At 53.7% G+C, this 57,671-nt stretch carries 48 protein-coding genes and 1 pseudogene (1 of these 49 running past the window's edge); 28 read left to right on the top strand and 21 right to left on the bottom strand.

Annotation, left to right across the window (positions count from 1 at the left end):
• From menF to pmrD, 7 genes are all read left to right on the top strand, one after another.
• Window positions 1-721: the 3' portion of an isochorismate synthase MenF gene (menF, locus tag ACLD11_RS08500; RefSeq protein WP_000555675.1), read on the top strand. Its footprint begins 575 nt before the window's first position; only the last 721 of its 1,296 coding nucleotides appear in the window; its start codon lies beyond the left edge, outside the window; the stop codon is at window positions 719-721.
• A gap of 85 nt (window positions 722-806) precedes the next feature.
• Window positions 807-2,477, top strand: a complete 1,671-nt coding sequence (gene menD / locus ACLD11_RS08495) for a 2-succinyl-5-enolpyruvyl-6-hydroxy-3-cyclohexene-1-carboxylic-acid synthase (protein ID WP_000116392.1) — start codon at window positions 807-809, stop codon at window positions 2,475-2,477.
• The gene (gene menH, locus ACLD11_RS08490; protein ID WP_219557941.1) at window positions 2,474-3,232 is read left to right on the top strand and encodes a 2-succinyl-6-hydroxy-2,4-cyclohexadiene-1-carboxylate synthase; all 759 of its coding nucleotides are present in this window, start codon (window positions 2,474-2,476) and stop codon (window positions 3,230-3,232) included. The genes menD and menH overlap by 4 nt, the downstream gene beginning before the upstream one ends.
• A gap of 14 nt (window positions 3,233-3,246) precedes the next feature.
• Window positions 3,247-4,104 carry a 1,4-dihydroxy-2-naphthoyl-CoA synthase gene (gene menB, locus ACLD11_RS08485; RefSeq protein ID WP_000640013.1) on the top strand — a complete coding sequence of 286 codons (858 nt, stop codon included), beginning with the start codon at window positions 3,247-3,249 and terminating at the stop codon, window positions 4,102-4,104.
• Window positions 4,104-5,066 carry an o-succinylbenzoate synthase gene (menC, locus tag ACLD11_RS08480; protein WP_411014787.1) on the top strand — a complete coding sequence of 321 codons (963 nt, stop codon included), beginning with the start codon at window positions 4,104-4,106 and terminating at the stop codon, window positions 5,064-5,066. The genes menB and menC overlap by 1 nt, the downstream gene beginning before the upstream one ends.
• A complete protein-coding gene (gene menE, locus ACLD11_RS08475; protein WP_411014786.1) occupies window positions 5,063-6,430 on the top strand; it encodes an o-succinylbenzoate--CoA ligase in 1,368 nt (455 codons plus the stop codon). Before menC ends, menE begins: the two co-directional genes overlap by 4 nt.
• A gap of 97 nt (window positions 6,431-6,527) precedes the next feature.
• Window positions 6,528-6,785, top strand: a complete 258-nt coding sequence (pmrD, locus tag ACLD11_RS08470; protein ID WP_000455132.1) for a signal transduction protein PmrD — start codon at window positions 6,528-6,530, stop codon at window positions 6,783-6,785.
• On the opposite strand, the gene arnF is transcribed toward pmrD, so the two are convergent.
• From arnF to arnB, 7 genes are read right to left on the bottom strand one after another with little or no spacing between them, the layout of a single operon-like run.
• Window positions 6,780-7,157, bottom strand: coding sequence for a 4-amino-4-deoxy-L-arabinose-phosphoundecaprenol flippase subunit ArnF (gene arnF, locus ACLD11_RS08465; protein ID WP_000538692.1), 378 nt, complete (start codon window positions 7,155-7,157; stop codon window positions 6,780-6,782). The genes pmrD and arnF overlap by 6 nt on opposite strands.
• Complete coding sequence (arnE, locus tag ACLD11_RS08460; protein WP_411014785.1) at window positions 7,157-7,492, bottom strand: 4-amino-4-deoxy-L-arabinose-phosphoundecaprenol flippase subunit ArnE; 336 nt, start codon at window positions 7,490-7,492, stop codon at window positions 7,157-7,159. Before arnE ends, arnF begins: the two co-directional genes overlap by 1 nt.
• On the bottom strand, window positions 7,489-9,135 hold the full coding sequence (gene arnT, locus ACLD11_RS08455) for a lipid IV(A) 4-amino-4-deoxy-L-arabinosyltransferase (protein WP_411014784.1): 1,647 nt from the start codon (window positions 9,133-9,135) through the stop codon (window positions 7,489-7,491). The genes arnE and arnT overlap by 4 nt, the downstream gene beginning before the upstream one ends.
• Window positions 9,132-10,031: a 4-deoxy-4-formamido-L-arabinose-phosphoundecaprenol deformylase gene (arnD, locus tag ACLD11_RS08450; RefSeq protein ID WP_411014783.1), complete on the bottom strand. Its 900-nt coding sequence runs from the start codon at window positions 10,029-10,031 to the stop codon at window positions 9,132-9,134. The genes arnT and arnD overlap by 4 nt, the downstream gene beginning before the upstream one ends.
• Window positions 10,028-12,010: a bifunctional UDP-4-amino-4-deoxy-L-arabinose formyltransferase/UDP-glucuronic acid oxidase ArnA gene (arnA, locus tag ACLD11_RS08445; protein WP_411014782.1), complete on the bottom strand. Its 1,983-nt coding sequence runs from the start codon at window positions 12,008-12,010 to the stop codon at window positions 10,028-10,030. Before arnA ends, arnD begins: the two co-directional genes overlap by 4 nt.
• On the bottom strand, window positions 12,007-12,990 hold the full coding sequence (arnC, locus tag ACLD11_RS08440) for an undecaprenyl-phosphate 4-deoxy-4-formamido-L-arabinose transferase (protein ID WP_411011482.1): 984 nt from the start codon (window positions 12,988-12,990) through the stop codon (window positions 12,007-12,009). Before arnC ends, arnA begins: the two co-directional genes overlap by 4 nt.
• 2 nt (window positions 12,991-12,992) lie before the next feature.
• Window positions 12,993-14,132, bottom strand: a complete 1,140-nt coding sequence (gene arnB / locus ACLD11_RS08435; protein ID WP_411011513.1) for a UDP-4-amino-4-deoxy-L-arabinose aminotransferase — start codon at window positions 14,130-14,132, stop codon at window positions 12,993-12,995.
• A 285-nt stretch (window positions 14,133-14,417) separates the two neighbouring features.
• Here arnB and pmrG point away from each other — a divergent pair, with 285 nt between their 5' ends.
• Entirely contained in the window at window positions 14,418-15,023 is a 606-nt protein-coding gene (pmrG, locus tag ACLD11_RS08430) for a lipopolysaccharide core heptose(II)-phosphate phosphatase PmrG (RefSeq protein WP_411011481.1), read from the top strand.
• A 44-nt stretch (window positions 15,024-15,067) separates the two neighbouring features.
• Here the strand turns inward: pmrG and nudI are convergent, their stop codons facing one another.
• Window positions 15,068-15,493 (bottom strand): nucleoside triphosphatase NudI, encoded by a 426-nt coding sequence (gene nudI, locus ACLD11_RS08425; RefSeq protein WP_001249902.1) that lies wholly within the window; start codon window positions 15,491-15,493, stop codon window positions 15,068-15,070.
• Window positions 15,494-15,771: 278 nt separating this feature from the next.
• Here nudI and ACLD11_RS08420 point away from each other — a divergent pair, with 278 nt between their 5' ends.
• Both ACLD11_RS08420 and ACLD11_RS08415 read left to right on the top strand, forming a co-directional pair.
• Complete coding sequence (locus ACLD11_RS08420) at window positions 15,772-16,314, top strand: YfaZ family protein (protein ID WP_001670658.1); 543 nt, start codon at window positions 15,772-15,774, stop codon at window positions 16,312-16,314.
• 114 nt (window positions 16,315-16,428) lie between these two features.
• Window positions 16,429-17,667: a nicotinamide mononucleotide deamidase-related protein YfaY gene (locus tag ACLD11_RS08415; protein WP_411011480.1), complete on the top strand. Its 1,239-nt coding sequence runs from the start codon at window positions 16,429-16,431 to the stop codon at window positions 17,665-17,667.
• A gap of 392 nt (window positions 17,668-18,059) precedes the next feature.
• Here the strand turns inward: ACLD11_RS08415 and sseL are convergent, their stop codons facing one another.
• The 4 genes from sseL to glpA all read right to left on the bottom strand — a co-directional run bounded on the left by sseL (window position 18,060) and on the right by glpA (window position 23,570).
• The gene (gene sseL / locus ACLD11_RS08410) at window positions 18,060-19,082 is read right to left on the bottom strand and encodes an SPI-2 type III secretion system effector deubiquitinase SseL (protein WP_411014781.1); all 1,023 of its coding nucleotides are present in this window, start codon (window positions 19,080-19,082) and stop codon (window positions 18,060-18,062) included.
• 423 nt (window positions 19,083-19,505) lie between these two features.
• Window positions 19,506-20,696, bottom strand: coding sequence for an anaerobic glycerol-3-phosphate dehydrogenase subunit GlpC (gene glpC, locus ACLD11_RS08405; protein WP_001285726.1), 1,191 nt, complete (start codon window positions 20,694-20,696; stop codon window positions 19,506-19,508).
• The gene (gene glpB, locus ACLD11_RS08400) at window positions 20,693-21,952 is read right to left on the bottom strand and encodes a glycerol-3-phosphate dehydrogenase subunit GlpB (RefSeq protein ID WP_411011478.1); all 1,260 of its coding nucleotides are present in this window, start codon (window positions 21,950-21,952) and stop codon (window positions 20,693-20,695) included. The genes glpC and glpB overlap by 4 nt, the downstream gene beginning before the upstream one ends.
• Complete coding sequence (glpA, locus tag ACLD11_RS08395) at window positions 21,942-23,570, bottom strand: anaerobic glycerol-3-phosphate dehydrogenase subunit A (protein ID WP_411011477.1); 1,629 nt, start codon at window positions 23,568-23,570, stop codon at window positions 21,942-21,944. Before glpA ends, glpB begins: the two co-directional genes overlap by 11 nt.
• A gap of 272 nt (window positions 23,571-23,842) precedes the next feature.
• On the opposite strand from glpA, the gene glpT reads away from it, so the two are divergent.
• On the top strand, window positions 23,843-25,201 hold the full coding sequence (gene glpT / locus ACLD11_RS08390; RefSeq protein ID WP_000948740.1) for a glycerol-3-phosphate transporter: 1,359 nt from the start codon (window positions 23,843-23,845) through the stop codon (window positions 25,199-25,201).
• Window positions 25,202-25,205: 4 nt separating this feature from the next.
• A complete protein-coding gene (gene glpQ, locus ACLD11_RS08385) occupies window positions 25,206-26,276 on the top strand; it encodes a glycerophosphodiester phosphodiesterase (protein WP_000858946.1) in 1,071 nt (356 codons plus the stop codon).
• Window positions 26,277-26,391: 115 nt separating this feature from the next.
• Here the strand turns inward: glpQ and ACLD11_RS08380 are convergent, their stop codons facing one another.
• The gene (locus ACLD11_RS08380) at window positions 26,392-27,270 is read right to left on the bottom strand and encodes a LysR family transcriptional regulator (protein WP_000176721.1); all 879 of its coding nucleotides are present in this window, start codon (window positions 27,268-27,270) and stop codon (window positions 26,392-26,394) included.
• 161 nt (window positions 27,271-27,431) lie between these two features.
• Between ACLD11_RS08380 and ACLD11_RS08375 the strand changes: the two genes are divergently transcribed.
• Entirely contained in the window at window positions 27,432-28,622 is a 1,191-nt protein-coding gene (locus ACLD11_RS08375; RefSeq protein WP_000660250.1) for an MFS transporter, read from the top strand.
• Between the two features lies 1 nt (window position 28,623).
• Here ACLD11_RS08375 and yfaE read toward each other — a convergent pair whose 3' ends face one another.
• The 4 genes from yfaE to ubiG form a co-directional block, all read right to left on the bottom strand.
• Window positions 28,624-28,878, bottom strand: coding sequence for a ferredoxin-like diferric-tyrosyl radical cofactor maintenance protein YfaE (gene yfaE, locus ACLD11_RS08370; RefSeq protein ID WP_000533921.1), 255 nt, complete (start codon window positions 28,876-28,878; stop codon window positions 28,624-28,626).
• Window positions 28,878-30,008 (bottom strand): class Ia ribonucleoside-diphosphate reductase subunit beta, encoded by a 1,131-nt coding sequence (gene nrdB / locus ACLD11_RS08365; RefSeq protein WP_000332026.1) that lies wholly within the window; start codon window positions 30,006-30,008, stop codon window positions 28,878-28,880. Before nrdB ends, yfaE begins: the two co-directional genes overlap by 1 nt.
• A gap of 112 nt (window positions 30,009-30,120) precedes the next feature.
• Entirely contained in the window at window positions 30,121-32,406 is a 2,286-nt protein-coding gene (gene nrdA, locus ACLD11_RS08360) for a class 1a ribonucleoside-diphosphate reductase subunit alpha (RefSeq protein WP_001076491.1), read from the bottom strand.
• Between the two features lie 355 nt (window positions 32,407-32,761).
• Window positions 32,762-33,490, bottom strand: coding sequence for a bifunctional 2-polyprenyl-6-hydroxyphenol methylase/3-demethylubiquinol 3-O-methyltransferase UbiG (ubiG, locus tag ACLD11_RS08355; RefSeq protein WP_411011476.1), 729 nt, complete (start codon window positions 33,488-33,490; stop codon window positions 32,762-32,764).
• 146 nt (window positions 33,491-33,636) lie between these two features.
• On the opposite strand from ubiG, the gene gyrA reads away from it, so the two are divergent.
• Window positions 33,637-36,273, top strand: a complete 2,637-nt coding sequence (gene gyrA, locus ACLD11_RS08350; RefSeq protein WP_208284982.1) for a DNA topoisomerase (ATP-hydrolyzing) subunit A — start codon at window positions 33,637-33,639, stop codon at window positions 36,271-36,273.
• A gap of 117 nt (window positions 36,274-36,390) precedes the next feature.
• Window positions 36,391-39,237 carry a two-component system sensor histidine kinase RcsC gene (rcsC, locus tag ACLD11_RS08345; protein ID WP_411011475.1) on the top strand — a complete coding sequence of 949 codons (2,847 nt, stop codon included), beginning with the start codon at window positions 36,391-36,393 and terminating at the stop codon, window positions 39,235-39,237.
• 103 nt (window positions 39,238-39,340) lie between these two features.
• Here rcsC and rcsB read toward each other — a convergent pair whose 3' ends face one another.
• Together rcsB and rcsD are read right to left on the bottom strand one after the other, a co-directional pair.
• A complete protein-coding gene (gene rcsB / locus ACLD11_RS08340; protein WP_001061919.1) occupies window positions 39,341-39,991 on the bottom strand; it encodes a response regulator transcription factor RcsB in 651 nt (216 codons plus the stop codon).
• Between the two features lie 16 nt (window positions 39,992-40,007).
• Window positions 40,008-42,677 (bottom strand): phosphotransferase RcsD, encoded by a 2,670-nt coding sequence (rcsD, locus tag ACLD11_RS08335; RefSeq protein WP_411014780.1) that lies wholly within the window; start codon window positions 42,675-42,677, stop codon window positions 40,008-40,010.
• A gap of 728 nt (window positions 42,678-43,405) precedes the next feature.
• On the opposite strand from rcsD, the gene ACLD11_RS08330 reads away from it, so the two are divergent.
• The 5 genes from ACLD11_RS08330 to ACLD11_RS08310 all read left to right on the top strand — a co-directional run bounded on the left by ACLD11_RS08330 (window position 43,406) and on the right by ACLD11_RS08310 (window position 49,223).
• Window positions 43,406-44,542 carry a porin OmpC gene (locus ACLD11_RS08330; protein ID WP_000865526.1) on the top strand — a complete coding sequence of 379 codons (1,137 nt, stop codon included), beginning with the start codon at window positions 43,406-43,408 and terminating at the stop codon, window positions 44,540-44,542.
• Window positions 44,543-44,656: 114 nt separating this feature from the next.
• Window positions 44,657-45,709: an FAD:protein FMN transferase ApbE gene (apbE, locus tag ACLD11_RS08325; RefSeq protein WP_000784304.1), complete on the top strand. Its 1,053-nt coding sequence runs from the start codon at window positions 44,657-44,659 to the stop codon at window positions 45,707-45,709.
• Between the two features lie 80 nt (window positions 45,710-45,789).
• On the top strand, window positions 45,790-46,851 hold the full coding sequence (gene ada, locus ACLD11_RS08320; RefSeq protein ID WP_411014779.1) for a bifunctional DNA-binding transcriptional regulator/O6-methylguanine-DNA methyltransferase Ada: 1,062 nt from the start codon (window positions 45,790-45,792) through the stop codon (window positions 46,849-46,851).
• A gap of 2 nt (window positions 46,852-46,853) precedes the next feature.
• On the top strand, window positions 46,854-47,504 hold the full coding sequence (gene alkB / locus ACLD11_RS08315; RefSeq protein WP_411014778.1) for a DNA oxidative demethylase AlkB: 651 nt from the start codon (window positions 46,854-46,856) through the stop codon (window positions 47,502-47,504).
• Between the two features lie 75 nt (window positions 47,505-47,579).
• On the top strand, window positions 47,580-49,223 hold the full coding sequence (locus tag ACLD11_RS08310) for a multidrug ABC transporter permease/ATP-binding protein (protein WP_411014777.1): 1,644 nt from the start codon (window positions 47,580-47,582) through the stop codon (window positions 49,221-49,223).
• Between the two features lie 62 nt (window positions 49,224-49,285).
• Here the strand turns inward: ACLD11_RS08310 and ACLD11_RS08305 are convergent, their stop codons facing one another.
• Together ACLD11_RS08305 and eco are read right to left on the bottom strand one after the other, a co-directional pair.
• Window positions 49,286-50,533, bottom strand: coding sequence for a SulP family inorganic anion transporter (locus tag ACLD11_RS08305; RefSeq protein WP_108638497.1), 1,248 nt, complete (start codon window positions 50,531-50,533; stop codon window positions 49,286-49,288).
• A gap of 184 nt (window positions 50,534-50,717) precedes the next feature.
• Window positions 50,718-51,212, bottom strand: a complete 495-nt coding sequence (gene eco, locus ACLD11_RS08300; RefSeq protein WP_411014797.1) for a serine protease inhibitor ecotin — start codon at window positions 51,210-51,212, stop codon at window positions 50,718-50,720.
• Between the two features lie 413 nt (window positions 51,213-51,625).
• Between eco and napF the strand changes: the two genes are divergently transcribed.
• The 8 genes and pseudogenes from napF to ACLD11_RS08260 form a co-directional block, all read left to right on the top strand.
• The gene (napF, locus tag ACLD11_RS08295; protein WP_108638496.1) at window positions 51,626-52,117 is read left to right on the top strand and encodes a ferredoxin-type protein NapF; all 492 of its coding nucleotides are present in this window, start codon (window positions 51,626-51,628) and stop codon (window positions 52,115-52,117) included.
• Window positions 52,107-52,370, top strand: coding sequence for a chaperone NapD (napD, locus tag ACLD11_RS08290; RefSeq protein ID WP_001260058.1), 264 nt, complete (start codon window positions 52,107-52,109; stop codon window positions 52,368-52,370). The genes napF and napD overlap by 11 nt, the downstream gene beginning before the upstream one ends.
• Entirely contained in the window at window positions 52,367-54,853 is a 2,487-nt protein-coding gene (napA, locus tag ACLD11_RS08285; RefSeq protein WP_411014776.1) for a nitrate reductase catalytic subunit NapA, read from the top strand. Before napD ends, napA begins: the two co-directional genes overlap by 4 nt.
• A 6-nt stretch (window positions 54,854-54,859) precedes the next feature.
• A complete protein-coding gene (gene napG / locus ACLD11_RS08280; protein WP_000091679.1) occupies window positions 54,860-55,555 on the top strand; it encodes a ferredoxin-type protein NapG in 696 nt (231 codons plus the stop codon).
• The gene (napH, locus tag ACLD11_RS08275; RefSeq protein ID WP_000013528.1) at window positions 55,542-56,411 is read left to right on the top strand and encodes a quinol dehydrogenase ferredoxin subunit NapH; all 870 of its coding nucleotides are present in this window, start codon (window positions 55,542-55,544) and stop codon (window positions 56,409-56,411) included. Before napG ends, napH begins: the two co-directional genes overlap by 14 nt.
• A gap of 115 nt (window positions 56,412-56,526) precedes the next feature.
• Window positions 56,527-56,976, top strand: coding sequence for a nitrate reductase cytochrome c-type subunit (napB, locus tag ACLD11_RS08270; protein WP_183058774.1), 450 nt, complete (start codon window positions 56,527-56,529; stop codon window positions 56,974-56,976).
• 9 nt (window positions 56,977-56,985) lie between these two features.
• Entirely contained in the window at window positions 56,986-57,588 is a 603-nt protein-coding gene (napC, locus tag ACLD11_RS08265; RefSeq protein WP_000431778.1) for a cytochrome c-type protein NapC, read from the top strand.
• Between the two features lie 20 nt (window positions 57,589-57,608).
• Window positions 57,609-57,671: pseudogene (locus ACLD11_RS08260) on the top strand (heme ABC transporter ATP-binding protein CcmA); the annotation flags it as partial.

Below are 57,671 nucleotides of genomic sequence, written 5' to 3'. Positions count from 1 at the left end.
GGCGCGGGCCACCGACTTACAATTCTCCCGTCCGGTCAATGCCGCCGCGATGATGGCGTCCAGTCGTCGTTTAAATCTCAACTGCTACCACTTTTTTATGGCTTTTTCCGCCGATACCGCCTTTCTGGGCTCATCGCCGGAGCGGCTCTGGCGGCGGCGTGAAACGGCGCTGCGTACCGAAGCGCTGGCCGGGACGGTGGCGAACCATCCGGATAACCATAAAGCCTGGCAGCTTGGCGAATGGTTAATGAAAGACGATAAAAACCAGCGAGAAAATATGCTGGTTGTCGAAGACATCTGCCAGCGACTGCAAAATTGCACCCACTCGCTGGATGTGCTGCCGCCGCAGGTGCTCAGACTGCGCAAGGTACAGCATTTGCGCCGCTGTATCTGGACGGCGCTTAATCAGGCGGACGACACGCTCTGCCTGCACCAGTTACAGCCTACCGCGGCGGTCGCCGGGATCCCTCGTGAACCCGCGCGTTGTTTTATAGAACAACATGAGCCGTTCGAACGTGAATGGTATGCCGGGTCGGCAGGCTATCTCTCCACGCGGCAAAGTGAGTTTTGCGTGACGTTACGTTCAGCCAAAGTGACGGCCAATGTGGTGCGATTGTATGCCGGCGCGGGAATCGTCCGCGGCTCCGATCCGGAACAGGAATGGCAGGAAATAGATAATAAAGCGGCCGGGTTACGTACCTTATTGCAGATGGATGTGTAATGAGTCACATATTCCCGACCCATATCAATAATCCATTTTTGCAGCTCTTTATACTTAGTCCCAATGATTGATACCGGACAAACTCATGTCAGTAAGTGCATTTAACCGGCGCTGGGCGGCGGTCATCCTGGAAGCCTTAACCCGTCATGGCGTCAGGCATGTTTGTATCGCCCCTGGTTCCCGTTCCACGCCGCTCACGTTGGCGGCGGCAGAGAATCCTGCTTTTATTCACCATACGCACTTTGATGAGCGTGGGCTTGGTCATCTGGCGTTAGGGCTGGCGAAAGTCAGCCAACAGCCGGTTGCCGTTATTGTCACTTCAGGTACCGCCGTGGCGAACCTTTATCCGGCGCTGATTGAGGCGGGTCTGACGGGCGAGAAGCTCATTTTACTTACCGCCGATCGCCCGCCGGAGCTGATTGACTGCGGCGCCAACCAGGCGATCCGTCAGGCGGGGATGTTTGCCTCACACCCCTCCCAAACGCTGTCGTTGCCGCGTCCCACGCAGGATATTCCGGCGCGCTGGCTGGTGTCGACCATCGACAATGCGCTCGCCATGCTTCATGCGGGCGCGCTGCACATTAACTGTCCTTTTGCCGAACCGCTGTATGGCGATATGAATGACACCGGTCTGGTCTGGCAGCAGCGTCTCGGCGACTGGTGGCAGGATGAAAAACCCTGGCTGCGCGAAGCGCGTCGACTGGAAAGCGACAAACAGCGCGACTGGTTCTTTTGGCGACAAAAACGCGGCGTCGTCGTCGCCGGGCGTATGAGCGCGGAAGAAGGCAAAAAAGTGGCGCAGTGGGCGCAAACTCTGGGATGGCCATTAATTGGCGACGTATTGTCGCAAACCGGGCAGCCGCTGCCGTGCGCCGACCTGTGGCTCGGCAACGCCAAAGCGGTGACCGAACTGCAGCAGGCGCAGATTGTCGTCCAGCTTGGCAGTAGCCTTACCGGAAAACGCTTACTGCAATGGCAGGCAACCTGCGAGCCGGAAGAGTATTGGGTAATCGACAATATTGAAGGTCGTCTGGACCCGGCGCACCATCGTGGACGCAGACTGGTAGCGAAAATCGCCGACTGGCTGGAACTGCATCCGGCGGAAAAACGTAAACCGTGGTGTGTAGAGATCCCGCGTCTGGCGGAACTGGCGTGGCAACGGGTGGTCGCGCAGCGAGACACCTTTGGCGAAGCGCAGCTGGCGCACCGTATCCGCGATTATTTGCCGGAGCAGGGGCAATTGTTCGTGGGCAATAGTCTGGTGGTGCGTCTGATCGACGCGCTGTCACAGTTGCCGGCCGGCTATCCGGTATACAGCAATCGCGGAGCGAGCGGCATTGACGGCCTGCTTTCCACAGCGGCGGGCGTGCAGCGCGCCAGCGCCAAATCGACGCTGGCTATCGTCGGCGATTTATCCGCGCTGTACGACCTTAACGCGCTGGCATTACTACGTCAGGTATCCGCGCCGTTTGTGTTGATTGTGGTCAACAATAACGGCGGGCAGATCTTTTCCCTGCTGCCGACGCCGCAAAGCAAGCGTGAGCGCTTTTATTTGATGCCGCAAAACGTCCATTTTGACCATGCGGCCGCCATGTTTAACCTGCGCTATCATCGCCCGGAAAACTGGGAAGAACTGGAGTCTGCGCTGGCTGGCGCGTGGCGAACCCCGGCGACGACGGTGATTGAGCTGGTGGTAAACGATACGGACGGCGCGCAGACGTTGCAGCAACTTTTGGCTCAGGTAAGCCATCTATGATGTTGCACGCGCAGCACATGCCCGGACAGCCTGGGGCGCCCTCGCTGGTTTTCCTGCACGGTTTTTCTGGCGATTGCCGTGAATGGCAGCCGGTTGGCGAACAGTTTCACGGCTGTTCGCGGCTCTATATTGACTTACCGGGACATGGCGGATCTGCGGCTATTCCGGTCGGCGGATTTGCCGATGTCATCAGATTACTGCGCGCTACGTTAATTAGTTACAACATACTAAAGTTTTGGTTGGTGGGATACTCTCTTGGCGGCCGGGTGGCGATGATGGCAGCCTGCCAGGGAATACCAGGCCTGTGCGGCCTGGTGGTCGAAGGCGGTCATCCGGGGCTGCAAAATGAACAGGCGCGCGCTGAAAGACGATTGTCCGACGGGCGCTGGGCAGAGCGTTTTCGTCGTGAACCCCTGACTGAGGTTTTTCACGACTGGTATCAGCAGCCGGTGTTCGCCTCGCTGACGGCGCAGCAAAGGCAGGCGCTGACGGTGCTGCGTAGCCAGAATAACGGCGAAACGCTGGCTGCGATGCTGGAGGCGACATCGCTTGCCGCCCAGCCGGATTTACGCGAGGCGCTCAACGCGCTGGCATTTCCGTTTTATTATTTATGTGGCGAACGCGACAGCAAATTCCGCGCCCTGGCGCAGGAAGTGGCGGCGACATGCCATGTTATTCGTAACGCCGGACACAACGCGCATCGGGAAAACCCCGCTGGCGTGGTAGACAGTCTGGCTCAGATTCTGCGTCTCTGACTAAAGGACACACTATGATCTATCCTGATGAAACAATGCTTTACGCACCGGTAGAATGGCACGACTGCTCGGAGGGTTACACCGACATTCGTTATGAAAAATCCACCGACGGTATTGCAAAAATCACCATTAATCGTCCGCAGGTGCGCAATGCATTTCGTCCGTTGACCGTCAAAGAGATGATTCAGGCGCTGGCGGATGCCCGTTACGACGACAACGTGGGCGTGATTATTCTGACCGGCGAAGGCGATAAAGCATTTTGCGCGGGCGGCGACCAGAAGGTGCGCGGCGATTACGGCGGTTATCAGGATGACTCCGGCGTGCATCACCTGAACGTGCTGGATTTCCAGCGCCAGATTCGCACCTGTCCAAAACCGGTTGTCGCGATGGTCGCGGGTTACTCCATCGGCGGTGGTCATGTGCTGCACATGATGTGCGACCTGACCATCGCGGCGGAAAACGCCATCTTCGGCCAGACCGGTCCGAAAGTCGGCTCCTTTGACGGCGGCTGGGGCGCTTCGTATATGGCGCGTATCGTTGGTCAGAAGAAAGCGCGTGAAATCTGGTTCCTGTGCCGCCAGTACGATGCGCAACAGGCGCTGGACATGGGGCTGGTTAACACCGTTGTTCCGCTGGCGGATCTGGAAAAAGAGACCGTGCGCTGGTGCCGCGAAATGTTGCAAAACAGTCCGATGGCGCTGCGTTGCCTGAAAGCCGCGCTGAATGCCGATTGTGACGGTCAGGCCGGGCTGCAGGAGCTGGCGGGCAACGCTACCATGCTGTTCTACATGACGGAAGAAGGGCAGGAAGGCCGTAACGCCTTTAACCAGAAGCGTCAGCCTGACTTCAGCAAATTCAAACGGAACCCATAATGCGTAGCGCGCAGGTATACCGCTGGCAGATCCCCATGGACGCGGGGGTGGTTCTGCGCGACAGGCGGTTAAAAACTCGCGATGGGCTGTATGTTTGTCTGCGTGACGGCGAGCGTGAGGGATGGGGAGAGATCTCCCCGCTGCCGGGCTTCAGTCAGGAAACGTGGGAAGAGGCGCAGACGGCGCTCCTGACATGGGTGAACGACTGGCTTCAGGGGAGCGAGGGATTACCGGAGATGCCTTCGGTCGCGTTTGGCGCAAGCTGCGCGCTGGCGGAACTGACTGGCGTCTTGCCGGAGGCGGCGGACTATCGAGCCGCGCCGTTATGCACTGGCGATCCTGACGATTTGGTGCTGCGGCTTGCCGATATGCCCGGCGAGAAAATCGCTAAGGTCAAAGTGGGTCTCTATGAAGCGGTACGTGACGGCATGGTGGTTAATTTGCTGCTGGAGGCGATCCCGGATCTGCATCTGCGTCTGGATGCGAATCGCGCCTGGACGCCGCTAAAAGCCCAACAGTTCGCAAAGTATGTTAATCCGGACTACCGCGCTCGTATCGCCTTTCTCGAAGAACCGTGTAAGACGCGGGATGATTCCCGCGCCTTTGCCCGTGAAACCGGCATCGCGATTGCCTGGGACGAAAGTCTGCGCGAAGCGGATTTCACCTTTGAAGCCGAAGAGGGCGTCAAGGCTGTGGTTATCAAACCTATGCTGACCGGATCGCTTGATAAAGTGCGTGAGCAAGTCGCTGCCGCCCATGCGTTGGGACTGACGGCGGTCATCAGCTCTTCGATCGAGTCCAGCCTCGGCCTGACGCAACTGGCGCGGATTGCCGCCTGGTTGACGCCGGGAACGCTGCCCGGACTGGATACCTTGCATCTGATGCAGGCGCAACAGGTTCGTCCCTGGCCCGGTAGCGCGTTGCCTTGTCTGAAGCGTGATGAGCTGGAACGACTGTTATGACATTCACGGACTGGCCGTGGCGCCACTGGCGTCAGGTTCACAGTCAGGCGCCCGCTCTGCGCCTGAACGATGAAGTGCTAAGCTGGCGCGCCCTCTGCGAGCGTATTGATGCGCTGGCGGGCGGGTTTGCCGCGCAGGGCGTACGCGAGGGCGACGGTGTTCTGCTGCGCGCCGGGAATCAGCCGCGCACTCTGTTGGCATGGCTTGCGCTGATGCAGTGCGGCGCGCGGGTTCTGCCCGTCAATCCGAAGTTGCCCCAGACATTGCTGGAGGCGCTGGTGCCGAAGTTAACGCTGCGTTTTGCGCTGACACTGGAAGGCGAAAACGTATTTTCCGGGTTAACCGCGTTGCAGATACAAAAGAGCACAGCGGCGTATGCCGTGGCCTGGCAACCGCAGCGTCTGGTTTCTATGACGCTGACATCGGGTTCCACAGGATTGCCAAAAGCGGCTGTACATACGTGCCAGGCGCATCTTGCCAGCGCGCAGGGGGTGCTTTCGCTAATGCCGTTTGGCCCTCAGGATGACTGGCTGCTATCGCTGCCGCTGTTTCATGTATCCGGGCAGGGTATTATGTGGCGTTGGCTCTTCGCCGGGGCGCGCATGACGGTACGCGATAAGCAACCGCTGGAGCAGATGCTGGCAGGGTGTACTCATGCTTCGCTGGTGCCGACGCAGCTATGGCGGCTGCTGGCGAATCGGGCGGCGGTGACGCTGAAAGCCGTTTTGCTCGGCGGCGCGGTGATTCCGGTTGAACTCACCGACCAGGCCAGCAAACAAGGGATTCGTTGCTGGTGCGGGTATGGGCTCACGGAGTTCGCGTCTACGGTATGCGCCAAAGAGGCCGATGGTTCGGATGATGTGGGCGCGCCGCTTCCCGGCAGAGAGATCAGAATCGTCGATAATGAAGTCTGGCTGCGCGCCGCCAGTATGGCAGAAGGTTACTGGCGTGATGGCAAACTGATCCCGCTGGTTAATGACGAGGGTTGGTTTGCCACGCGCGATCGCGGCGAGCTGAACCTCGGCAGGCTAACCATCGCCGGGCGGCTGGACAACCTGTTCTTTAGCGGCGGCGAAGGCATTCAGCCGGAGGAAGTCGAACGCGTTATTAACGCGCATCCGCTGGTGCAACAAGCCTTCGTCGTGCCGGTAGAAGATAAAGAGTTTGGCCATCGTCCCGTTGCGGTTGTGGAGTATGCCTCACAGGCCGGAGACGTGAACCTCGCTGAATGGGTTCGCGATAAGCTGGCGCGTTTTCAGCAGCCGGTTCGCTGGTTGACGCTGCCGTCAGAACTGAAAAACGGAGGGATTAAAATATCTCGCCGTGCGCTCCAGCAGTGGGTGTGTGAGAGCTGTAAAAATTAATGTTAGGTTAATATACAACCATTCCATCGCTATTGCCGTTTTGTTTATCCGTTGATGTGTAACGTGTTATGAACAATCAGCGTGAAACGGGGGCGCTATGGAATGGTTGGTTAAGAAATCGCATTATGTCAAAAAGAGGGCGTGCCATGTTCTGGTGCTGTGCGATAGCGGCGGTTCGCTAAAAATGATCGCCGAGGCGAATTCCATGATATTACTGAGTCCCGGCGATATCCTGTCGCCTTTACAGGATGCGCAGTATTGTATTAATCGGGAAAAACACCAGACCTTAAAAATCGTTGATGCACGCTGTTATTCCTGCGACGAATGGCAGAGGTTGACGCGTAAGCCTTCATGATCTGGCGGGCAGAAAAATCAGCATTACCCCCGCCATAATACACAATACGCCGAGCATCGCTTTTAGGCTGAAGGCGCCTTGCAAACCGGGTAACAGCATTGAGGCTACCCAGACAAGCACATAGCTGAGACTCAGCAGCGCATAGGCTTTGCTGAGCGCGAGCGTGTGTAATGTTTTATGCCAGCAGAAGACGGAAACCAGATACCCCGCCAAACCGGCGAATAGCGCCAGGGTCGCGGCATTAAATGCGCCCAGCCCGGAAATAAACGCCAGCGGATGCGCTATCGATGGCAGTCGCATCATGGCGAATCCCAGACTCAACTGGGCGAGGGAGGCAATCGCAACGCTTATCAGTCCCCACATTACGCCCATTATGTCGCACTCCCCAGAATGATAATGCCGCTGATAATCAATGCGACGCCCAACCAGTGGCGGGGCGGAACCTGTTCATGCCAGATTTTCCATGCCGCCAGCGTGACCCAGACAAAATTCAGACTCAACATCGGGTAAGCAATTCCCACCGGCAGGGTTTGTAGCACCAGCAGCCACAGCACCATCGCTGCACCCATGCATACCAGCGCCAGGCCCAGCCATAGCATCAGGTGGCGGCGGCGTCCGCCTGTCGTCAATGGCCGTGTCGCTTGCTTCTGGCAGAGCTGACCGCCAACGCTGAGCAGACTGGCAAGCACCAGAACGATGCCGATCATTTAGGCCGATACTGAATTAACACCAGACGCCCCTGATAATCAATATTGTCCGCAGGGGGAAGGGAAAGAGCGCTGATGTCTTCGTCTTTGTCTATTGAAAGTACTAGCGTAATAATGCCCTCCTGACGATGCTGGTTGAGCCAGGCGTTAAAATCGTCGGCTTTAACGAATTTATCCTGCACATCAGGATAGCTAAGACCATACCTGAGTTCGCCCGCGTGTCCGTAGAGCATAATATCGTCTCGTTTCAGACTCCAGGCCAGCCCGGCGGCGACGCCGACGTTGTCGGCAAGAATATAGCGGCTTGATGCCAAAGGCGCCTGGGTCATTTCGACAAAAAACTGGGGCTGTTTGGACTCCATCACCCTGTCGGGGATGGAAAAGCCGAACAGCAGCGCCAGTCCCAGCGGACAAAACGCGGGTAATAGGTATTTTTGGCTATGACAGAGGCTATACCAGCCCACAAACGCCCAAACAGTAAAGACGCCCCAGACGCAAAAAACTTTATAGGTTTCGATATGCGTCCACACCGGCGATTTCAGCGGGCCCCATGAGGAGACGACAAACGCCGCGACGATCCCGACTAACCCGAACACCAGGTTGATCCCGCCGTTGACACGTAGCGCGGCGACGCCTTCTTTTACGTTATGCAGGACAAAGCGCGCCATGAGTATCGCTATCGGTGCGAAACAGGAAAGAACATAGGTGGGCAGTTTCCCTTTCGCAATGCTGAAAAAGAGAAGCGGCATGATCGTCCATCCGAGCAAATAGAATGCGCCGTTTCGCTCGCGCCAGCCCAGTTTAAGCGCGCCAGGCAGTAATCCCAGCCACGGTAAACTTCCCGCGATCAGTACCGGCAGATAGTACCAGAAAGGGGCCTTATGCTGGGCATCGCTCATGGCGAATCGCTGGATATGCTCCACCCAGAAAAAGTAATGCCAGAAATCGGCTTCGCGTCGCGCAATGGCGATCGCCCAGGGAAGGACAACCACAAAGCAGCTCAAGACCGCTAGCCAGCCGTAAAGCAAAAAGTCCTTCCAGCGTTTCTGGACAATAACCCACGGCAGCACGCTCACCACCGGTACGGCCAGGGCGAGGAAGCCTTTAGTTAATACACCCAGACCGCAGGTTGCGCCCAGTAGTAAAAACATCCCAATCTTGCCCGTTCGGGTCGTGGCCTGCATCCCCTGCCAGAAACAACACATCCCGGCCGTAAGCCAAAGCGCGATCATCGGGTCGAGTACCGCATACGTCCCGATACTGTAAACGGCAAAGAGGGAGAGAAAGATAACGGAGGCGAGCAACGCGGTACGTTTATCCCGCCATAAGCGGAACGTCAGCCACGCCACCAGCGCTGCGGCCAGCAATGTCGTTAAAATAGCGCCAGCCCGCACGCCAAAATTGGTGGCGCCAAAAAGCCACTGACCCAGACTGTTTATCCAGTAACCGGCTATCGGTTTTTCAAAATAACGTAATCCCAGAAAATGCGGCACGATCCAGTCGCCAGACGCCAGCATCTCCCGACTTATTTCGGCATAGCGCGTTTCATCCGGCTGCCAGAGCAGACGGCTATTGACAGGAATAACATAGTAGAGCGCGATAAATGCGGCGAAAGCCAGATAATAGCGTATCGATTTCATCATGAGGCGCTCGCGGCCTGTTGATACCCCAGCCAACCTTCACGGCCAGGGATGTGTCCACGTACAATTTGCCCCAACGGCAGAGACTCAGGCGATGTCGGCAGCAGTTCGCCCAGAGGACAAAAGGTGATCCCCGCGTCACGTGCACGAACGAGCAAATCTTCAAACAGCGGCTGATGGACAATACCTTCGACTTCCGCATGGATGGTATATACCGGCGTGCCTTTGTCCTGCAACATACGGGAGATAATCCAGGTATTGAACGACTGCGCCTGAACGGCGGGGCCGATAACCTCATCCCACGTGGGTAAGGTAACGGGGATTTGCGGCGTCCCTGTCTGGCCCGGCATCAGTAGCGGACGGAATAAGGTGGTTCCACGGCAATCGCTGTTATACCGCAGGTTGAACGGCTCTTTCGCACGAACAACGCGCCCATCCGCTCGCCAGCCGGCCGCGGCTGAGCAGGTGACGGGTTTTCCGATAATGGCCTCAAGCGCCGTTATGCCGCGCGCAATATCTTCTTCAAGCTGGCGGATACTCCAGTGGCCGCTGTGAGTCTGCCACGCATGGTGATCCCAGGCATGTAGTCCCGTCTCATGGTATGTTGCCGTTTCACGAATAATCCCGGCATTGGCGTTGCCGATATTTTTTCCCGGCCAGGCGGTACCGGCCAGCAGGATATCCCAGCCGTAGAGCGAAGCGGCGTTTGAACGTAGCATTTTCCATAAAAATCGTGGTCTTATCAGACGCCAAAGATGACGTCCCATATTGTCCGGCCCGACGCTGAAGAAAAAGCTGGCCTGAACGCCGTGGCGATGCAATGTCGCCAGCAGCCGGGGAACACCTTCACGCGTTCCTCGCAAGGTATCAACGTCAATGCGTAAACCGACTTTCGTCATGATGCGCGTTCCGCGACATCTACGCTGCGCAGGAAGAAGTCCAGCGTTTCTTCAACCGTATCACGCATCGCAATAGACGGTTCCCAGCCCAGACAGCGCCTGGCATTGTCGATACTGGGTTTCCGGTGTGCGACATCCTGATAACCCTTGCCGTAATAACTACGGCTTTCGACGACCTGGAAACCGGCAAACGGTGGGAAATGGCAGCGCAGCGGATGCTTATCAAAACTGTCGAGCAACAGCGTTGCCAGTTCCTGAATACTGGCTTCGTTGTCAGGGTTGCCGATATTAATGATTTTGCCATCGCACCGATCGCCATCATTCACAATAATGCGGAATAAGGCTTCGATCCCGTCACGAATATCGGTGAAACAGCGCTTCTGCTGACCGCCGTCGATAAGCTTGATCGGCGTCCCTTCTACCAGGTTCAGAATCAACTGCGTTATCGCGCGTGAACTGCCGATACGCGCCGCGTTCAGGCTATCCAGCCGCGGCCCCATCCAGTTAAAGGGACGGAAAAGCGTGAAGCGCAATCCCTCTTTTTCGCCATAAGCCCAAATCACCCGGTCGAGAAGCTGTTTGGAAACGGAGTAAATCCAGCGCGGCTTATTCACCGGCCCGACGATCAGATTCGATTTGTCCTCGTCAAAAGAGGCGTCTGTACACATGCCGTACACTTCAGAGGTAGACGGGAAAACCACGCGTTTACGGTATTTCACGCAATAACGGATAATCCGCAGATTTTCTTCAAAATCAAGTTCAAAGACGCGCAGCGGGTTGCGGGTGTATTCAATCGGGGTAGCAATTGCTACCAGCGGCAGTACGACATCGCATTTTTTGACATGATATTCGATCCATTCTGAGTGGATGCTGATATCTCCCTCCACGAAATGAAAGCGAGGGTGGAGCAGGAATCGGCTAATGGCGTTGCTGCCGATATCCATACCGTAGACCTCGTAATTCTCTTCATTCAGTAACCGTTCGGTCAAATGATTGCCGATAAAACCGTTGACGCCGAGGATGAGAACGCGAATGCGACGTTTACCGCTGGTCGCTGGTGGACGGTTCAAACGCGCGCCCGCCACCAGACCAAGCGTCTGTGCAAGCTGCGAGCCTTGTACAGTAATACCGTCTCCGGCCTGGCCGGTAATAATCTCCAGCGCGCCATCGGCGCAGGCGACCCGCAGCGGAGAGACCGAAATTACCGAGCCGGGAAGCGCGCCCTGCGCATCCGGACAAATTCGGGAAGACCAGATAGTGAATTTTTGCGAGCCGTTATAGCTGAACGCGCCGGGCCAGGGGGCGGCTACCGCCCGCACCAGGTTATGCACCGTGGAGACCGGTTTGTGCCAGTCGATAAGGCCATCTTCCGGCCTGCGGCGACCATAATACGTAGCGTCAGACTCACGCTGGGGAACAGAAGGTATATCGCCGCATTTCATGGTGGGCAGGATGCTATTAAGCAACTGGCGCGCGGCCTGACATAGCTTATGATGCAAGGTAAGCGCAACATCGTCCTGCGCAATAGCGACGCGTTGACTGGCGACAATCTCTCCGGCGTCGGCACGTTTGACCATACGATGCAGCGTTACGCCCGTTTCGCTTTCGCCGTTAACCAGAACCCAGTTTAGCGGCGCACGGCCACGATAGGCAGGTAATAGAGAACCGTGCAGATTGAATGCGCCAGCCGGGGCGAGGTGCAGAATTTCTTCGCTTAACAGGTTGCGGTAATAGAACGAAAAAATAATATCCGGCGCAAGCTCAGCGATGCGGTCGACCCAGATAGGATGGTTTACGTTATCCGGCGCATAAACCGGAATCCCTAATTCTGCCGCCAGCCGGGAGACGGAGCCAAAAAAGGTGTTTTCCGCAGGATTGTCGGCATGAGTGAAAATCGCGGCAATCTCATACCCGGCATCCAGTACGGCCTGCACGCCCTGACATCCTATATCGTGATAGGCAAAAATAACGGCTTTCATTGGTGACTTTCCTCAGTAAACGGCGTGCTTTCCGGGTAGATAACTTGTTGAACAAAATAGCGGGGGCGGGCGCGGACATCGTTATAAATGCGACCGATGTATTCGCCCAGCAGTCCCATACCGATGAATTGCGCGCCGATGAAGGTAAACAGAACGGCAAAGAGCATAAATACGCCTTCCGCCGCCCACTGCGGTCCCAGCGCCAGGCGAAGTACAATAAGCAATACCGACAGGCTAAACCCGCCAATGGCGATAACGCTACCCAGCAGGCTCAACAGGCGCAGCGGCGTCGTCGTCAGGCAGGTCACCAGGTCATACATCAGGTTAATGAGACGCATAAAACTGTATTTAGAATCGCCAAATTCACGTTCAGCGTGATGCACCGGGATCTCGGTAGCCCGACGAGCGAAAATGTTGGCCAGAATAGGGATAAAGGTGCTGCGTTCATGGCAGCGCAACATGGTATCGATAATAGGGCGGCGATAGGCGCGTAACATGCAGCCGTAATCGCCCATCGCTTTGCCCGTTGTGCGCTGGATCAGCAGATTAATAATTTTTGACGCCGATTTGCGAAACAGGCTGTCCTGTCGATTCTGGCGCACGGTGCCTACCACATCGAACCCTTCATCGGCTTTCGCCACCAGGCGCGGGATCTCTTCCGGCGGGTTTTGCAGATCGGCATCCAGCGTAATGATAAGATCGCCGCTTACATGGCTAAACCCCGCCATAATCGCTGCATGTTGACCGTAGTTACGGTTGAGTAAAATAGAGATGATATGGCTACCGACCTCCTGGGACGCCTTAACCATCAGCTCCGCCGAGCTATCGTTGCTACCATCATCTATCAATAAAATCTCCCACGCTTTGCCCAGACTCTCGCAGGCGGCGGTGGTGCGTCTTATCAATTCCGGCAGGCTTTCCTGTTCGTTATAGACAGGAATAACTACCGAGACTTTTTTTATGGGGGCGGCGTCAAACATGCTTATTGTCCTGCTATCTGATGAAGGGCGGTAATGACCCGATCAAAGTCACTCTCGGTCATGTCCGGAAAGAGCGGCAGTGAGCAGATCCGCTCGCTGTTCCACTCGGTGTCAGGCAGCGTGAGCGTTGGGAAACGTTCGCGATAATATTTTTGCGTATGCGCGGCGCGGAAATGCAGCCCTGTGCCGATGCCTTTCGTTTTCAGCGATGCCATCAGAGCATCCCGGGTAATACCGCAGCGGGCTTCATCGACCCGGATAATGAATAAATGCCAGGCGTGAATATGCTCCCACGACGGAAGGCTCAGAGGCTGAAAAGGCAGGTCTGCCATTGCCTGGTGGTACTGCGCTGCGATGGCGGCGCGGCGAGCGTTAAGCGCATCCAGTTTCTGTAACTGAGCAAGCGCGATAGCGGCGTTGAGGTCGGGCAAATTATATTTGTAGCCCGGCGCCAGGACTTCCGCTTGTGGCGCGCGTCCACCGCTCTGTCGATCCCAGGCATCAACGCCAAGCCCGTGAAACTTGAGACTGCGCAGTTTATCGGCGAATTGCGGGTTATCCGTGACAACGATACCGCCTTCAGCGCAGGTAATGTTTTTAATGGCGTGGAAGGAGAAAATCGCGGTGCCCCGGGCGCCAATGTGGCGACCTTTGTAGCTGGTTCCTGTCGCGTGCGCCGCGTCTTCAATCACCGGGATGCCATAACGCTCGGCAGGAGCGTAAATAGCGTCCAGATCGGCGGGCGCGCCAGCGTAGTGGACGGGAATAATTGCTTTGGTTTGTGGCGTAATCGCGGCTTCGATATGTTCAGGCGTGACCATCAGCGTATCGCGATCGACATCGACCATGACGGGGGTCGCGCCGAGTAAAACGATTATATTTAGCGTAGAAACCCACGTCATTGACGGTGTAATGACCTCGTCGCCTTCACCAATGCCCAGCGCCATCAACGCGATGTGCATACCGGCAGTGGCTGAACTGACGGCAACGGCATATTGATTGCCTGTTAGCCGACAAAACTCCGCTTCCAGTTCCTGATTTTTCGGGCCGGTTGTTATCCAACCTGAGTCCAGTACGGTCTTAACGGCAGCGAGCTCTTCCGCGCCCATCGCCGGACGAGAGAAAGGCAAAAAGTCCGACATCATTTTTCCTTCAGCCATTGAACGCCGCTTTTCAAATATTTCGGCAATAGAAAAGGGCTTATTTTTTAACGCATTTAGCTGAACCCTACTGGATGAATATTAAATTAACATTAAGAAATTAAGGTGAAGTAAAAATATAATTTTTAATGGAATTATGCTTTGCTTTCGCCGAAAGTTTAAGGCACTTTATGCCTGTCAAAAAGCTGTTTTATGTTTCTGGTCTGGTCTTCCGTCTTTAATCGTATTGCTATTAAGTTAGCTGCACTGTTTGCCTGAGAGGTTAATGTGCTGGCATTTACCCTACGCTTTATTAAAAACAAACGCTATCTCGCGACTCTGGCGGGGGCGTTGGTTATTATCGCCGGGTTGATCTCACAACATGCCTGGAGTGGTAACGGTCTACCGCAGATTAACGGTAAAGCGCTGGCGGCGCTGGCGAAGCAGCATCCGGTAGTCGTGTTATTCCGCCATGCCGAGCGATGCGATCGTTCCGATAATACCTGCCTGTCAGACAGTACGGGGATTACGGTCAACGGTGCGCAAGATGCCAGAGCGCTGGGTAAAGCCTTCAGTGCCGATATACAAAATTACAGTCTCTATTCCAGTAATACGGTGCGTACCATCCAGTCGGCAACCTGGTTTTCCGCAGGCAGGTCGCTTACGGTGGATAAAAAAATGATGGATTGCGGCAGCGGTATTTATGCTTCAATCAATACGTTACTGAAAAAGTCGCAGAATAAAAATATAGTCATTTTTACCCATAATCATTGTTTGACGTATATTGCAAAAAATAAGCGCGGCGTAAAGTTTGATCCGGACTATCTTAATGCGCTCGTTATGCATGCGGAAAACGGAAAACTCTTTTTAGATGGTGAATTTGTTCCCGGCTAGCCGCATGTTAAAAGCGTAAAGACAGCCTGAAGCGGCTGTCGTCATTATAATAACCCTTTCAATGCTAATGTGTGGCGTGTCGCTACATTCAAATCATACAGCGCCAGTTCTTCTGGCTTGACCCAGGCGTAGTCCTGAAATTCGTCGTTAATACATATATCGCGATTAGCGGAAACACAGTCGAAGATGAGATAAATCATATAAATCTCTTCTTGTCTGCCATCAGCGTAGGTTTTAACGCGGATATCGTCGCGGAAGGTCCACGGCGTAATATCGCTCAGAATCAGTTGCTCGCCGAGTTCCTCCCGAATCTCCCGACGCAGCGCCTCTTCAATACGTTCGCCTGGCTCGACCCCGCCGCCCGACAGCGCCCACTGACCGGGAAAGACGCCGCGGTTGTCGGCCATTTTGCACAGCAGATAACAGCCATCATTTTGAATTAATGGGCAAACTATAGTTCGTTGACGCATAAGTCGCTTCCTTAAACCACCAGGTCATCAGCTTAACAAATCGTTCTGCGAAATTCTTTGTGAAAAATGGAAGTGATAACGCAGACTGCGTTTTTTGTTAATCCAGTTGATGCAGGCGTCGCCATGTGATGGCGCAATGATGCGGCATGGCGAAAGTAGTATTTCGTTACAATATGTTTTTGGAATGGTTTCTTAGTGCATTGATTCCTCAGCGTCTGGCAGTACAATTCTGCCGTTTTGGGGAGTTTTTCTTTATGTGCTTGCTGGAAAGGGTAAAAATGAAAAAAAGCATATTATTAGGTTTTGCCGGAATGCTGTTCGTTTCTGCATCGGCGCAGGCCATCAGTATTAGCGGCCAGGCGGGCGAAGATTACACCAACATTGGCGTGGGTTTTGGTACGGAATCGACGGGACTGGCGCTAAGCGGCAACTGGATGCACAACGATGATGATGGCGACGCTGCGGGCGTTGGTCTGGGGCTGAACATTCCGGTGGGACCGCTGCTGGCGACGGTCGGCGGTAAAGGTATTTATACCAATCCGAAAGACAGCGATGAAGGCTATGCGGCGGCTGTCGGCGGTGGGCTACAATGGAAAATCGGCAACAGCTTCCGTCTGTTCGGCGAGTATTATTATTCACCAGATTCGCTGTCCAGCGGTATCGACAGTTATGAAGAAGCGAATGCAGGCGCGCGTTTCACCATTATGCGCCCGCTGAGCATTGAAGCCGGTTATCGTTACCTGAACCTGGCGGGTAAAGACGGCAACCGCGATAATGCGATTGCTGACGGCCCTTATGTTGGCGTAAACGCCAGTTTTTGATGCTAACGGCGCGGCAATCGTCGCGCCATATTCCTCCTTTTCCCGTCATTCTTCTTTCCACGTCATATTCGTCTTTGCGTTATAGTGTTTTCATCATAAGAGCAGGAGAACACAATGCTAAATGTGGAAATGCTATCCACCGGGGATGAGGTGTTGCACGGACAAATCGTTGACACCAATGCCGCCTGGCTGGCTGATTTTTTCTTTCATCAGGGCGTTCCGTTATCACGGCGAAATACGGTAGGCGATAATCTGGACAGTCTGGTCGCTATCTTGCGTGAACGCAGTCAACATGCTGATGTTTTGATTGTTAATGGCGGGTTAGGGCCGACCAGCGATGATTTAAGCGCGCTCGCCGCGGCAACGGCAAAAGGCGAAGGATTAGTACTGCACCAGGCGTGGCTGACCGAAATGGAACGTTACTTTCAGCAGCGTGGTCGCGTGATGGCGCCGAGCAACCGTAAACAGGCGGAACTGCCTGCCAGCGCGGAGTTTATTAATAATCCGGTCGGCACTGCCTGTGGATTTGCGCTACAGCTCAACCGCTGCCTGATGTTTTTCACCCCCGGCGTACCGTCGGAATTTAAGATTATGGTGGAGAAGGAAATCTTACCGCGGTTACGCGCGCGTTTTTCGCTGCCGGAGCCGCCGCTTTGCCTGCGGTTAACGACTTTTGGACGTTCAGAAAGTGACCTCGCGCAGCGTCTCGATTCACTGCCGTTGCCGCCCGGCGTGACGATGGGGTATCGCTCATCAATGCCGATCATTGAACTGAAGTTGACCGGCCCGGCGACGCAACGGGAGGCGATGCTGGCGTTATGGCCAGAGGTCAAACGGGTTGCCGGGCAGAACCTGATTTTTGAAGGTACGGAAAATTTGCCGGCGCAAATAGCCCGCTGCCTGCAGGAAAGGCAGTTGAGTCTGACGTTGAGCGAGCAATACACCAGCGGTTTACTGGCGCTACAGCTTTCCCGCGCCGGGGCGCCGGTTCTTGCCAGCGAAGTCGTTCCTTCTCAGGAAGAGACGCTGGCGCAAACGGCGCACTGGACGACAGAACGACGCAGCAATCATTATGCCGGTCTGGCGCTGGCCGTGTCGGGGCTGGAAAACGAACATCTTAATTTCGCGCTGGCGACGCCGGATGGCACGTATGCCTTACGCGTGCGTTTTAGCGCCAATCGGTATAGTCTGGCAATACGTCAGGAGGTCTGCGCGATGATGGCGCTAAATATGCTGCGCCGCTGGCTTAATGGCGAGGTCATTACCAGCGAGCATGGCTGGATAGACGTGGTTGAATCATTGACGGCATATACCCAAAATAATTCGAGTTGCTTAAAGGCGGCAAGGGAGTGAGTCCCCAGGAGCATAGATAACTATGTGACTGGGGTGAACGACAAATCTGCCGGGAGCAGATTTGAACGTCGCGTGCGACGGCCCGTCAGGGCGAGGCCCATGGATGGGCCGAGTAATCCGTAGCCAACACATAAGCGACTTGAAGTATGAAGGGTATAGAACTTTTAGTGGGAAGGCCTGGCCTTCCCACCCTTATATACTTATAAATTCTTCGCAGGGCATCATTTCAGGATAAGAGCCTATCCCACCAGGCGTAATTGTTGAAGCCAGTTTGGGGCTAGCCAGCGCGCAGAAACCGGAGCGTACACGTAGTACGTGAGGATTTTGAGCACTGCCCGGTCCCAAAATGGCGAATAAAATAGCCTAATGGGATAGGCTCTAAGTACTCTCCATTACTGGAGACTGTATTCATATATTTGTCGCCGGGTTTTGATGTTAAATAGTATTTGTTCCTCTACTGAAAGCGTTAAGAAATTTTCCGCAAATTCTCGTAGTATGGTAACAGGATCGTTTTGCCCGGCATTCGATAAGAGTTGAATTACATGGTAACAAAATAGACCACAGCCGTTGGGTACATTCTTTTGTAAATTCATTTCAATAAAATCAACCCCATCGCTTTCTGATATGCCTGCAATTTTTGCTGCTTCTATAATATCTTGCTTAGTATTTTGATTTAAATCATGATAACTGTTAAAAATAAGGCATTTTATTTTTTCCGCAAGTTTGTAAAATAAGCAGATAATCCAGTGATTTCCTGTATTTATCAGGAAGACTTCATTGTCTGATAATCCTGATTGAGCAATCTTTTCAAGTAACTGAGTGCTTAACATATTTTCTTCGGTGGTAGGGTGAATAAGCCCAATAGGATAGTTTACCGAGAGAAGAGATGACTCTTGAACCAGACCTGGCGTTGCAGCTGCCAGCTCATCTGACGACAACATTCGCGCGCCACACCAAAGATTATCAATTCCGACTTGTTCGTGAACTGTCTGAGCGCACTGGTTGCCCATAATTTGATGTGCTATTCCTATTTGTTCAGAAAGGTTGGTTGTCGCGGAACCGACCATATAAAGCAATCTGGAAGGGATATGTAGCTTTTTCCAGTCAGTATTATTTTTTGTTATATCGTTATTAGCAATTTGATGTAATACAAGGCAAGCCTGATTGATTTTTTTATCTATATCTGGTGAGCCCGATCTTTTTCCGCTAAAGAGATCAAAAAGAAATATCTCAACTCTATGTCCCAGGTCATCGTTGCGTAACGCAAGATTGCATAACAGATCAATACAATTCTGATCACCGTTCTCTACTGCGCTAAACAACAACGCAAGCGTCTCCTCGCTCACATTTCCTGTATATAAGCTGTGAAATTGCGGTATGCTCAATCGGTAAAGTGAATTTACACATATATTCATTTTGCTCTGTTTCCTGATAGGCGAGAGTAGCGAATATTGTAATGTATAATTATTTGTGAAAATATTATTGCTGGTGGGGAATATATTACATCAGGCATAGACCTGATTTTCTTATTATTCACATAACCCCCAATTATTATTGGGGGTATTCAGTTATTCCCCCTCTTTAAAGGGAGCTGGTAACGCGTCGATGCAAGAGATATTGCTCTATAACAGTAACGTCGTTATCTGTCATGACCCCGTGAGTTAGCGGTCATGGTTGACCAAATAGGGCAGGTTATTGCAAAGAGACATCCGTGTTTATACCCAAAATAATGCGTAGCCAACACATAAGCAACTTGAAGTATGAAGGGTATATGTCTGATGGAAAATCGGTCCGGGTTATCAGGGTAATGGCGCCGGAGGGGTTCCGGCGCTATTTACTTAGCCGAGCGCCTGGGCCAGTAGCGTAATGGGGTGTTCGCAGCGTTTGCTTGTAGACATCTCAATTTGCCACTTACAGGTTTCACAATCGGTGACGACAATGTCGGCGCCGCTCTCTTCAATCTGGCGGAACAGCGGCGCGCCGATGGACTGTGATGTCGGATAGTTTTCCTTTTTAAATCCATACGTACCGGCAATGCCGCAGCACTGTGAATCAAGTACCGTCAATTCAAGCCCCGGAATTTGCCGCAACAGTTCAAGCGTGTAAAGCGTCCAGCCCATTTTTTCCATATGACACGGCGTATGGTAGACCACTTTCAGCGGCAAAGGATTAAGCGGCAGCGTTTTCCCGGCATCCAGTTTGCGCCATAGCCAGCGGGTGGCCAGCTCGATATGTTCGCGCAGCCCGGCGTTGTCCACGTCCAGCACTTCAGGATATTCATCGCGCAACGCAAACGTACAGGTGGATGACGTGGCGATGACCGGAATACCTTTGACGGCAATCGCCTCGCGTAGCGACTCCACATTGCTGATAGCCTGCTTGCGAGCTTTATCCGTAAAACCGTTAGCGATCAGCGGTACGCCGCAACACTTCTCTTTACTCAGTAACTGTACGCCGGTGCCCATTGCGTTCAGCACCTTAATCAGATCTTTTCCGAGCTGCGGATGGTTGTAATTCACAAAACAGCCATGGAAAAAGGCGACCTGATCTTTGTATTTAGCCTGCTGCGCCGCCACGCTACGATACCAGCGGCGGAAGGTGCCGAAAGAGTATTTTGGTAAGGTGCGGCGATGATCGATTTTGAGCGCGTAATCAAGCAACTGGCGCACTGGCTTTAATGCGGTGGCGGTATTGACCACCGGCGCGAACGGCGTTGAAACGCTGCCCATCAGATCGGTATGGCTGAGAATAAAGTTACGCAATGACGGGCGCGTCGTATCGTATTTCGCGCGGGCGCGCTGGATGATATCGCCAATCTTCACGTCCGACGGACAGGCGACCTCACACCGTTTGCAGTTAATGCAATATTTCAGCGCCTCATCATACAGCGCGCCGTCTTTCAGACGCAGGCGTTCGCCATCCGGTCCGGCCTGTTTAGGGCCAGGGTAGCCAGGATTAACGCGGCTGACCGGGCACGCGGTGGTGCACACCGTACATTTAATACAACTTTCAAAACGTGTGTCGCTCATTGCTGTTCTCCTGCACGCTCAGCGATATGGTGCGCGGCCTGGAGGGCGCTGACTGCGCAGACGCCGCCGCCGCATCCCTCAGCTATAGGATCGAATCCCGCCAGCACAGAACCTATTGCATACAGATTTTCTACCGTGTTGCCCGCAAGGGAGGGGCGGAAAGCGTCATCCGTCACGACGCCAAACTGCTGCCAGGGCTGTGGGTCGAAGAAATGTTGTTGATACCATTCGGCGCGGGTGGCCGTTTGCTGTACGTCGAGCCCTAAAATAGGTTCGCGGATCCCTTCACGCTCGGCAACCAGACCGCTACTAAAGAAGCTACCGCTGGCAAGTACGGCAAAACGCGGGCGCAGTGGGATATCGGCATGGTTGCGGGTCCATATTTCGCTCACGGTACCGCGACGGCAGGTGACTTTCTTCACTTCATCGCCCGGCATCCAGATGCCGCCCTGACGAACAAACTGGCGCTGGAGCTGATTGTGCAGACGAATACCGAGCACCGATGGCGGCAGCGTCGGCAGCAGCGTGAGCGCGCAGGGCAGACGTTCGTTAAGCCAGCGCCACAGCGTATCGTTCGCCAGCCCGAAACAGGCGGGCATGATGATCATGTCGCAGTTTGTCGCTATTGGCGACAGCGCGTCGTACAGCAGCGGCCATTTTTCTTCGTTATCAAGCAGACGCGCAATATTGACCGCGCGAAATTCCGTCGGGTTATCACGCAGTACGTCCAGTTCCGGAAGGTCGATTTCTGCGGTTTCCACGTTGAGATCGCGTTGACGCAGCGACGCTGCCGCAAGGTGCGCCTGGAAATCCAGTAATCCGCTAACGCCGACGACGCAAACTCGCTGTGCGGATAACGGCCAGACCGGCACTTCCGGCGAGCTAAGCCAGGTTGAACGCAATGTGCCAAGTGGCGTTACACGCTGGTGCGCCTGCTGTACATCACCGTATAACTGCGCGCCGCTGGCGTTAAGTAGCGTTTGCGCCTGTTGCGCCAGCGTAAGGACTTTTTGCGCGCCCAAACGCGAATAAGGATGTTCAGGCGCCTGGCGGCGCAGCGCATCAAGCCCGGCGGTAATGTCGGTCACCGGTTGGCCGTCGGGCAGGGCGCTGAGCAGATCCAACGAGCCGGAGGAAAAATGCAGCGCGCTTTGTCCGCGGGTGACGATGGCGCAGCGTAATCCATGCTGCTGGAGTTGCAGTCCGCACAGCAAACCGGCGAGACCGCCGCCCATAATAACCGTATCAAATTTCATCCTGGTGCTCCTTCTCCAGACCGCATAATCCCTGATAAACCCAGCGCGTGAATTCGCTTTCGCGCAGCGCGTCTCCCCAGGCGACAGGTTGTACGCCTTTCCAGCGCTCATTCAGAAATTCAGAGAGTTGCGTAATAGATTGCGCCGCGGTCGTCACATTAAAACGCTGCAATAGCCCGGCCGCGCGGCAGGCGCACAGTTCGCCCTGGCAAGTGCCCATCCCTACGCGGGTGCGACGGCGCAGATCCAGCAGGCTGTTCACGGTTAAGTTTTCGACGGCATACTGCACTTCCCCCGCCGTGACGGCCTCGCATTCACAGACCAGGCTACGGTGTTGGCGGCCTTCGCTCAGCCACCCCGGCGTGCGATCGCCATGCCGATAAACCGCCGATCCGCGTAGCGGCGCGGGAAGCGAGATAATGCGTTTCAGCGTATGTTCCGTAGACTCTTTTGAGCCAGGCAACGGCGTATCCGCCGTGATGCAGGGGCGGGTATTGCCCAACTTGCGGCACACGGCATCGGTCGCCCATTCCGCCATCAGGCGGTAAGTCATTAGCTTCCCGCCGGTAATGGTAATGAAGCCTTCAAGCCCGTCGCGCTCGGCGTGGTCGAACAGCACAATACCGCGGCTGACGTTACGACCGCTGGGATCGTCATCGCTGGCCACCAGCGGGCGGACGCCGGAATACGCGCGCAGAATACGCGTCTTCGCCATGACAGGGGCCAGTTTTTCCCCTTCACGCAGCAGGATATCGACTTCATCTGCGGTGACGCGGTTGCTGTCTATCTCATTGTAATCAATATGGGTAGAGGTGGTGCCGATCAGTGAAATCGTATCGCCAGGTACCAGAATGTCGGCATCCGATGGTTTCCGGCAGCGGTTAATGACATGCTGGTTGATCCGATGGTCCATGATCAACAGCGAGCCTTTCGCCGGGAACATGCGAATACTCAGGTCGGCGTATTCGGCGATCCGTTGCCCCCAGATACCTGCCGCATTGACCACCACCGGCGCGTGAAGCGTCTGGGTTTCGCCAGTGAGATGGTTGCGCACATGGACGCCGCAGACCGTTGTGCCTTCACGAATGAGCCCGGTCACTTCATGCGCCGTTAACACGATTGCGCCATGTTCTCTGGCATCCAGCATATTGGCGGCGGTAAGGCGGAAAGGGTCCACGGTGCCATCCGGCACTTTTACCGCACCGATGAGCGCAGGGTTAACGGAAGGTTCGATGATGCGAGCCTGCTGCGGATCGATGGCTTCAGCGCGAATGCCTGCTGCTTCACAGGCGCGAATAAAGGTGGCCTGAAACGCAAGATCATCTTCCGGCAACGTAATAAACAGACCATCCGTCGGTTCGACGCAATGGCGGGCGATCCGTTTTAAAATCTGGTTTTCACTAATGCACTCGCGCGCGGATTCCGCATCGGTAACCGCATAACGAGCGCCGCTGTGCAGCAGCCCGTGGTTACGCCCGGTCGCGCCGGTCGCTATATCATGCCGCTCCACCAGGATGACACGTAAACCGCGCAGCGCGCAGTCGCGGGCGATCCCTGCGCCTGTTGCTCCACCGCCAATGATAATCACGTCACTTGCTTGCGAGTCGCGAGTTTTCATTGTTTTTCCTCACAGTTCGTTTTTTATCATTTAGCCATACAAATCATATGGAATGTTTGATTTCGCGCATAATCGCTCATTATTCGAAAATGAAACGTGATTTCGTGCGCCTTTCTGAACATTGGTCATAAAACTGTAACAATATGTGCTGTAATTCACATTAACGTGACGTATCTTTACTTAACATCGCGGCCACACTGGGAGCAGCGGGGTTGTTTGAACAAACTGCGGTGTTTACCTCTAAATAAAATACGGGCCACGGAGGCTACAATATGTTGAGTATTTTTAAACCAGCGCCGCATAAAGCGCGCTTGCCAGCGGCGGAGATTGATCCGACCTATCGCCGATTACGCTGGCAGATTTTCCTGGGGATATTCTTTGGCTATGCCGCGTATTATCTGGTGCGCAAGAACTTTGCCCTCGCGATGCCCTACCTGGTAGAACAGGGTTTTTCACGCGGCGATCTGGGCTTTGCGCTGTCCGGGATTTCCATCGCTTATGGTTTTTCGAAATTTATAATGGGTTCGGTGTCCGATCGCTCGAATCCGCGCGTTTTCCTGCCGGCAGGGTTGATTCTGGCCGCAGCAGTCATGTTGTTTATGGGCTTTGTGCCGTGGGCGACATCCAGCATCGCCGTGATGTTTGTACTGTTGTTCCTTTGCGGCTGGTTCCAGGGGATGGGGTGGCCGCCGTGCGGACGTACGATGGTTCACTGGTGGTCGCAGAAAGAGCGCGGCGGCATTGTGTCGGTCTGGAACTGCGCGCATAACGTCGGCGGCGGGATCCCGCCACTGCTGTTCCTGCTGGGGATGGCGTGGTTTAACGACTGGAAAGCGGCGCTCTATATGCCAGCCTTTGGCGCGATTGTGGTGGCGCTGTTCGCTTTCGCAATGATGCGCGATACGCCGCAATCCTGCGGTCTGCCGCCTATCGAAGAGTATAAAAATGACTATCCGGACGACTACAACGAAAAAGCGGAAGAAGAGCTCACCGCGAAGCAAATCTTCATGCAGTACGTACTGCCGAACAAATTACTGTGGTATATCGCTATCGCCAACGTGTTTGTCTACCTGCTGCGCTACGGTATCCTCGACTGGTCGCCAACGTACCTGAAAGAAGTGAAACATTTCGCACTGGATAAATCCTCCTGGGCATATTTCCTCTATGAATATGCCGGTATTCCGGGCACGCTGCTGTGTGGCTGGATGTCAGATAAAGTCTTCCGCGGCAACCGTGGCGCGACGGGCGTATTCTTTATGACCCTGGTGACTATCGCGACCATCGTTTACTGGATGAACCCGGCAGGGAACCCGAACGTTGATATGGCTTGTATGATTATCATCGGCTTCCTGATCTACGGCCCGGTAATGTTGATCGGTCTGCATGCGCTGGAACTGGCGCCGAAAAAAGCGGCGGGTACGGCGGCGGGCTTTACCGGTCTGTTTGGTTATCTGGGCGGTTCTGTCGCTGCAAGCGCCATTGTGGGTTATACCGTTGACTTCTTCGGTTGGGATGGCGGCTTTATGGTGATGATTGGCGGCAGCATTCTGGCGGTAATCCTGCTGGTGGTCGTGATGATTGGCGAAAAACGCCATCATGATGAGCAGCAGTTAAAACGCAACGGAGGTTAATAACATGAAAACCACACTGAAAAATCTTAGCGTGGCGTTGATGTTGGCAGGAATGGCCATCGGAAGCGGCGCCGTGGCGGCTGAAAAAGTCGTTATCGCCCACCGTGGCGCCAGCGGTTATCTGCCGGAGCATACGCTACCGGCGAAAGCGATGGCGTATGCGCAAGGGGCAGATTATCTGGAACAGGATTTGGTGATGACAAAGGACGACCATCTGGTCGTCCTCCATGACCACTACCTTGACCGGGTGACTGACGTCGCAGACCGTTTTCCGGACCGGGCGCGTAAAGATGGGCGCTATTACGCTATCGATTTTACGCTGGATGAAATTAAATCCCTGAAGTTTACTGAAGGGTTTGATATTGAAAACGGCAAAAAAGTACAAACTTATCCGGGCCGTTTCCCGATGGGAAAATCTGATTTCCGCATTCATACCTTTGAAGAGGAAATTGAATTCGTTCAGGGATTAAATCACTCTACCGGTAAAAATATCGGTATTTATCCGGAAATTAAAGCACCGTGGTTCCATCATCAGGAAGGGAAAGATATTGCCGCGAAAACGCTGGAAGTGCTGAAGAAGTATGGTTACACCGGCAAGCAGGACAATGTCTATTTGCAGTGTTTTGATGTCGCTGAGCTGAAACGTATTAAGAATGAACTGGAACCCAAAATGGGGATGGATCTCAATCTGGTTCAACTTATTGCGTATACCGACTGGAATGAAACACAGCAGAAACAGCCGGACGGTCGTTGGGTAAATTACAACTACGACTGGATGTTTAAGCCGGGCGCTATGAAGCAGGTGGCGGAATATGCGGACGGTATTGGTCCGGATTACCATATGCTGGTCGCGGAAGGCTCAACAAAAGGGAATATCAAACTGACTGGAATGGTGCAAGACGCGCATCAGAATAAGATGGTAGTGCATCCTTACACTGTGCGTGCCGATCAATTGCCGGACTATGCCACAGACGTTAATCAGTTGTACGACATCCTGTATAACAAGGCGGGCGTCGACGGGCTGTTCACCGACTTCCCGGATAAGGCGGTCATGTTCCTGCAAAAAAATGACTAAAGGTTTGCCATAGTCGAAGTGAAGCGCCGGATGAGGGCATAAACGCCTCATCCGGCCTGGCGCAACGTTTGCCAGCGCAGGTCTGGTAAACGCAATGCCATCAGGCGGTATTGTTTTATAGCAAACCCTCATCGGTCAGTGTTTCCATACATTTTTGTAATAAAAATAGCGGACTTCCTTCTACCGGCGGTTCTTTTGCTAACAGGGAAATTTGTCGATAAAAGGTGGGTTCCAGCGCCACGGAGCATAATTTTCCTGTCGTGGCTTTTAAGGTTAATTCTGGCAATAAGGCGATGCCTAATCCCTGGCGAATAAAATTCAGCGCAGTATCGGGATGGTTAAATTCATATTTAAATATCGGCTCAATCCCCTTTTCTTTAAACAACGCCATAATGCTTAATTCATAACGACCTTTACTGACAATAAGTGGTTCGTCCATCAGTTCTTCGACTGTTACTGTACTGTTGGTCGCCAGGGGATGATTTTCAGGCACCACTACGGTGAATTTATCCCGGTAAATGGGGACGCAATACATACCATTGACCGGGAAAGGAACGAAACCGGCATCAATACTTCCGTCCTGCAGCGAATCAATAATAGCCGTACTGTTCTCTTCATAAGGGATAATTTTTACATTTGGATGATGGCTTTCAAAATAGCGAATGACGCCGGGTAAAATGCAGGCGCAGGCGCTGGGAAAACAGCCAATCCGTAGCGTACGGGCCGGGTTCTTTTTTTCTTGTTCGGCAATCTCTTTTACCGCGTTGACGTCGCGCTGGATCGCGCGTAAGTGCCTGACGATGCGGCTACCGGCGGCGGTAAGCTCAATCTCTTTACGACGCTCACGAATCAATATGTCAACGCCGAGCTCCTCCTCAAGCGCGGAGATGGCCTGGCTGACGGCGGATTGCGTCATGTATAGCCGTTTGCTGGCCTCGGTAAATCCGCCGTACTCCAGTACGGCAAGCAGGGCGTGGATTTGGGTTAGTGTCATTAGTAAAAACTAATTAATATAATTAAAACGATTAATTTTTCTAATAGAGTGCACTTGTTTATACTGCGATTCTATCGAATACATCACATTTTGACGCACCTGATAGGTGTTCAGTTGAGCTGAGCGTTGCCTGCGTGCGCCATCTGAACGGGTCGTTAAGAATGAAAGAAAAATTATGGACGAAGGATTTTTGGGCAATAACCATAGTTAGTTTTATTATCTTTTTTGTTTTTTATGTACTGCTAACCTTATTACCCATTTATATCGCTGACCGCCTGCATGCTTCTGCAGATAAGGCAGGATTGTTAGTGACATGTTTCCTGGCTGCGGCAATTGTTATTCGGCCGTTTGCCGGACAGTGGGTGGGAAAATATTCGAATAAAAAGATTCTGGTGCTCTCTTCTCTGGCTTTTTTGGTGATTACCGCGCTGTATCCGGTTTGCCATTCCATTGAGTCGCTGCTCTTTATCCGCGTACTTCATGGGATTACGTTTGGTGTTATTACCACGGTAAAAGGAACTATTTCAGCGCGGTTGATTCCGGCCTCCCGACGTGGAGAGGGCATCAGCTTTTTCTCTTTAGCGATGGGCCTGGCGATGGTCGTAGGACCGTGGATCGGTTTGAATATGGCCCGCTGGAACGCGTTCACTGCCGCATTCTGGCTTTGTTCCGCTGTAGCGGTGTTAGGGATTTTGCTTTCCCTGATTGTGACGGTCCCTCCGGTAATTCGTCATGCCGATGGTTCGAAACCGAATCTGGGTTTTGCCGCGATGTTTGACCGCGCCGCCTTGCCTTTTGCGCTGGTCACCTTTTTTATGACTTTCTCCTATGCCGGCGTGTCGGCTTTCCTGGCGCTGTATGCTCGTGAGCTGGATTTGATGGCGGCGGCCAGTAATTTCCTGCTGTGCTACGCTATTTTCCTGATGATATGTCGTACCTTCACCGGGAATATTTGTGATAAAAAAGGGCCGAAATATGTTGTTTACCCATGCCTGTTGGCTTTTACCATCGGTCTGGTGGCGCTGGGCTACACCAATGGCAGCATCATGATGATTATTTCCGGCGGGCTAATCGGTATCGGCTACGGTTCGGTCACGCCGGTTTTCCAGACGCAAATTATCAGCTCGGTTGAACCGCATAAAATCGGCGTGGCGAATTCACTGTTCTTTAACGCGATGGATGCCGGAATGGCGATTGGCGCCTTTATCATGGGAATGATGGTTGAGTCGGTTGGCTATCGTATGATTTATGTCGCTGGCGCGGTGCTGGTGGTGCTCGCTGGCGCACTGTATGCCGTGCAGATGAAAAAACGTGGCGCGATGCCTTTGGTTTCCACCAGCGAGTTGCACTGAGTTACATCTCTATTTCGATATCGCCTTTTGCCCTGCAGCAGCAGGGCAAAATCTCTCCCGGCTGGATAAACGCTAAAGGTTCCGTAATCCAGTCAACCTGACCGGCAACCAGCCGGGTACGACAGGAGCCGCAATACCCTTCGCGGCACTGATACTCCACCTCAACGTTATGCGATTCCAGCGCGGCCAGCAGAGAAGGGTGTTCATCCTGGCACAGCAGTTGTGTGCCAGTGATACGCAGCGTGACGCGTCCCATCAGAGCTGGAAATTACTCAGATCGTCGGTATCGACTTCCGAATCGATTTGTCCGACCAGATAAGAGCTAACTTCCACTTCCTGTGGCGCGACCTGAACGTTATCGGACACCAACCAGGTATTGATCCACGGGATTGGGTTGGAGCGGGTCTGGAACGGCAGATCCAGCCCTACCGCCTGCATACGAATATTAGTAATATATTCAACGTATTGACACAGGATATCTTTATTCAGGCCGATCATCGAACCGTCGCGGAACAGATAGTCCGCCCACTCTTTTTCCTGCTGCGCCGCCTGCACGAACAGGTCATAACATTCCTGTTTACACTCTTCGGCGATTTCCGCCATCTCCGGGTCGTCCACGCCGCTACGCAACAGGTTCAGCATATGTTGTGTGCCGGTCAGATGCAGAGCTTCGTCACGGGCGATCAGACGGATAATTTTGGCGTTGCCTTCCATCAGTTCACGCTCGGCAAATGCGAAAGAGCAGGCGAAGCTGACGTAGAAGCGGATGGCTTCCAGCGCGTTCACGCTCATCAGGCACAGATACAGTTTTTTCTTCAGCTCACGCAGATTCACGACAACCGTTTTGCCATTAACGGTATGGGTGCCTTCACCGAGCAGATGCCAGTAACTGGTCATCTCAATAAGTTCGTCGTAGTAGGCGGAGATCCCTTCGGCGCGCTTCTGAATTTGCTCATTGGTCACGATATCGTCAAAAACGACCGCCGGATCGTTGACGATGTTACGAATAATGTGGGTGTAGGAGCGTGAGTGAATCGTCTCAGAAAACGCCCAGGTCTCTACCCACGTCTCCAGCTCCGGGATGGAAATGAGCGGCAGCAGGGCGACGTTCGGGCTACGTCCCTGAATGGAATCCAGCAGCGTCTGGTATTTGAGGTTGCTGATGAAGATATGTTTTTCGTGCTCCGGCAACGCCTGATAATCGATACGATCGCGGGAGACGTCGACCTCTTCCGGACGCCAGAAGAAAGAGAGCTGTTTTTCGATCAGTTTTTCGAAGATGTCATATTTCTGCTGGTCATAGCGTGCAACGTTGACCGGCTGGCCAAAGAACATGGGTTCCTTGAGCTGATCGTTTTTCGTCTGTGAAAAAGTGGTGTATGCCATTGAAGTGAATCCTTTATGGGATGAGCGCCGGATGGCGGCGCAAGCGCCTTATCCGGCCTACAAACCGTACAATCGTAGGCCGGATAAGCATAGCGCTACCCGGCACTATTCATCAGATCTTACAAGCGCCGCTTTCGCAGCCATCGTCCTGAATAGAAGGCGCCAAATCGTCCTGCGCATCTTCCGCGCCGTCGCGGGTATTTTGATAGTACAGAGTTTTTACGCCAAACTTATACGCGGTGAGCAAATCTTTCAGCAGTTGCTGCATCGGTACTTTTCCTGACGGGAAACGTGACGGATCGTAGTTGGTATTGGCGGAAATCGACTGATCGATAAACTTCTGCATGATACCCACCAGTTGCAGATAACCGTCGTTGTTCGGCATCTCCCACAACAGTTCGTAAGCGTCTTTCAGATGCTCATAATCCGGCACGACCTGACGCAAAATACCGTCTTTCGAGGCCTTGATGCTGACGTAGCCGCGCGGTGGTTCGATACCGTTGGTGGCGTTGGAGATCTGGGATGACGTTTCCGACGGCATTAGCGCCGATAGCGTGGAGTTACGCAGACCGTGGGTTTTGATCGATTCACGCAGCTGTTCCCAGTCGTAGTGCAGCGGTTCGTTGACGATCGCATCCAGATCTTTTTTGTAGGTGTCGATCGGCAGAATGCCTTTTGCATAGGTGGTTTCGTTGAACCATGGGCAGGCGCCTTGCTCTTTCGCCAGTTCGTTGGACGCTTTAAGCAGATAGTATTGAATGGCTTCAAAGGTTTTATGCGTCAGATTATTGGCGCTGCCGTCGGAATAACGCTTACCGTTTTTCGCCAGCCAGTAGGCGAAGTTAATCACGCCAATGCCCAGCGTACGACGGCCCATTGCGCCGCGTTTGGCAGCCGGAATCGGGTAATCCTGATAATCGAGCAGAGCATCCAAAGCGCGTACTGCCAGAATAGCCAGTTCTTCCAGCTCGTCCAGAGTTTTAATGGCGCCCAGATTGAATGCTGACAGCGTACACAACGCAATTTCGCCGTTTTCATCGTTAACATCGTGCAGCGGTTTGGTCGGCAGGGCAATCTCCAGACACAGGTTAGACTGGCGTACCGGGGCGACAACCGGATCGAACGGACTGTGAGTATTGCAGTGGTCAACGTTCTGGATATAGATACGACCGGTAGAGGCGCGTTCCTGCATCATCAGCGAGAACAGTTCGACCGCTTTCACACGCTGTTTGCGGATGCTGTCGTCGTTTTCATATTTCACGTACAGGCGTTCGAATTCGTCCTGGTCGGCGAAGAACGCATCGTATAGTCCGGGTACATCAGACGGACTGAACAGCGTAATGTCGCCGCCCTTCAGCAGGCGGGTGTACATCAGTTTGTTGATCTGTACGCCGTAGTCCATGTGACGTACGCGGTTGCCTTCCACGCCACGGTTGTTTTTCAGTACCAGCAGGCTTTCCACTTCCAGGTGCCACATCGGGTAGAACAGTGTCGCCGCGCCGCCGCGCACGCCGCCCTGCGAGCAGGATTTCACCGCCGTCTGGAAGTGCTTGTAGAACGGGATGCAGCCGGTGTGGAACGCTTCGCCGCCGCGAATCGGGCTGCCCAGCGCGCGAATGCGTCCCGCGTTGATACCGATACCGGCGCGCTGAGAAACGTATTTCACGATAGCGCTGGAGGTGGCGTTGATGGAATCCAGACTGTCGCCACACTCGATCAGTACGCAAGAGCTGAACTGACGGGTTGGGGTACGCACGCCGGACATAATTGGCGTCGGCAGCGAGATTTTGAACGTAGAGACCGCATCGTAAAAACGTTTTACATAGTCAAGACGCGTTTCACGCGGGTAGTTCGAGAACAGGCAGGCCGCTACCAGAATATAAAGGAACTGCGCGCTTTCATAGATTTCGCCGGTCACGCGGTTTTGCACCAGATATTTCCCTTCTAACTGCTTAACGGCAGCGTAGGAGAAGGTCATATCGCGATCGTGAACGATAAACGAATCCATCTGCTTGAACTCTTCTTCCGTGTAGTCTTCCAGCAGATGATTGTCGTATTTGCCAAGCTCAACCATTTTTACCACATGGTGGTAAAGTGCGGGCGGCTCAAACTGGCCGAAGGCTTTCTTACGCAGGTGGAAAATCGCCAGACGTGCAGCCAGGTATTGATAATCCGGCGCATCGCGAGAGATCAGGTCTGCGGCGGCCTTAATGATAGTTTCATGGATATCGGAGGTCTTAATCCCATCATAAAACTGAATATGCGAGCGTAGCTCGACCTGAGAAACCGATACGTTATTCAGTCCTTCTGCCGCCCAATCAAGCACGCGATGAATTTTGTCGAGATTGATGCGCTCAGTACGGCCGTCACGCTTTGTCACCAGCAGACTCTGATTCATGTGGTTTTCTACCTGTTTACCTGTCCGTGAAAGAAAAATATCCCCCCGCTTATCCACAACGCCACGTTGTGACTAACTCTGTGGATAAATACTATATATAGGGGGTAATCGATAAGTGAAACGCTATATGGTGAGTATTCTAGTAGGGATTCTTTTGAGTACAAGAGTTGATTTTGGCGTTAAATTGCGGTTGTAAAAGAGTAAGAATCGCTAAATGCGCGTCTGATAAGGCCTGGAGAGGATGTCAACAATTCATAAAAAAAAATCAAAATTTGATCGAATGCTGATTTCTTCATCGAAGAGAAAGGTTGCGCCCGATGATCTAACGCAACCCTTATAGGAAAATTCTTTGATGTCAGGCTTTTTTAGCGCGGGTATGCAACATGTAGTTAACGTCTACTCCGGGACCGAGTTTGAAAGTATTGGTTATCGGGTTGTAGTGCAGCCCGGTGATATGTTGCTCTTTCAGGACGGTTTCATCTACCCAGCTTAACAGTTCAGCAGGCTTAATGAATTTCTTCACGTCGTGCGTGCCTTTTGGCACCATGCGCAGAATATACTCAGCGCCGACGACCGCCATCAGCCAGGATTTCCCATTGCGGTTCAACGTTGAGAAGAACACCTCACCGCCGGGTTTAACCAGTTGGGCGCAGGCGTGGACCACCGATTGCGGATCGGGAACATGCTCCAGCATTTCCATACAGGTGACGACGTCGTATTGCTGGGCGTGTTTTGCCGCATGTTCCTCAACCGTCTCCTGCACGTACTCTACCTCGATGCCGCTTTCCAGCGCATGCAGTTTGGCGACCTGCAAAGGCTCAAAGCCCATATCCAGCCCGGTGACGGTTGCGCCTTCGCGTGCCATACTTTCCGCCAGAATGCCGCCGCCGCAGCCGACGTCGAGTACCTTTTTACCGAACAGGCCGCCTGAGCGCTCAGTAATGTAGCCAAGGCGTAGAGGGTTGATGCGATGCAATGGCTTGAATTCGCCCTCCAGATCCCACCAGCGCGACGCGACGGCTTCGAATTTGGCAATTTCTTCATGGTCAACGTTATGGCGTTCCGGCGCTTTTTCGGCATTCATAGGGGCTTCTACTCCTTATTTAGCAAGACAAATAAGTATATCAGGCATTCCCGGCGAATAAACGGTATTGGTTTACCTCAATCAACGCGGTTGTGTTATAATTTGCGACCTTTGAATCCGGGATACAGTAGAGGGATAGCGGTTAGATGAGCGACCTTGCGAGAGAAATTACACCGGTCAACATTGAGGAAGAGCTGAAGAGCTCCTATCTGGATTATGCGATGTCGGTCATTGTTGGCCGTGCGCTGCCGGATGTCCGAGATGGCCTGAAGCCGGTACACCGTCGCGTACTTTACGCCATGAACGTATTGGGCAATGACTGGAACAAAGCCTATAAAAAATCTGCCCGTGTCGTTGGTGACGTAATCGGTAAATACCATCCCCACGGCGATTCCGCAGTGTATGACACCATCGTTCGTATGGCGCAGCCATTTTCGCTGCGTTACATGCTGGTGGATGGTCAGGGTAACTTCGGTTCTATTGACGGCGACTCCGCGGCGGCAATGCGTTATACGGAGATCCGTCTGGCGAAAATCGCCCACGAACTGATGGCCGATCTCGAAAAAGAGACGGTGGATTTCGTGGATAACTATGACGGTACGGAAAAAATTCCGGACGTCATGCCGACCAAAATTCCGAATCTGCTGGTGAACGGTTCTTCCGGTATCGCAGTTGGTATGGCGACGAATATCCCGCCGCACAACCTGACGGAAGTGATTAACGGCTGCCTGGCGTATATCGACAACGAAGACATCAGCATTGAAGGGCTGATGGAACATATTCCGGGTCCGGACTTCCCGACCGCCGCGATCATCAACGGTCGTCGTGGTATCGAAGAAGCCTACCGTACCGGTCGTGGCAAAGTGTACATCCGCGCCCGCGCGGAAGTTGAAGCTGACGCGAAAACGGGCCGTGAAACCATCATCGTCCATGAAATTCCCTATCAGGTAAACAAAGCGCGCCTGATCGAGAAAATCGCCGAGCTGGTGAAAGATAAACGCGTGGAAGGCATCAGCGCGCTGCGTGACGAATCCGACAAAGACGGGATGCGCATCGTGATTGAAGTGAAACGCGATGCGGTGGGCGAGGTGGTGCTTAATAATCTCTACTCCCAGACCCAGCTACAGGTTTCCTTCGGTATTAACATGGTGGCGCTGCATCACGGCCAGCCGAAGATCATGAACCTGAAAGACATCATTTCAGCGTTCGTGCGCCACCGCCGTGAAGTGGTGACGCGTCGTACTATTTTTGAACTGCGTAAAGCCCGTGACCGTGCGCATATCCTTGAAGCTCTGGCGATTGCGCTGGCCAACATCGACCCGATTATCGAACTGATTCGCCGCGCGCCAACGCCGGCGGAAGCGAAAGCGGCGCTGATCTCGCGTCCGTGGGATCTGGGCAACGTTGCTGCGATGCTGGAGCGCGCCGGTGATGACGCCGCGCGTCCGGAATGGCTGGAGCCAGAATTTGGCGTGCGTGACGGTCAGTACTACCTGACTGAACAGCAGGCGCAGGCGATTCTGGATCTGCGTTTGCAGAAACTGACCGGCCTGGAGCATGAAAAACTGCTCGACGAATACAAAGAGTTGCTGGAGCAGATTGCTGAACTGCTGCACATTCTGGGCTGCGCCGATCGCCTGATGGAAGTGATCCGCGAAGAGATGGAGTTAATTCGCGATCAGTTCGGCGATGAGCGTCGTACCGAAATCACCGCCAACAGCGCCGATATTAATATCGAAGATCTGATTAGCCAGGAAGATGTTGTCGTGACGCTGTCTCACCAGGGTTACGTCAAATATCAACCGCTGACGGATTACGAAGCGCAACGTCGTGGTGGGAAAGGTAAATCTGCCGCGCGTATTAAAGAAGAAGACTTTATCGACCGCCTGCTGGTGGCCAACACCCATGACACCATCCTCTGCTTCTCCAGCCGGGGCCGTCTGTACTGGATGAAGGTTTATCAGTTGCCGGAAGCCAGCCGTGGCGCGCGCGGTCGTCCGATCGTTAACCTGCTGCCGCTGGAAGCCAACGAACGTATCACCGCAATTCTGCCGGTTCGTGAGTACGAAGAAGGCGTCAACGTCTTCATGGCGACCGCCAGCGGTACCGTGAAGAAAACGGCGCTGACCGAATTCAGCCGTCCGCGTTCCGCCGGTATTATCGCGGTGAACCTCAACGACGGCGACGAGCTGATTGGCGTTGACCTGACTTCTGGTTCTGACGAAGTCATGCTGTTCTCGGCCGCGGGTAAAGTGGTGCGCTTCAAAGAAGACGCCGTCCGTGCGATGGGGCGTACCGCGACCGGTGTGCGCGGTATTAAGCTGGCGGGAGACGATAAAGTCGTCTCTCTGATCATCCCACGCGGCGAAGGCGCTATTCTGACCGTAACGCAAAACGGCTACGGGAAGCGTACCGCAGCGGACGAGTACCCGACCAAGTCTCGCGCGACGCAGGGCGTTATCTCTATCAAAGTGACCGAGCGCAACGGTTCCGTTGTCGGTGCGGTACAGGTAGACGATTGCGACCAGATCATGATGATCACGGATGCCGGTACTCTGGTGCGTACCCGAGTGTCCGAGATCAGCGTAGTGGGACGTAATACCCAGGGCGTTATCCTTATCCGCACGGCGGAAGATGAAAACGTGGTGGGTCTGCAACGCGTTGCTGAACCGGTAGATGACGAAGAACTCGACGCTATCGATGGCAGCGTGGCGGAAGGGGATGAGGATATCGCCCCGGAAGCGGAAAGCGATGACGACGTTGCGGATGACGCTGACGAGTAATGTTATTGCTGTGCGAGGGCCGGATATCCGGCCCTTTTTCTTTGCCGTTGCGGGCTACGTCATTTACCGCTACCTTAGTCACATTCTATTTACATCCTGAGGCGGAGCTTCGCCCCTTTGAAATACCTTGCTTCCTTTCGAACTACGCTGAAAGTCTCGCGCTACTTATTCAGAGCGTTAGCGTTACTCATTTGGCTCTTAATCGCCTTTGTTTCGGTGTTTTACATCGTCAATGCCCTGCACCAGCGGGAGTCTGAAATTCGTCAGGAGTTCAACCTTAGCTCCGATCAGGCGCAGCGTTTTATCCAGCGCACGTCGGATGTGATGAAAGAGCTCAAATATATTGCCGAGAACCGTTTAACGGCGGAAAACGGCGTCATGTCGTCGCGTGCGCGTGATGACAAAATGGTGGTGCCGGACTTTGAACCGCTATTCGCCGACTCAGACTGTGCGGCGATGGGCTCCGCCTGGCGCGGATCGCTGGAGTCGCTGGCCTGGTTTATGCGTTACTGGCGCGACAACTTTTCAGCGGCGTATGATCTTAACCGCGTTTTCCTGATTGGCAGCGATAACCTCTGTATGGCGAATTTCGGCCTGCGTGAAATGCCCGTGGAGCGCGATGATGCGTTAAAAGCGTTACATGAGCGGATTATGAAATACCGCAACGCGCCGCAGGAAGAAAGTGGGAATAACCTTTTCTGGATAAGCCAGGGCGCGCGTCAGGGCGTGGGCTATTTTTATGCGCTGACGCCGGTGTATCTGGCCAACCGTCTGCAGGCGCTGCTGGGCGTCGAGCAGCCCATCCGCATGGAAAATTTTTTCACGCCCGGCAGTTTGCCGATGGGCGTCACCATTATTGATGAGAACGGCCATTCGCTGATTTCGTTGACCGGTCCTGACGGCATTATTAAAGCGGAGCCGCGCTGGATGCAGGAGCGCTCCTGGTTTGGTTATACGCCAGGTTTTCGCGAACTGGTACTCAAAAAAAGCCTGCCGCCATCCTCGCTCAGTATTGTCTATTCTGTGCCTGTAGATTTAGTCCTGGAGCGTATTCGTATTCTTATCCTGAACGCTATCCTGCTGAACGTGCTGGTGGGCGCAGGGCTGTTTACGCTTGCGCGGATGTATGAGCGGCGAATTTTCATTCCGGCGGAGAGCGATGCTCAGCGCCTGGAAGAGCATGAACAGTTCAACCGTAAAATCGTCGCCTCCGCGCCGGTGGGGATCTGTATTCTGCGCACTATTGATGGTGTCAATATTCTGAGTAACGAACTGGCGCACACCTACCTGAACATGCTCACGCATGAAGACAGACAGCGCCTGACGCAAATCATTTGCGGCCAGCAGGTCAACTTTGTTGATGTATTGACCAGTAATAATACCAATTTGCAAATTAGCTTCGTACATTCCCGCTATCGCAATGAAAACGTCGCGATTTGCGTGTTGGTAGATGTGAGTACGCGCGTCAAAATGGAAGAGTCGCTGCAGGAGATGGCGCAGGCGGCGGAGCAGGCAAGCCAGTCTAAATCCATGTTCCTTGCAACGGTCAGCCATGAATTGCGCACACCGCTGTACGGTATCATCGGCAATCTCGATCTGCTGCAAACCAAAGAGTTGCCAAAAGGCGTGGATCGTCTGGTCACGGCGATGAATAACTCCTCCAGTCTGTTGCTGAAAATTATCAGCGACATTCTCGACTTCTCGAAAATTGAGTCGGAACAGCTAAAGATTGAGCCGCGCGAATTTTCACCGCGAGAGGTGATGAATCATATCACCGCCAATTATCTGCCGCTGGTGGTGCGTAAGCAGCTCGGCCTGTATTGTTTTATTGAGCCTGACGTGCCGGTATCGCTGAACGGCGACCCGATGCGTTTACAGCAGGTCATTTCAAACCTGTTGAGCAACGCCATTAAGTTTACCGATATTGGCTGCATCGTGCTGCATGTGCGCTGTGATGGGGATTATCTCAGCATTCGCGTGCGGGATACCGGGGTTGGTATTCCGACAAAAGAGGTGGTTCGCCTGTTCGATCCCTTCTTCCAGGTGGGAACCGGCGTACAGCGTAACTTTCAGGGGACCGGTCTGGGGCTGGCGATTTGCGAAAAATTGATCAGCATGATGGACGGCGATATTTCCGTCGATTCGGAGCCTGGCATGGGAAGCCAGTTTACGCTGCGCATCCCGCTTTATGGCGCGCAATACCCTGTGAAAAAAGGCGTGGAAGGACTCGCCGGAACCTGCTGTTGGCTGGCGGTGCGCAATACTTCTTTGTGCCAGTTTATTGAGACCAGTCTGGCGCGTAGCGGCGTTCATACGCAGCGTTATGAAGGGCAAGAACCCGCCGCGGACGATATTTTGATTGTCGATGACGCGCTGGAGCATACCTGGCAGGGGAGGGCGGCGGTCGTCTTTTGCCGCCGTCATATCGGGATTCCGTTGGAAAGAGCGTCGGGCGAGTGGGTGCATAGTGTGGCGTCGGTGCATGAGTTGCCCGCGCTGTTGGCGCGTATCTATAGTATTGAGCTGGATAGTGAAGCGCTTTCCAGCGCATTGCCGACGACGGATAAAACCGCAGATTCAAATGACGACATGATGATTCTGGTCGTTGACGATCATCCGATCAATCGCCGTTTGCTGGCCGATCAACTGGGATCGCTGGGGTATCAGTGTAAGACAGCCAATGATGGCGTGGACGCTCTGAATGTGCTGAGTAAAAATGCTATCGATATTGTTCTGAGCGATGTGAACATGCCGAATATGGACGGCTACCGCCTGACGCAGCGTATCCGTCAGCTTGGGCTGACGCTGCCGGTCGTCGGCGTGACGGCGAACGCGCTGGCGGAAGAGAAACAACGCTGCCTGGAGTCCGGTATGGACAGCTGTTTGTCGAAGCCTGTGACGCTGGATGTGTTGAAACAGACGCTGGCGGTGTATGCCGAACGGGTACGTAAAACGCGGGCATAAAAAATGCCGGATGGCGGCGTCGCCTGATCCGGCCTGCAAAAGATGAGTCGACTGGTAGGCCTGATAAGCGTAGCGCCATCAGGCTGGGTAACGTAAAAGCGATTTATTCTTTGTCTGTCGGACTCAGGGTGACGGAAGAGAGATAGTTGAGCAGCGCGATATCATTCTCTACGCCCAGTTTCATCATCGCCGATTTCTTCTGGCTGCTGATGGTCTTAATGCTGCGGTTGAGCTTTTTGGCGATTTCGGTGACCAGGAAACCCTCGGCGAACAGGCGTAACACTTCGCTCTCTTTTGGCGACAGGCGCTTATCGCCGTAACCGCCTGCGCTGATTTTCTCCAGCAGGCGAGAAACGCTTTCTGGGGTGAATTTTTTGCCTTTTTGCAGCGCGGCCAGCGCCTTAGGCAGATCGGTTGGCGCACCCTGCTTGAGTACGATCCCTTCAATATCAAGATCCAACACGGCGCTCAGGATCGCCGGATTGTTGTTCATGGTCAGAACGATAATAGACAGGCTCGGAAAATGACGCTTGATGTACTTGATCAAGGTGATCCCATCGCCGTATTTATCTCCCGGCATGGAGAGGTCAGTGATCAACACATGCGCATCTAATTTCGGCAGGTTGTTGATCAATGCTGTGGAATCTTCAAATTCGCCGACAACATTCACCCACTCGATTTGTTCAAGTGATTTGCGAATACCGAACAGTACAATCGGGTGGTCATCGGCAATAATTACGTTCATATTGTTCATGTATTGGGCTACCTTGCTACAGCAAGCTTTTGACGTAGGCGTCAATGTCGCTGATATATTTTTCTATACCTGGAGCATCTTTCTCACGAATCAGATGTTCCAGCGTTTCACATAACTGCTTGCCGGGTACCAGATTAAGCATGGCAAACACCCCTTTCAGGCGGTGGGCCGTTTGGGCCAGCGCAGCGAAATCGCTGGTTGCCGCCTCAGTATACAACCTCTTAACATCATCCGGTACTGTGTCTACAAATAGCGCATAATAGCCGCTGGCATGAAGCTCGGCATTTTCATCTCCGCCGAGCGGGGAGGCGGGAATCTCTTCCTGCGCCAGTTGCTCTTCGATAAGTTGTAGTACAGCTTCCTGCATAGCATTGCTCATATTAAAGTTGACGCGCAACTGACCCGGGCCAATTTTCCGCACGCCTGACTCATCATCGCTTAAAAGCAAGCCCGAGGCAGTAAGATTAGACGGATTATCCGTTAAAAAGAGATCATATTCTTGACTTATCTGCCTTTCATCCGGCGTGATGCAGGTGGCGCCCCAGTTTTCTAACTGACGCAGCACAATCGCGCGAACCTCGTTGGACGTCACATCGACCATCACGCTCACGTCGTCCAGCAGGCGCTCTTCGACCTGAGTATGCTGATCGTGAGGAAGCATTTTGACATGAACGGTATAGCGCGTGCCCAGCGTTTCCCGTGCTTTAATGTTGAGATGACCGCCCAGTTTGCGCGCCAGTTGATTGCACAGCCAGAAGGTGAGCGGATTCGCTTTGCCGTAACGGTCGCCCTGCGTTTCATTCATATACGGGAAATGCAGATTATCAATCTCGTTTAACGTTACGCCTTCGCCCGTATCCAGAATACGGAAAGTCAGACGCTCCGCGATAGATTCATCCTGCTCGACTTCAAGCGTAATTTTACCCATAGCGGTCGTTGTGACGGCATACTGAATCAACAGTAGCAAAATCCGGCGTAGGGCGTCGCGATCGCCCCAGCGTTCATCGTTGCCGCTAAGATGGTTATTAATCAGCAGTTGCAGCCCTTTACGTTTAATGGCGGGCAGCACTTCCGGCACGACTTCGTCAATAAGATCCTGCAGGGAGAACAGCGTTGCTTCGCTCTTCCATGCGTCATTTTCCAGCATATTCGCCAGTTGGATTTCATCGATCATACGTACCAATACATCCGCCTGATCCGCCAGTTTCAGACTTTCCGGCATGGTGACTGCCGCGGCGTTAACCGCCAGTTGGCGTACGGGTTCTTTAAGCGTGTTGCTGATATTTTGCATAAAGGCGGCGCGGCCCTGCTGATTCTTCTCATACAAACGCTGCGCCTGTTTAAGCTTCTTATTCACCAGCACTTCCCGGTCCTGATCGCGAATAATAAAGATCTGCGTGCGGGGGGCGATCTGGCTGCGAAACAGACGGATCTCATACAGTTCGTTATTAATTGTCGCCTGAATCACGCCCTGATGCTGTTCCGCCATGCTGGTAATATTTTGCAGGTTAAGATGCGGCAACAGATGATCGGCGATTTTATTGCTGATCACGGTGCGGTTTCCTTCCTGATCGTAGACCAGCAGACCCAGCGGCAGCAGAGAAACGATCTCTTCATTAATGGCGCGTAAGACGCGAAGCTCGTTATTCGCCGCGTTGCCGGATGTCGATTCCGTCGTCCGTCCCGGCTGATGACGGAACGTGGCGTAGCCAAATAACGCCAACGCCAGCAGCCCGATGTTCAGCAGTAAAGGCAGCAGAATATTTTGCAACGTATCAAGCAAAAGCGTACCGAACGGTACCTGCCAGATCAGGCGCATTCCGGTAGAGTTAAGCGCTGAGGAGATCTCAATTTTTGAACCGTTAAAGCTAATCGTGACGCTATCAGGCGCTTCCTTTTCACTGCTTCGCCCCGTCGCCTGGGTTGCGTCAGGCTCTATCCGAAAACTGTCCAGCGGCATTCCCGGCGGGATTAAATCATTAATGGGCAGATCAAACGCCACCACGGTCGCCAGATGTCCTGGCTGATTGAAGGTCGTGCGCAGCGTAAAATAGTGACCGTTTTGCCAGGCCAGTTTTCGCAATGAGGAGAAACTTTCGCGCTCATCCAGCGCATTCGCCTGCTGCAACATCTCTGCCCGGCGGGAATCGACGATATTGCCAATAGTGGACTCTTTAAAGCCGGAAGAGAGATCTTTCAACGGTAGGGTAGAGATAAGAATCAGGCTGTTATCCTGTCCGTTGAGGTAATACATTGACCACGGCACGTTTTCCGCGCCCCACAGCGTATCCAGATAGGTTGACATACGCTGCGTCATTTCCAGCGTGGCGCTGTCATGGGAACCGAAAATCAGCGCTTCAGTTTTACGTCGCGGCTTTTCAAGATAATACACATCCTGCTTCAGACGCGTTTCCTGAAGTCCTTCACCTGTCGATGGCGTAGTGGTCGCGGCGATGTTGTCATAAATTTGCCAGGTAACATACCGCCAGGTATCAACGCGTTTATGAATAGCGTGGGTGATATCGACAATTTGATAGCTTTTGTCTTTCAACCAGGCGTTGACGGCGCTCTGTACCATAACGCCCATCGTTACCAGCAGCACAATGATCAGCAATAAGAAGAAACGGGTAATGCTTCCCGGTAGAAGGGAGAATCGGGTAGAGACCGTTGTGTCAGACTGACTCATTTATGTTTACGACCTGTAAAAGCAACGCTGAAGGTGAAGGGCAGTATAAAGGGTAATGAATGAATTTCCAGACTCTTACGTCATGCCGGGCAACTTAACACGCGCTCCGTCGGCGGGACGGGAAAAGCGTACAACCTTCGCAAAACGATACAAATATAAAGACTACTTATAAATGTTTAGCACTAAATATCAAGAAATTATTTGCTAATGTCTTACGAACGGTCGAGCAGGGGAGTGTAGTGAATAACCGTGATAGTTTTAGGCAGGTAGCATAAATCAGCCGGGTGTGTCTGAAAAAGGGTAAAAAAAACCGAATGCGAAGCATCCGGTTGAAATAGGGGTAAACAGACATTCAGAAGTGAATGACGGTAATAAATAAAGTTAATGATGATAGCGGTCACTATTTTAGTTGCGAATGAAGATTCTGTTTTATCATTCAGTGCTATGAATTTCATCAATTTAACCCATTGATTTTAAAAGTCTCGTGAATATATTTTGTCTATTTGTGCTTATTTTTACTTGATTTTTGCTTTAAAAAAGTTCCGTAAAATTCATATTTTGAAACATCTATGTAGATAACTGTAACATCTTAAAAGTTTTAGTATCATATTCGTGTTGGATTATTCTGTATTTTTGCGGAGAATGGACTTGCCGACTGGTTAATGAGGGTTAACCAGTAAGCAGTGGCATAAAAAAGCAATAAAGGCATATAACAGAGGGTTAATAACATGAAAGTTAAAGTACTGTCCCTCCTGGTACCAGCTCTGCTGGTGGCGGGCGCAGCGAATGCGGCTGAAATTTATAATAAAGACGGCAACAAATTAGACCTGTTTGGTAAAGTTGATGGCCTGCACTACTTCTCTGACGACAAAGGCAGCGACGGCGACCAGACCTACATGCGTATCGGCTTCAAAGGCGAAACGCAGGTTAACGATCAGCTGACCGGTTATGGCCAGTGGGAATATCAGATTCAGGGCAACCAGACTGAAGGCAGCAACGACTCCTGGACGCGTGTGGCGTTTGCGGGTCTGAAATTCGCTGACGCAGGTTCCTTCGATTATGGTCGTAACTACGGCGTAACCTATGACGTGACCTCCTGGACCGACGTTCTGCCGGAGTTCGGCGGCGACACCTACGGCGCTGACAACTTTATGCAGCAGCGTGGTAATGGCTATGCTACCTACCGTAACACCGACTTCTTCGGCCTGGTGGATGGTCTGGACTTCGCGTTGCAGTATCAGGGCAAAAACGGCAGCGTGAGCGGTGAAAACACCAACGGTCGCAGCCTGCTGAACCAGAACGGCGACGGTTACGGCGGATCGCTGACTTATGCAATCGGCGAAGGCTTCTCTGTCGGTGGCGCTATCACCACGTCTAAACGTACTGCCGATCAGAACAACACCGCTAACGCTCGCCTGTATGGTAACGGCGATCGCGCCACGGTTTACACCGGCGGCCTGAAATACGATGCGAACAACATCTATCTGGCAGCGCAGTATTCTCAGACCTATAACGCAACCCGTTTTGGTACCTCTAACGGTAGCAACCCGTCCACCTCTTATGGTTTTGCCAACAAAGCGCAGAACTTTGAAGTGGTTGCTCAGTACCAGTTCGACTTTGGTCTGCGTCCGTCTGTGGCTTACCTGCAGTCTAAAGGTAAGGACATCAGCAACGGCTACGGCGCCAGCTATGGCGACCAGGACATCGTAAAATATGTTGATGTCGGCGCGACTTACTACTTCAACAAAAACATGTCCACCTATGTTGATTACAAAATCAACCTGCTGGATAAAAACGACTTTACCCGCGATGCGGGCATCAACACCGACGACATCGTAGCGCTGGGTCTGGTTTACCAGTTCTAATCAGCAAAAGATGTTGCTAAAGGGCCTGCGGGCCCTTTTTTCATGCCTTATTCCGGCGTACAAATACGACGTTTTGATATACGCTTGCGTCCATTCGAATGAGGATAAACAGCGATGAAAATGACTTTTTGCCGGGCCGTGTGTCTGGCGGCGGCTTTTTTACTTATGGGCTGCGATGAGGCTCCCGAAACGACAACAGCGTCACCTGCCGCTCAGGTGCTGGAAGGTAAAACGATGGGGACCCTCTGGCGGGTGAGCGTGGTTGGTATCGATGCGAAACGCGCCGCAGAGTTACAGACTAAAATCCAGACTCAGCTTGATGCTGATGATTGGTTGCTTTCTACCTATAAAAATGACTCCGCGCTGATGCGTTTTAACCATTCACGCAGCCTTGCGCCCTGGCCGGTCAGCGAAGCCATGGCGGATATCGTGACCTCGGCGCTACGTATTGGCGCGAAGACGGATGGCGCGATGGATATCACCGTGGGCCCGCTGGTCAATCTGTGGGGGTTTGGACCGGATCGGCAGCCGCTGCATATCCCAACACCAGCACAAATCGATGCGGCAAAAGCGAAAACAGGCCTACAACATTTGCAGGTTATCGACAGGGCTGGACATCAGTTTTTGCAAAAAGATCTGCCGGATCTTTATGTTGATCTCTCCACGGTCGGGGAGGGCTATGCGGCGGATCATCTGGCGCGTCTGATGGAGCAGGAGGGCATTGCGCGTTATCTGGTCTCGGTGGGCGGCGCATTAAGCAGTCGCGGGATGAATGCGCAAGGGCTGCCGTGGCGCGTCGCGATTCAGAAGCCGACCGACCGGGAAAACGCGGTGCAGGCGATTGTGGATATCAACGGGCATGGCATCAGCACCTCCGGCAGCTACCGTAACTATTATGAGCTGGATGGCAAGCGCGTATCGCACGTTATCGATCCGCAAACGGGGCGCCCCATTGAACACAACCTGGTATCGGTTACGGTCATCGCGCCAACGGCGCTGGAAGCGGACGGCTGGGACACCGGCCTGATGGTGCTTGGTACGCAAAAGGCGCAAGAGGTCGTGCGGCGGGAAGGGCTGGCGGTCTTTATGATCATGAAAGAAGGTGAAGGCTTTAAAACCTGGATGTCGCCACAGTTCAAAACGTTCCTGGTGAGCGATAAGAATTAAAACGCAAGATTACGGGTTTTTGTGGGCGGATTTACGGACACACTGCATGTAAGCAAGCACTATGCTTAATGAAGGAGTCTATGATGAAAAAAGCGTTACTTACCGATGATGAATGCTGGCTGCGGGTGCAGGCGCGCGATGCCAGCGCGGATGGGCGTTTCGTTTTTGCGGTGCGAACCACCGGCGTTTTTTGCCGCCCTTCTTGTCACTCGAAGCGGGCGTTACGTAAAAATGTTCGCTTTTTTGCCAACGCGCAGCAGGCGCTGGACGCCGGTTTTCGCCCCTGCAAGCGCTGTCAGCCGGATAATGCGCGCGCGCAGCAACGGCGGTTGGATAAGATTGCCTGCGCCTGCCGTTTACTTGAGCAGGAGACGCCGGTAACGCTGGCGTCTCTGGCGCAGGCGGTGGCGATGAGCCCGTTTCATCTGCACCGTTTGTTTAAAGCGAGCACCGGTATGACGCCGAAAGGGTGGCAGCAGGCGTGGCGCGCCCGGCGGCTGCGTGAGGCGTTGGCGAAAGGAGAGCCGATCACGGCGGCTATTTACCGCGCCGGCTTCCCGGATAGCAGTAGCTACTACCGTCATGCCGACCAGACGCTGGGCATGACGGCAAAACAGTTTCGCAAAGGCGGCGATAATGTCTCCGTTCGCTATGCGCTGACGGACTGGGTTTACGGACGGTGCCTGGTGGCGGAGAGCGAGCGGGGGATTTGCGCGATTCTCCCCGGTGATAGCGACGACGCGCTACTGGCTGAATTACACACCCTTTTCCCGACGGCCCGCCACGCACCTGCTGACGCGCCTTTTCAGCAACGGGTGCGGCAGGTTGTCGCGGCTATCAACACACGCGATGTGCTGCTCTCGTTGCCGCTGGATATCCAGGGAACCGCGTTTCAACAGCAGGTCTGGCAGGCGTTATGCGCAATTCCCTGCGGCGAAACCGTAAGCTATCAACAGCTTGCCGCGACTATCGGCAAACCCACGGCAGTACGCGCGGTCGCCAGCGCGTGCGGCGCGAATAAACTGGCGATGGTGATCCCGTGTCATCGGGTTGTGCGTCGTAATGGCGCGCTCTCCGGTTATCGTTGGGGCGTGCGTCGAAAAGCGCAGCTATTAAAGCGAGAAGCGCAAAAAGAGGAGTAGCAATGCTGGATCTATTTGCTGATGAAGCGCCCTGGCAAGAGCCCCTGGCGCCTGGCGCGGTGGTGTTGCGCCGCTTTGCGTTTCGCGCGGCGCAGTCGCTATTAGACGATATCGGGTTTGTCGCCAGTCAGTCACCGTTTCGTCAGATGGTGACGCCGGGCGGCTACACCATGTCGGTGGCGATGACCAACTGCGGCGCGTTAGGGTGGACCACCGATCGTCACGGTTATTGTTATGCCGTGTGCGATCCGTTGACCGGTAAACCCTGGCCTGCGCTGCCGTTATCGTTTGCCAGCGTATGTCGTCAGGCGGCAATCGCGGCAGGGTATGCGAGCTTCCAACCGGACGCCTGCCTGATCAATCGCTACGCGCCCGGCGCAAAACTGTCGCTGCATCAGGATAAAGACGAGCCGGATCTGCGCGCGCCTATCGTCTCAGTTTCGTTGGGGGTGCCGGCGGTTTTTCAGTTTGGCGGCCTGCGTCGCAGCGATCCGCTCCAGCGGATCTTACTGGAGCATGGCGATATCGTGGTCTGGGGCGGCGAGTCCCGCCTGTTTTATCATGGTATCCAGCCGCTTAAAGCGGGCTTTCATCCCATGACCGGTGAATTTCGTTACAATCTCACCTTCCGTCAGGCGGCTGAAAAAGAATAAAAATAAGAATTATTATTGCTGTGCAGGTGGAGTTAGTTAAACTGCAGGCTGTTATTATCGGTCCGGGTTGTATGCATGGAACTTCTTATTCTTGTCTGGCGGCAGTACCGCTGGCCATTTATTAGCGTGATGGCGCTGAGCCTCGCCAGCGCGGCGCTGGGGATTGGCTTGATCGCGTTTATCAATCAGCGCCTGATTGAAACGGTGGATACCACCGTCATGGTGCTGCCGGAATTTCTCGGTCTGCTCCTGTTACTAATGGTCGTCACATTAGGTTCCCAACTGGCGCTCACCACTCTGGGACACCATTTCGTTTACCGCCTGCGCAGCGAATTTATCAAGCGCATTCTGGATACGCACGTTGAACGCATTGAGCAACTGGGCAGCGCCTCTTTACTGGCCGGTCTGACCAGCGATATCCGCAATATTACTATCGCCTTTGTGCGTCTGCCTGAGCTGGTACAGGGCATTATCCTCACCGTCGGCTCGGCGGCGTATCTGGCGATGCTATCGACAAAAATGCTGCTGGTTACGGCTATCTGGATGGCGGTCACTATCTGGGGCGGATTTGTGCTGGTGGCGCGGGTTTACCAGCATATGGCGACCCTGCGCGAGACCGAAGATAAGCTGTACAACGACTATCAGACGGTGCTGGAAGGACGCAAAGAGCTGACGCTAAACCGCGAGCGTGCGGAGCAGATTTTTCAGCAATGCTATATCCCGGACGCCAAAGAGTACCGTCATCACATTATCCGTGCCGATACTTTTCACCTGAGCGCCGTCAACTGGTCGAATATCATGATGCTGGGAGCGATAGGCCTGGTCTTCTGGATGGCGAATAGTCTCGGCTGGGCGGATACTAACGTCGCGGCGACCTATTCACTGACGTTGCTGTTCCTGCGCACGCCGCTGCTGTCTGCGGTGGGGGCGTTGCCAACGCTACTGACCGCCCAGGTGGCGTTTAATAAACTGAATAAATTCGCGCTCGCCCCGTATAAGCCTGATTTTCCGCAGCCGAAAGCCTTTCCGGACTGGAAGACGCTGGAGCTGCGCAACGTGGTTTTTCACTATCAGGATAACGCGTTTTCCGTGGGGCCCATCAACCTGACGATTCGCCGCGGCGAACTGCTGTTTTTAATTGGCGGCAACGGTAGCGGGAAATCGACGCTGGCCATGTTATTGACCGGTTTATACCAGCCGCAATCGGGAACGATTTTACTTGATGGTCAACCCATTGCCGCCGGACAGCCGGAAGATTATCGCAAACTGTTTTCTGCGGTGTTCACCGATGTGTGGTTATTCGACCGCCTGCTGGGGCCGCAGGGGAAACCCGCCAATCCTGCGCTGGTCGAAAAGTGGCTTGAGCACCTGAAAATGACGCACAAGCTGGAGCTAAACGACGGGCGCATTTTGAATCTTAAACTGTCGAAAGGGCAAAAAAAGCGCATTGCGCTGCTGCTGGCGCTGGCGGAAGAGCGCGATATTATTTTGCTGGATGAGTGGGCCGCCGACCAGGACCCGCATTTCCGCCGGGAGTTTTATCAGGTACTGTTGCCGTTAATGCAGGAAATGGGCAAAACCATTTTCGCTATCAGCCATGATGATCACTATTTTATTCACGCCGATCGTCTGCTTGAAATGCGCAACGGACAGCTAACCGAACTCACCGGCGACGAACGTGACGCCGCCTCGCGTGATGCGGTCGCGCGTACTGCGTAATGCGACTATTGTGCCGGATAAGGCGCTATCCGGCATGGTTAATATGTTGACGCCTGGTCGAGTTATTTTTCTGGGGCGGGTGAGGGGACTTCTGCTGTCGCCGCGTTTTTCCGCCTGACAATGCGCGGAAGCAGCAGCATAGCGATAACCCCCGCGACGACGCCGATCGCCAGATTTGCCGTATAGACCGTTGCCGCCACGGTAATCAGCATTACCAGTGTTTCTGCGACTGGCAAACGCGCCAGCGTGGCGGGTCGAATGCTGTGCCAGCTAAAGGTTTTCACTGCCACAATCGCCATAATACCTGCCAGCACCGCCATCGGGATCTTCGCCATCACCTCGCTGAGCGCCGTGACCAGCAGTAACAACACTATGCCGGCGGCCAGCGTCGAGACGCGACTGCGGCCTTTCCCCATTTCAACGTTGACAATGGTCTGGCCAATCATCGCACAACCGGCAATACCGCCGTAAAAACCGGCCAGGATATTCGCGATACCCAGCCCGGCGCTTTCTCGTTTTTTATTCGATGGCGTCGCCGTCAGATCGTCCACCAGTTTCGCTGTCAGCAGCGACTCCATCAGGCCGACAAAGGCGATGCTTAACGCACAGGGCCAGATAATCGCCAGCGTGTGCCAGTTAAGCGGGACGGTCAGTAGCGTCAGACCTGGCAGTCCGCTACTCATGGGACCCTCATCGCCGACGGTAGGCAGCAGTTGCCCGGTTGTAGCGGTAAACACGGTCAGCAGAACGATGGCAATTAACGGCGCGGGAATGCTTTTAATCACGCGCGGCGCCCACAATACAATCAGCAGCGTCAGGACAAACAGTCCCCAGATTAACGGACTTTTACTCCAGAAGTGCGGCACCTGCGCAAAGAAAATCAAAATGCCGAGCGCGTTAACAAATCCGGTCATCACGGCGGTAGGAATAAAGCGCATCAGCCTCGCCATTCCCAGCACGCCGAACAGGATCTGAATAACGCCGGCCAGCACTACCGCTGGCAAAATATACTGTACGCCATGCTGGCTGACCATGGGACCGATGACCAGCGCGACGGAACCTGCCGCCGCCGTGACCATTGCCGGACGGCCGCCTAACACGGACATCGCCAGACACAGCACCACGGAAGCGATCAGGCTGACTTTAGGGTCAACGCCCGCAATAACTGAAAAGGAGATCACTTCCGGGATCAGCGCCAGCGCGGTAATTACGCCAGCCAGCGTTTCGCGAACCAACAGGCGCGGAGAACGTATTACACGGCTAACGGCATATTCCGTAGCGGTAGTCGAGGGGGAAGACGTTGCAGACATAAACACTCTCAGGTCAAATCAGGCCTGATTACAGCAGACCGACAGGCGTCCGTGCGGCGAATAGTAAAGCGCCGCATAGTACCTGTCCCACGAGCGGGTTTCCAGAAGTGTTTTACGCATCACCCGATAAAAAGAAACCCGCATCGTGGCATCGACTGTGGGGCAGATGTCCGATAAGGGAAAGTTATCGCGCTACGGCGTTCTGTACGTTAGCGTCCGCTTTCCAGATGCGGTATTTCACGTCCACATTCGCCGGGGTATACACCACGATCGGCAGCTTGCTGTTGTAGCGCAGCATCCCGTCTTCACCCAGCCAGGCGGTGACGAATTTTTGCTCTTTTTTACCTTCAGGGCAGGCCATCATGGTTGATACCGGAGAGGTGACGTTATCAAAGACGTAATAGTTATAGCCCCAGCCTTCCAGCGTTTTTGTTTCCAGCGTGCCGCCGAGGCGATGCTGGTTACAATCCACATTCAGCGTTTGACCAATCAACAGTTCCACTTTGAGGGTAGATTCATCCTGCTGAGGGGTAAGGGTTATCACTTGCCGCTTCATTCCTTTTTCCGCCTGCGGATAGGGGGCGATTTTTTCCAGCGGCTGGGCGGTATCACCATTGTTAGCCCAGGCAGAGGCGCTGGCGAGGGCGGCGAAGACGACGGCAGGGACAAACATCTTCATTTGATTGTTCACAGTATTTCCTTTCTGCTGTTTTCAGTATGCACGGACAACAGATTAACACATTCATATTATCTATTAATCTGTATTTACTCATATTTTTAAGATTATTAATAAAATAGTGTCTTTTTATATAGTGGAATATTCTGATATTGATAATGTAAATGAAATTATCAGCTATTAGTGGTTTTCGTTATATAAATAGCTATATAACTCATTGAAATGTGAGAAAAAGCACGTTTACGAGTCTTTACCCGGCACTCTTTTGATCCGGCAACAGCATTTACCTCTATCGGGGTATGCATCTCTTACACATCCTGAAATATCTTATTTACAAAAATAACTACTCATAAATTGTACGGTTTTTATTGGTATTCACTCCCTATGGAAGCGTGTTGTTATGGAAGGGCAATATCATGGTTGATTTATCCCGTCGAAGCATGTTGACCGGCAGTTGGCGCAACGCCAGCAATGGGATTCTTCCGCCGTGGGCCAGAGAAACAACCTATTTTCTCGCACATTGTCTGCGTTGCGACGCCTGCATCCAGGCGTGTGAGGCCGACATCCTGCAGCGAGGGACGGGGGGATATCCGAGCGTAGATTTCAAACGGGGCGAGTGCAGCTTTTGTTATGCCTGTGCGCAGGCCTGTACCGAATCGCTTTTTCTCCCGCGTCACACCAGGGCCTGGGATCTGGTTTTTACGCTCACGGAAAACTGCCTCGCCAGGCAATCGGTTGAATGCCATCGTTGCCAGGACAGTTGTGAACCTATGGCCATTACCTTTCGTCCCACGTTATCCGGCATTTACCAGCCGCAGCTTGACCCGCAGACCTGTAACGGATGCGGGGCGTGTGTGGCTATCTGTCCCGTGTCAGCCATCAAAGCGGAGAACCACCATGCGCACTAACTGGCAGGTCTGTAGCCTGGTTGTGCAGGCCAAAAGTCAGAACATCGCTGCCATTGGCACACAGTTGAACACGTTGCCGGGTTGCGAAGTCGCGTTAAGCGACGTTGAAAGCGGGCAACTGATCGTGGTGGCGGAAGCAGATCAGAGTGAAACGCTGATGCAAACAATTGAGTCAGTACGCAATGTCGAGGGCGTACTGGCGGTGTCGCTGGTTTATCACCAGCAGGATGAGCAAGGTGAGGAAACACCATGAAACTCAGTCGTCGTAGCTTTATGAAAGCTAACGCCGTTGCGGCCGCTGCGGCGGCTGCCGGTCTGAGCGTGCCGGGCGTCGCCCGCGCCGTTGTCGGGCAGCAGGAAGCCATCAAATGGGATAAAGCGCCGTGCCGTTTTTGCGGAACGGGTTGCGGTGTGTTAGTGGGCACGCAGCAGGGCCGTGTGGTCGCCTGCCAGGGCGACCCCGACGCGCCGGTCAACCGTGGTCTGAACTGCATTAAAGGCTACTTCCTGCCCAAAATCATGTACGGCAAAGATCGTCTGACGCAGCCGATGCTGCGCATGAAAGACGGCAGCTATCACAAAGACGGCGAGTTTACGCCGGTGAGCTGGGAACAGGCCTTCGATGTGATGGAAGAGAAGTTTAAAACCTCCCTGAAAGAGAAAGGACCAGAAGCGATCGGCATGTTTGGATCGGGTCAATGGACCATCTGGGAAGGCTATGCCGCCGCGAAACTGTTCAAGGCTGGTTTCCGCTCTAACAACATTGACCCGAACGCGCGTCACTGCATGGCCTCGGCGGTGGTGGGCTTTATGCGCACCTTTGGCATGGATGAACCGATGGGCTGCTACGACGATATTGAGCAGGCCGATGCGTTTGTGCTGTGGGGTTCCAACATGGCGGAGATGCACCCGATTTTATGGTCGCGCATCACTAACCGCCGTTTGTCCGACCCGAACGTGAAGGTTGCCGTCCTCTCCACCTTCCAGCACCGCAGCTTTGAACTGGCGGACAACGGTATTATCTTTACCCCGCAAAGCGATCTGGTGATCCTTAACTATATCGCGAATTACATTATTCAGAACAACGCGGTAAATCAGGATTTCTTCACAAAGCATGTGAACCTGCGTAAAGGGGCGACGGATATCGGCTACGGCTTACGCCCGACGCACCCGCTGGAAAAAGCGGCGAAGAATCCGGGCTCCGACGCTTCCGAGCCGATGAGCTTCGACGAGTATAAAGCCTTCGTGGCGGAATATACGCTGGACAAGACCGCTGAAATGACCGGCGTGCCGAAAGATCAGCTGGAGCAGTTGGCGCAGCTCTACGCCGATCCGAATAAGCGCGTGATCTCTTACTGGACGATGGGTTTTAACCAGCATACCCGCGGCGTGTGGGCGAATAACCTGGTTTACAACCTGCATCTGCTGACCGGAAAAATCTCCCAGCCTGGCTGCGGTCCTTTCTCGCTGACCGGCCAGCCTTCCGCCTGCGGTACGGCGCGTGAAGTGGGAACCTTCTCACACCGTCTGCCCGCAGACATGGTCGTGACGAACGAAAAACACCGTGATATCTGCGAAAAACACTGGCAGATCCCCGCTGGCACTATCCCGGCAAAAGTGGGTTTACATGCGGTGGCGCAGGATCGCGCGTTGAAAGACGGCAAGCTGAACGTCTACTGGGTAATGTGTAATAACAATATGCAGGCCGGGCCGAACATCAATGAAGATCGGATGCCGGGCTGGCGCGATCCGCGTAACTTTATCATTGTCTCCGATCCTTACCCGACGGTGAGCGCGCTGTCTGCGGATCTGATCCTGCCGACCGCCATGTGGGTTGAGAAAGAAGGCGCTTACGGCAACGCCGAACGCCGCACGCAGTTCTGGCGTCAGCAAATTAAAGCGCCGGGCGAAGCTAAATCCGACCTCTGGCAACTGGTGCAGTTCTCCCGTCGTTTTAAAACCGAGGAGGTCTGGCCGGAGGCGTTGCTGGCCCAGAAGCCGGAGCTGCGCGGTAAAACGCTGTATGACGTTCTGTTCGCCACGCCGGCGGTCAGCAAATTCCCGCTGAGCGAGCTGAAAGAGGATCAGTTAAACGATGAGTCTCGTGAGCTGGACTTCTATCTGCAAAAAGGACTGTTTGAAGAATACGCCTGGTTTGGACGTGGCCACGGGCACGATCTGGCGCCGTTCGACGATTACCACAACGCGCGCGGTCTGCGCTGGCCGGTCGTCGAAGGCAAAGAGACGCAATGGCGTTACAGCGAAGGCAACGACCCGTATGTAAAAGCGGGGGAAGGGTACAAATTCTACGGTAAACCGGATGGCAAAGCGGTGATCTTCGCGCTGCCATTTGAACCTGCGGCGGAGTCGCCGGACAACGAGTACGATCTGTGGCTTTCCACCGGTCGCGTGCTGGAACACTGGCATACCGGCAGTATGACGCGCCGCGTGCCTGAATTGCATCGCGCCTTCCCGGAAGCGGTGGTCTTTATTCACCCGCTGGATGCGAAAGCGCGCGATCTGCGTCGTGGGGATAAGGTTAAAGTGTCGTCCCGCCGCGGCGAAGTGATTTCGATTGTCGAAACACGTGGACGTAACCGTCCGCCGCAGGGACTGGTGTATATGCCGTTCTTCGATGCCGCTCAGCTAGTGAACAACCTGACGCTGGATGCGACGGACCCGCTCTCTAAAGAGACGGACTTCAAGAAGTGCGCCGTTAAGCTGGCGAAGGTGTAACGCGTTATGTCCCGTACAGCGAAACCCCAAAATGGCCGCCGCCGCTTTCTGCGTGATGTTGTGCGCACAGCGGGCGGGCTGGCGGCGGTTGGCGTAGCGCTGGGCTTGCAACAGCAAACCGCGCGCGCAACGGGCGTGCGGCTGCGTCCGCCTGGCGCGCTGAATGAAAATGTCTTCGCCAGCGCCTGTGTGCGCTGCGGGCAGTGCGTTCAGGCGTGTCCATACGACACGCTAAAACTGGCGACGCTGGCCTCCGGGCTATCGGCAGGCACGCCCTATTTCGTCGCTCGCGACATCCCCTGCGAAATGTGTGAAGACATTCCGTGCGCCAAAGTCTGCCCCAGCGGGGCGCTGAATAAAGATATCGCCTCCATTGATGACTCGCGCATGGGGCTGGCGGTGCTGCTGGATCAGGAAAACTGCCTCAACTTTCAGGGGCTGCGCTGCGACGTTTGTTACCGCGAATGCCCGAAAATCGATGAGGCCATCACGCTGGAGCTGGATCGCAACATGCGCACCGGCAAACATGCGCGCTTTCTGCCCACCGTACACAGCGACGCCTGTACCGGCTGCGGCAAATGCGAAAAAGTCTGTGTACTGGAGCAACCAGCGATAAAAGTGTTGCCGTTGTCATTGGCGAAAGGGGAGTTAGGACACCATTACCGCTTCGGCTGGCTGGAGGGGAAAGATGGCAAATCGTAAACGCGACGCCGGGCGAGAAGCGCGGGCGAAAAAAGGCTGGTGGCGTAGCCACCGTTGGCTGGTGTTACGCCGTATCAGCCAGTTTATGGTGCTGGGGATGTTTCTCAGCGGCCCGTGGCTGGGCTTTTGGGTTTTGCATGGCAACTACAGCAGTAGTTTGCTGTTCGATACCCTCCCGTTGACCGATCCGCTGATTACCCTGGAAAGTCTCGCCAGTGGACATCTTCCCGCTACCGTGGCGCTGACGGGAGCAGTGATTATCGCTGTGCTGTATGCGCTGGCGGGAAAGCGATTATTTTGCAGTTGGGTTTGCCCGCTAAACCCCGTTACCGATTTGGCTAACTGGATGCGCAGGAAATTTGACCTGAACCAGTCTGCGACGATTCCACGCCATATACGGTACGTCCTTCTGGTGGTGGTGTTAATCGGTTCGGCGTTGACCGGCACGCTGCTGTGGGAATGGATTAATCCCGTGTCGCTGTTAGGCCGTAGTCTGATTATGGGATTTAGTAGCGGCGCGTTGCTGATTATTGCTTTGTTTTTATTTGATTTATTAGTCGTTGAGCACGGTTGGTGCGGTCATATTTGCCCGATGGGCGCGTTGTATGGCGTGCTGGGCAGTAAAGGCGTAGTGACCGTGACGGCCAAAAAACGTGAGAAATGTAATCGCTGTATGGATTGTTTTCATGTTTGCCCGGAACCGCATGTGCTACGTGCGCCGGTGCTGGATGAGCAAAGCCCGGCGCAGGTCACTCACCGCGACTGCATGACCTGCGGTCGCTGCGTGGATGTCTGTTCTGAGGATGTTTTTACAATAACGATACACAACATCATTCGGGATGCATCGCGGCGGTAAGCGAGGAAATCCCCAGGAGCATAGATAACGATGTGACTGGGATTTTGGAGCGCAGCCAACAAAGAGGCAGCTCGAAGGATGAAGTGTAAATGCGATGGAGTTCGGGAGCGAAACAATGAAAAGCCATGACCTGATGAAAGCGCTGTGTCAATGGATGGCCACGCTTGCCCTGGTGGTAAGTGGTGCGGTTTGGGCGGCAAACGGAGTGAATCTGAGCCAGTCGCCGGAAGTATCCGGGACGCAGGAAGGGGCGATTCGTATGCCGAAAGAGCAGGAACGTATGCCGCTAAATTACGTCAACCAGCCGCCGATGATCCCGCACAGCGTCGAGGGCTACCAGGTGACGACCAATACCAACCGCTGTCTGCAATGCCACGGCGTGGAAAGTTATCGTACGACGGGCGCGCCGCGTATCAGTCCGACGCACTTTATGGACAGCGACGGTAAAGTGTCGGGCAACGTCGCGCCGCGTCGTTATTTCTGCCTGCAGTGCCACGTACCGCAGTCTGATACCGCGCCGATTATCGACAATACCTTTACCCCCTCGCAAGGTTACGGGAAATAAGAGGTCATTATGGAAAATTCTAACCGTAAACCCGGCTGGATAAAGCGCGTCTGGCGATGGTGGCGCAGCCCCAGCCGCCTGGCGTTGGGGACGCTGCTGTTAATCGGTTTTATCGGCGGCATCATCTTCTGGGGCGGCTTCAATACCGGGATGGAAAAGGCTAACACCGAAGAGTTTTGTATTAGCTGCCATGAAATGCGCAACACGGTGTATGAGGAGTATATGGAAACCGTCCACTACAACAACCGTAGTGGCGTTCGCGCCACCTGTCCTGACTGCCATGTGCCGCATGAGTGGGGGCCGAAGATGATCCGTAAGATCAAAGCCAGTAAAGAGCTGTATGCGAAGGTATTTGGGCTGATAGATACACCGCAGAAATTTGAAGCTCATCGCCTGACAATGGCACAAAATGAGTGGCGGCGCATGAAAGACAACAACTCGCAGGAATGCCGTAACTGCCACAATTTCGACTTTATGGATCTGACCGCGCAAAAAGGCGTCGCGGCGAAAATGCACGATCAGGCGGTAAAAGATGGACAGACCTGTATCGATTGCCACAAAGGGATCGCGCATAAACTGCCGGATATGCGTGATGTTAAACCAGGTTTCTGACAGGACGTTGATGAGTGGGAATGCTTGAAGCCAGAGATCTGTACTGCGAGCGGGACGAGAGGACGCTGTTTCGCGGGCTGTCG

Origin of the sequence: Salmonella sp. 741265116_PST, from assembly GCF_046567715.1 — a bacterium.
In the GTDB taxonomy this organism is placed as follows: Bacteria; Pseudomonadota; Gammaproteobacteria; order Enterobacterales; family Enterobacteriaceae; genus Salmonella; species Salmonella enterica.
This window is presented reverse-complemented; position numbering and strand designations above follow the sequence as displayed.

Bases quoted from the DNA above. Each gene is read 5' to 3' on its own strand.
- glpQ (WP_000858946.1), top strand. From the start codon at position 25,206: ATGAAAACCACACTGAAAAATCTTAGCGTGGCGTTGATGTTGGCAGGA.
- ACLD11_RS08380 (WP_000176721.1), bottom strand. From the start codon at position 27,270: ATGACACTAACCCAAATCCACGCCCTGCTTGCCGTACTGGAGTACGGC.
- napF (WP_108638496.1), top strand. From the start codon at position 51,626: ATGGTTGATTTATCCCGTCGAAGCATGTTGACCGGCAGTTGGCGCAAC.
- ACLD11_RS08415 (WP_411011480.1), top strand. From the start codon at position 16,429: ATGCTAAATGTGGAAATGCTATCCACCGGGGATGAGGTGTTGCACGGA.
- eco (WP_411014797.1), bottom strand. From the start codon at position 51,212: ATGAAGATGTTTGTCCCTGCCGTCGTCTTCGCCGCCCTCGCCAGCGCC.
- gyrA (WP_208284982.1), top strand. From the start codon at position 33,637: ATGAGCGACCTTGCGAGAGAAATTACACCGGTCAACATTGAGGAAGAG.
- yfaE (WP_000533921.1), bottom strand. From the start codon at position 28,878: ATGGGACGCGTCACGCTGCGTATCACTGGCACACAACTGCTGTGCCAG.
- napG (WP_000091679.1), top strand. From the start codon at position 54,860: ATGTCCCGTACAGCGAAACCCCAAAATGGCCGCCGCCGCTTTCTGCGT.
- glpT (WP_000948740.1), top strand. From the start codon at position 23,843: ATGTTGAGTATTTTTAAACCAGCGCCGCATAAAGCGCGCTTGCCAGCG.
- ACLD11_RS08305 (WP_108638497.1), bottom strand. From the start codon at position 50,533: ATGTCTGCAACGTCTTCCCCCTCGACTACCGCTACGGAATATGCCGTT.
- ada (WP_411014779.1), top strand. From the start codon at position 45,790: ATGATGAAAAAAGCGTTACTTACCGATGATGAATGCTGGCTGCGGGTG.
- rcsD (WP_411014780.1), bottom strand. From the start codon at position 42,677: ATGAGTCAGTCTGACACAACGGTCTCTACCCGATTCTCCCTTCTACCG.
- ACLD11_RS08310 (WP_411014777.1), top strand. From the start codon at position 47,580: ATGGAACTTCTTATTCTTGTCTGGCGGCAGTACCGCTGGCCATTTATT.
- menE (WP_411014786.1), top strand. From the start codon at position 5,063: ATGACATTCACGGACTGGCCGTGGCGCCACTGGCGTCAGGTTCACAGT.
- arnD (WP_411014783.1), bottom strand. From the start codon at position 10,031: ATGACGAAAGTCGGTTTACGCATTGACGTTGATACCTTGCGAGGAACG.
- nrdA (WP_001076491.1), bottom strand. From the start codon at position 32,406: ATGAATCAGAGTCTGCTGGTGACAAAGCGTGACGGCCGTACTGAGCGC.
- menD (WP_000116392.1), top strand. From the start codon at position 807: ATGTCAGTAAGTGCATTTAACCGGCGCTGGGCGGCGGTCATCCTGGAA.
- napC (WP_000431778.1), top strand. From the start codon at position 56,986: ATGGAAAATTCTAACCGTAAACCCGGCTGGATAAAGCGCGTCTGGCGA.
- napA (WP_411014776.1), top strand. From the start codon at position 52,367: ATGAAACTCAGTCGTCGTAGCTTTATGAAAGCTAACGCCGTTGCGGCC.
- menC (WP_411014787.1), top strand. From the start codon at position 4,104: ATGCGTAGCGCGCAGGTATACCGCTGGCAGATCCCCATGGACGCGGGG.
- arnE (WP_411014785.1), bottom strand. From the start codon at position 7,492: ATGATCGGCATCGTTCTGGTGCTTGCCAGTCTGCTCAGCGTTGGCGGT.
- arnA (WP_411014782.1), bottom strand. From the start codon at position 12,010: ATGAAAGCCGTTATTTTTGCCTATCACGATATAGGATGTCAGGGCGTG.
- apbE (WP_000784304.1), top strand. From the start codon at position 44,657: ATGAAAATGACTTTTTGCCGGGCCGTGTGTCTGGCGGCGGCTTTTTTA.
- napH (WP_000013528.1), top strand. From the start codon at position 55,542: ATGGCAAATCGTAAACGCGACGCCGGGCGAGAAGCGCGGGCGAAAAAA.
- rcsB (WP_001061919.1), bottom strand. From the start codon at position 39,991: ATGAACAATATGAACGTAATTATTGCCGATGACCACCCGATTGTACTG.
- ACLD11_RS08375 (WP_000660250.1), top strand. From the start codon at position 27,432: ATGAAAGAAAAATTATGGACGAAGGATTTTTGGGCAATAACCATAGTT.
- arnB (WP_411011513.1), bottom strand. From the start codon at position 14,132: ATGTCGGACTTTTTGCCTTTCTCTCGTCCGGCGATGGGCGCGGAAGAG.
- ACLD11_RS08330 (WP_000865526.1), top strand. From the start codon at position 43,406: ATGAAAGTTAAAGTACTGTCCCTCCTGGTACCAGCTCTGCTGGTGGCG.
- pmrD (WP_000455132.1), top strand. From the start codon at position 6,528: ATGGAATGGTTGGTTAAGAAATCGCATTATGTCAAAAAGAGGGCGTGC.
- ubiG (WP_411011476.1), bottom strand. From the start codon at position 33,490: ATGAATGCCGAAAAAGCGCCGGAACGCCATAACGTTGACCATGAAGAA.
- sseL (WP_411014781.1), bottom strand. From the start codon at position 19,082: ATGAATATATGTGTAAATTCACTTTACCGATTGAGCATACCGCAATTT.
- glpA (WP_411011477.1), bottom strand. From the start codon at position 23,570: ATGAAAACTCGCGACTCGCAAGCAAGTGACGTGATTATCATTGGCGGT.
- nudI (WP_001249902.1), bottom strand. From the start codon at position 15,493: ATGCGTCAACGAACTATAGTTTGCCCATTAATTCAAAATGATGGCTGT.
- napD (WP_001260058.1), top strand. From the start codon at position 52,107: ATGCGCACTAACTGGCAGGTCTGTAGCCTGGTTGTGCAGGCCAAAAGT.
- arnC (WP_411011482.1), bottom strand. From the start codon at position 12,990: ATGTTTGACGCCGCCCCCATAAAAAAAGTCTCGGTAGTTATTCCTGTC.
- ACLD11_RS08420 (WP_001670658.1), top strand. From the start codon at position 15,772: ATGAAAAAAAGCATATTATTAGGTTTTGCCGGAATGCTGTTCGTTTCT.
- napB (WP_183058774.1), top strand. From the start codon at position 56,527: ATGAAAAGCCATGACCTGATGAAAGCGCTGTGTCAATGGATGGCCACG.
- glpC (WP_001285726.1), bottom strand. From the start codon at position 20,696: ATGAGCGACACACGTTTTGAAAGTTGTATTAAATGTACGGTGTGCACC.
- menH (WP_219557941.1), top strand. From the start codon at position 2,474: ATGATGTTGCACGCGCAGCACATGCCCGGACAGCCTGGGGCGCCCTCG.
- glpB (WP_411011478.1), bottom strand. From the start codon at position 21,952: ATGAAATTTGATACGGTTATTATGGGCGGCGGTCTCGCCGGTTTGCTG.
- arnF (WP_000538692.1), bottom strand. From the start codon at position 7,157: ATGGGCGTAATGTGGGGACTGATAAGCGTTGCGATTGCCTCCCTCGCC.
- nrdB (WP_000332026.1), bottom strand. From the start codon at position 30,008: ATGGCATACACCACTTTTTCACAGACGAAAAACGATCAGCTCAAGGAA.
- alkB (WP_411014778.1), top strand. From the start codon at position 46,854: ATGCTGGATCTATTTGCTGATGAAGCGCCCTGGCAAGAGCCCCTGGCG.
- arnT (WP_411014784.1), bottom strand. From the start codon at position 9,135: ATGATGAAATCGATACGCTATTATCTGGCTTTCGCCGCATTTATCGCG.
- menB (WP_000640013.1), top strand. From the start codon at position 3,247: ATGATCTATCCTGATGAAACAATGCTTTACGCACCGGTAGAATGGCAC.